This window comes from Marivita cryptomonadis, from assembly GCF_002115725.1.
GTDB lineage: Bacteria > Pseudomonadota > Alphaproteobacteria > Rhodobacterales > Rhodobacteraceae > Marivita > Marivita cryptomonadis.
In genome coordinates this window covers 168133-222811 of the sequence record NZ_JFKD01000005.1, presented here as the reverse complement: position 1 = coordinate 222811, position 54679 = coordinate 168133, and the positions used below count along the sequence as shown (strand labels likewise).

Annotated in this window: 63 protein-coding genes and 1 other RNA gene (2 of these 64 running past the window's edge); 22 read left to right on the top strand and 42 right to left on the bottom strand. The window is 58.8% G+C overall.

Annotated elements, in window-relative coordinates:
- From soxB to MCRY_RS07870, 7 genes are all read right to left on the bottom strand, one after another.
- On the bottom strand, window positions 1–565 hold the start of the coding sequence (gene soxB / locus MCRY_RS07900; protein WP_085628932.1) for a thiosulfohydrolase SoxB. 1133 nt of this gene lie to the left of the window's left edge; only the first 565 of its 1698 coding nucleotides appear in the window; the start codon lies at window positions 563–565; its stop codon lies off the left edge, out of view.
- A gap of 93 nt (window positions 566–658) precedes the next feature.
- The gene (soxA, locus tag MCRY_RS07895) at window positions 659–1510 is read right to left on the bottom strand and encodes a sulfur oxidation c-type cytochrome SoxA (protein WP_085628931.1); all 852 of its coding nucleotides are present in this window, start codon (window positions 1508–1510) and stop codon (window positions 659–661) included.
- Between the two features lie 59 nt (window positions 1511–1569).
- Window positions 1570–1896 carry a thiosulfate oxidation carrier complex protein SoxZ gene (gene soxZ / locus MCRY_RS07890; protein ID WP_085628930.1) on the bottom strand — a complete coding sequence of 109 codons (327 nt, stop codon included), beginning with the start codon at window positions 1894–1896 and terminating at the stop codon, window positions 1570–1572.
- A 31-nt stretch (window positions 1897–1927) separates the two neighbouring features.
- Window positions 1928–2344: a thiosulfate oxidation carrier protein SoxY gene (gene soxY, locus MCRY_RS07885; RefSeq protein ID WP_085628929.1), complete on the bottom strand. Its 417-nt coding sequence runs from the start codon at window positions 2342–2344 to the stop codon at window positions 1928–1930.
- A gap of 29 nt (window positions 2345–2373) precedes the next feature.
- Window positions 2374–2853, bottom strand: a complete 480-nt coding sequence (soxX, locus tag MCRY_RS07880; protein ID WP_085628928.1) for a sulfur oxidation c-type cytochrome SoxX — start codon at window positions 2851–2853, stop codon at window positions 2374–2376.
- A 128-nt stretch (window positions 2854–2981) separates the two neighbouring features.
- On the bottom strand, window positions 2982–3560 hold the full coding sequence (locus MCRY_RS07875) for a thioredoxin family protein (protein WP_085628927.1): 579 nt from the start codon (window positions 3558–3560) through the stop codon (window positions 2982–2984).
- Between the two features lie 26 nt (window positions 3561–3586).
- Window positions 3587–4324, bottom strand: coding sequence for a cytochrome c biogenesis CcdA family protein (locus MCRY_RS07870; RefSeq protein ID WP_085628926.1), 738 nt, complete (start codon window positions 4322–4324; stop codon window positions 3587–3589).
- A gap of 69 nt (window positions 4325–4393) precedes the next feature.
- On the opposite strand from MCRY_RS07870, the gene MCRY_RS07865 reads away from it, so the two are divergent.
- The 4 genes from MCRY_RS07865 (at window position 4394) to MCRY_RS07850 (ending at window position 7504) form a co-directional block, all read left to right on the top strand.
- Window positions 4394–4798 (top strand): thioredoxin domain-containing protein, encoded by a 405-nt coding sequence (locus MCRY_RS07865; RefSeq protein ID WP_085628925.1) that lies wholly within the window; start codon window positions 4394–4396, stop codon window positions 4796–4798.
- 9 nt (window positions 4799–4807) lie between these two features.
- Window positions 4808–5143: an ArsR/SmtB family transcription factor gene (locus tag MCRY_RS07860; RefSeq protein ID WP_085628924.1), complete on the top strand. Its 336-nt coding sequence runs from the start codon at window positions 4808–4810 to the stop codon at window positions 5141–5143.
- A gap of 81 nt (window positions 5144–5224) precedes the next feature.
- Window positions 5225–6286: a YeeE/YedE family protein gene (locus tag MCRY_RS07855; protein WP_085628923.1), complete on the top strand. Its 1062-nt coding sequence runs from the start codon at window positions 5225–5227 to the stop codon at window positions 6284–6286.
- Between the two features lie 153 nt (window positions 6287–6439).
- A complete protein-coding gene (locus MCRY_RS07850) occupies window positions 6440–7504 on the top strand; it encodes a Hint domain-containing protein (protein ID WP_085628922.1) in 1065 nt (354 codons plus the stop codon).
- Window positions 7505–7524: 20 nt separating this feature from the next.
- Here MCRY_RS07850 and MCRY_RS07845 read toward each other — a convergent pair whose 3' ends face one another.
- Window positions 7525–8046, bottom strand: a complete 522-nt coding sequence (locus MCRY_RS07845) for an SH3 domain-containing protein (RefSeq protein ID WP_085628975.1) — start codon at window positions 8044–8046, stop codon at window positions 7525–7527.
- A 118-nt stretch (window positions 8047–8164) separates the two neighbouring features.
- Here MCRY_RS07845 and MCRY_RS07840 point away from each other — a divergent pair, with 118 nt between their 5' ends.
- The 4 genes from MCRY_RS07840 to speB are packed head-to-tail and all read left to right on the top strand — an operon-like array spanning window position 8165 to window position 11279.
- Window positions 8165–9151, top strand: coding sequence for a 2-hydroxyacid dehydrogenase (locus tag MCRY_RS07840; RefSeq protein WP_085628921.1), 987 nt, complete (start codon window positions 8165–8167; stop codon window positions 9149–9151).
- 51 nt (window positions 9152–9202) lie between these two features.
- On the top strand, window positions 9203–9883 hold the full coding sequence (gene pdeM / locus MCRY_RS07835; protein WP_085628920.1) for a ligase-associated DNA damage response endonuclease PdeM: 681 nt from the start codon (window positions 9203–9205) through the stop codon (window positions 9881–9883).
- A gap of 26 nt (window positions 9884–9909) precedes the next feature.
- On the top strand, window positions 9910–10323 hold the full coding sequence (locus MCRY_RS07830; RefSeq protein WP_085628919.1) for a PaaI family thioesterase: 414 nt from the start codon (window positions 9910–9912) through the stop codon (window positions 10321–10323).
- 11 nt (window positions 10324–10334) lie between these two features.
- Window positions 10335–11279, top strand: a complete 945-nt coding sequence (gene speB, locus MCRY_RS07825) for an agmatinase (protein ID WP_085628918.1) — start codon at window positions 10335–10337, stop codon at window positions 11277–11279.
- 28 nt (window positions 11280–11307) lie between these two features.
- Here speB and folD read toward each other — a convergent pair whose 3' ends face one another.
- From folD to ruvC, 16 genes are all read right to left on the bottom strand, one after another.
- Window positions 11308–12207: a bifunctional methylenetetrahydrofolate dehydrogenase/methenyltetrahydrofolate cyclohydrolase FolD gene (folD, locus tag MCRY_RS07820; protein WP_085628974.1), complete on the bottom strand. Its 900-nt coding sequence runs from the start codon at window positions 12205–12207 to the stop codon at window positions 11308–11310.
- Between the two features lie 135 nt (window positions 12208–12342).
- Window positions 12343–14019: a formate--tetrahydrofolate ligase gene (locus MCRY_RS07815; protein WP_085628917.1), complete on the bottom strand. Its 1677-nt coding sequence runs from the start codon at window positions 14017–14019 to the stop codon at window positions 12343–12345.
- Between the two features lie 136 nt (window positions 14020–14155).
- The gene (locus MCRY_RS07810; RefSeq protein WP_085628916.1) at window positions 14156–14764 is read right to left on the bottom strand and encodes an MOSC domain-containing protein; all 609 of its coding nucleotides are present in this window, start codon (window positions 14762–14764) and stop codon (window positions 14156–14158) included.
- 134 nt (window positions 14765–14898) lie between these two features.
- Entirely contained in the window at window positions 14899–16818 is a 1920-nt protein-coding gene (gene ftsH, locus MCRY_RS07805; RefSeq protein WP_085628915.1) for an ATP-dependent zinc metalloprotease FtsH, read from the bottom strand.
- Between the two features lie 78 nt (window positions 16819–16896).
- Entirely contained in the window at window positions 16897–18246 is a 1350-nt protein-coding gene (gene tilS / locus MCRY_RS07800; protein WP_085628914.1) for a tRNA lysidine(34) synthetase TilS, read from the bottom strand.
- Complete coding sequence (locus MCRY_RS07795; RefSeq protein ID WP_085628913.1) at window positions 18243–19064, bottom strand: tetratricopeptide repeat protein; 822 nt, start codon at window positions 19062–19064, stop codon at window positions 18243–18245. The genes tilS and MCRY_RS07795 overlap by 4 nt, the downstream gene beginning before the upstream one ends.
- Before the next feature lie 11 nt (window positions 19065–19075).
- On the bottom strand, window positions 19076–19594 hold the full coding sequence (pal, locus tag MCRY_RS07790; protein ID WP_085628912.1) for a peptidoglycan-associated lipoprotein Pal: 519 nt from the start codon (window positions 19592–19594) through the stop codon (window positions 19076–19078).
- Window positions 19595–19729: 135 nt separating this feature from the next.
- Entirely contained in the window at window positions 19730–21055 is a 1326-nt protein-coding gene (tolB, locus tag MCRY_RS07785; RefSeq protein WP_085628911.1) for a Tol-Pal system beta propeller repeat protein TolB, read from the bottom strand.
- A complete protein-coding gene (locus MCRY_RS07780) occupies window positions 21052–22197 on the bottom strand; it encodes a cell envelope biogenesis protein TolA (protein ID WP_085628910.1) in 1146 nt (381 codons plus the stop codon). The genes tolB and MCRY_RS07780 overlap by 4 nt, the downstream gene beginning before the upstream one ends.
- Before the next feature lie 8 nt (window positions 22198–22205).
- Window positions 22206–22676 (bottom strand): protein TolR, encoded by a 471-nt coding sequence (gene tolR / locus MCRY_RS07775; protein WP_085628909.1) that lies wholly within the window; start codon window positions 22674–22676, stop codon window positions 22206–22208.
- Window positions 22677–22679: 3 nt separating this feature from the next.
- Window positions 22680–23375, bottom strand: coding sequence for a protein TolQ (gene tolQ / locus MCRY_RS07770; protein ID WP_085628908.1), 696 nt, complete (start codon window positions 23373–23375; stop codon window positions 22680–22682).
- A gap of 117 nt (window positions 23376–23492) precedes the next feature.
- The gene (ybgC, locus tag MCRY_RS07765; RefSeq protein WP_085628907.1) at window positions 23493–23882 is read right to left on the bottom strand and encodes a tol-pal system-associated acyl-CoA thioesterase; all 390 of its coding nucleotides are present in this window, start codon (window positions 23880–23882) and stop codon (window positions 23493–23495) included.
- On the bottom strand, window positions 23882–24520 hold the full coding sequence (locus tag MCRY_RS07760) for a hypothetical protein (protein ID WP_085628973.1): 639 nt from the start codon (window positions 24518–24520) through the stop codon (window positions 23882–23884). The genes ybgC and MCRY_RS07760 overlap by 1 nt, the downstream gene beginning before the upstream one ends.
- A gap of 80 nt (window positions 24521–24600) precedes the next feature.
- Window positions 24601–25629, bottom strand: coding sequence for a Holliday junction branch migration DNA helicase RuvB (gene ruvB / locus MCRY_RS07755; protein ID WP_085628906.1), 1029 nt, complete (start codon window positions 25627–25629; stop codon window positions 24601–24603).
- A gap of 53 nt (window positions 25630–25682) precedes the next feature.
- The gene (gene ruvA, locus MCRY_RS07750; RefSeq protein ID WP_085628905.1) at window positions 25683–26351 is read right to left on the bottom strand and encodes a Holliday junction branch migration protein RuvA; all 669 of its coding nucleotides are present in this window, start codon (window positions 26349–26351) and stop codon (window positions 25683–25685) included.
- Window positions 26348–26836: a crossover junction endodeoxyribonuclease RuvC gene (gene ruvC / locus MCRY_RS07745; protein WP_085628904.1), complete on the bottom strand. Its 489-nt coding sequence runs from the start codon at window positions 26834–26836 to the stop codon at window positions 26348–26350. Before ruvC ends, ruvA begins: the two co-directional genes overlap by 4 nt.
- Window positions 26837–27150: 314 nt before the next feature.
- Here ruvC and MCRY_RS07740 point away from each other — a divergent pair, with 314 nt between their 5' ends.
- Entirely contained in the window at window positions 27151–27342 is a 192-nt protein-coding gene (locus MCRY_RS07740) for a DUF1127 domain-containing protein (RefSeq protein WP_085628903.1), read from the top strand.
- Window positions 27343–27430: 88 nt separating this feature from the next.
- Here the strand turns inward: MCRY_RS07740 and MCRY_RS07735 are convergent, their stop codons facing one another.
- Both MCRY_RS07735 and MCRY_RS07730 read right to left on the bottom strand, forming a co-directional pair.
- Window positions 27431–27778, bottom strand: coding sequence for a hypothetical protein (locus MCRY_RS07735; protein WP_085628902.1), 348 nt, complete (start codon window positions 27776–27778; stop codon window positions 27431–27433).
- 133 nt (window positions 27779–27911) lie between these two features.
- Complete coding sequence (locus tag MCRY_RS07730; RefSeq protein WP_085628972.1) at window positions 27912–28787, bottom strand: 50S ribosomal protein L11 methyltransferase; 876 nt, start codon at window positions 28785–28787, stop codon at window positions 27912–27914.
- Between the two features lie 148 nt (window positions 28788–28935).
- On the opposite strand from MCRY_RS07730, the gene MCRY_RS07725 reads away from it, so the two are divergent.
- A complete protein-coding gene (locus MCRY_RS07725; protein WP_085628901.1) occupies window positions 28936–29313 on the top strand; it encodes a hypothetical protein in 378 nt (125 codons plus the stop codon).
- Between the two features lie 3 nt (window positions 29314–29316).
- Here MCRY_RS07725 and MCRY_RS07720 read toward each other — a convergent pair whose 3' ends face one another.
- Window positions 29317–30549: an MFS transporter gene (locus MCRY_RS07720; protein ID WP_085628900.1), complete on the bottom strand. Its 1233-nt coding sequence runs from the start codon at window positions 30547–30549 to the stop codon at window positions 29317–29319.
- Window positions 30550–30786: 237 nt separating this feature from the next.
- On the opposite strand from MCRY_RS07720, the gene MCRY_RS07715 reads away from it, so the two are divergent.
- Both MCRY_RS07715 and MCRY_RS07710 read left to right on the top strand, forming a co-directional pair.
- The gene (locus MCRY_RS07715) at window positions 30787–31848 is read left to right on the top strand and encodes a YeeE/YedE family protein (protein WP_085628899.1); all 1062 of its coding nucleotides are present in this window, start codon (window positions 30787–30789) and stop codon (window positions 31846–31848) included.
- 184 nt (window positions 31849–32032) lie between these two features.
- Window positions 32033–32362 carry a hypothetical protein gene (locus tag MCRY_RS07710; protein ID WP_085628898.1) on the top strand — a complete coding sequence of 110 codons (330 nt, stop codon included), beginning with the start codon at window positions 32033–32035 and terminating at the stop codon, window positions 32360–32362.
- A gap of 52 nt (window positions 32363–32414) precedes the next feature.
- Here MCRY_RS07710 and MCRY_RS07705 read toward each other — a convergent pair whose 3' ends face one another.
- Together MCRY_RS07705 and MCRY_RS07700 are read right to left on the bottom strand one after the other, a co-directional pair.
- Window positions 32415–33176: an ABC transporter permease gene (locus tag MCRY_RS07705; RefSeq protein WP_085628897.1), complete on the bottom strand. Its 762-nt coding sequence runs from the start codon at window positions 33174–33176 to the stop codon at window positions 32415–32417.
- On the bottom strand, window positions 33173–34105 hold the full coding sequence (locus MCRY_RS07700) for an ABC transporter ATP-binding protein (RefSeq protein ID WP_085628896.1): 933 nt from the start codon (window positions 34103–34105) through the stop codon (window positions 33173–33175). The genes MCRY_RS07705 and MCRY_RS07700 overlap by 4 nt, the downstream gene beginning before the upstream one ends.
- Window positions 34106–34254: 149 nt before the next feature.
- Here MCRY_RS07700 and MCRY_RS07695 point away from each other — a divergent pair, with 149 nt between their 5' ends.
- Window positions 34255–35235, top strand: coding sequence for a DMT family transporter (locus tag MCRY_RS07695; RefSeq protein WP_085628895.1), 981 nt, complete (start codon window positions 34255–34257; stop codon window positions 35233–35235).
- 48 nt (window positions 35236–35283) lie between these two features.
- Here MCRY_RS07695 and hemE read toward each other — a convergent pair whose 3' ends face one another.
- Window positions 35284–36318, bottom strand: coding sequence for a uroporphyrinogen decarboxylase (gene hemE, locus MCRY_RS07690; RefSeq protein WP_085628894.1), 1035 nt, complete (start codon window positions 36316–36318; stop codon window positions 35284–35286).
- Between the two features lie 101 nt (window positions 36319–36419).
- Between hemE and hemC the strand changes: the two genes are divergently transcribed.
- Window positions 36420–37382 carry a hydroxymethylbilane synthase gene (gene hemC / locus MCRY_RS07685; protein WP_085628893.1) on the top strand — a complete coding sequence of 321 codons (963 nt, stop codon included), beginning with the start codon at window positions 36420–36422 and terminating at the stop codon, window positions 37380–37382.
- A gap of 12 nt (window positions 37383–37394) precedes the next feature.
- Here the strand turns inward: hemC and MCRY_RS07680 are convergent, their stop codons facing one another.
- From MCRY_RS07680 to nudC, 3 genes are read right to left on the bottom strand one after another with little or no spacing between them, the layout of a single operon-like run.
- Window positions 37395–38201, bottom strand: coding sequence for a DUF4198 domain-containing protein (locus MCRY_RS07680; protein ID WP_085628892.1), 807 nt, complete (start codon window positions 38199–38201; stop codon window positions 37395–37397).
- The gene (locus MCRY_RS07675; protein ID WP_085628891.1) at window positions 38198–38665 is read right to left on the bottom strand and encodes an SRPBCC family protein; all 468 of its coding nucleotides are present in this window, start codon (window positions 38663–38665) and stop codon (window positions 38198–38200) included. The genes MCRY_RS07680 and MCRY_RS07675 overlap by 4 nt, the downstream gene beginning before the upstream one ends.
- Window positions 38666–38706: 41 nt before the next feature.
- Window positions 38707–39675 (bottom strand): NAD(+) diphosphatase, encoded by a 969-nt coding sequence (gene nudC, locus MCRY_RS07670; protein WP_085628890.1) that lies wholly within the window; start codon window positions 39673–39675, stop codon window positions 38707–38709.
- A gap of 125 nt (window positions 39676–39800) precedes the next feature.
- Here nudC and ffs point away from each other — a divergent pair.
- Both ffs and MCRY_RS07655 read left to right on the top strand, forming a co-directional pair.
- Window positions 39801–39899: signal recognition particle sRNA small type (gene ffs / locus MCRY_RS07665), an RNA gene on the top strand.
- 183 nt (window positions 39900–40082) lie between these two features.
- Window positions 40083–41090: an LLM class flavin-dependent oxidoreductase gene (locus MCRY_RS07655; protein ID WP_085628888.1), complete on the top strand. Its 1008-nt coding sequence runs from the start codon at window positions 40083–40085 to the stop codon at window positions 41088–41090.
- A 45-nt stretch (window positions 41091–41135) separates the two neighbouring features.
- Here the strand turns inward: MCRY_RS07655 and MCRY_RS07650 are convergent, their stop codons facing one another.
- Both MCRY_RS07650 and MCRY_RS07645 read right to left on the bottom strand, forming a co-directional pair.
- Complete coding sequence (locus MCRY_RS07650; protein ID WP_085628887.1) at window positions 41136–41933, bottom strand: carbohydrate ABC transporter permease; 798 nt, start codon at window positions 41931–41933, stop codon at window positions 41136–41138.
- Window positions 41930–42790 (bottom strand): carbohydrate ABC transporter permease, encoded by an 861-nt coding sequence (locus MCRY_RS07645; RefSeq protein WP_085628886.1) that lies wholly within the window; start codon window positions 42788–42790, stop codon window positions 41930–41932. Before MCRY_RS07645 ends, MCRY_RS07650 begins: the two co-directional genes overlap by 4 nt.
- 292 nt (window positions 42791–43082) lie before the next feature.
- Between MCRY_RS07645 and MCRY_RS07640 the strand changes: the two genes are divergently transcribed.
- The gene (locus MCRY_RS07640) at window positions 43083–45593 is read left to right on the top strand and encodes a cation:proton antiporter (RefSeq protein WP_085628885.1); all 2511 of its coding nucleotides are present in this window, start codon (window positions 43083–43085) and stop codon (window positions 45591–45593) included.
- Window positions 45594–45622: 29 nt separating this feature from the next.
- On the opposite strand, the gene MCRY_RS07635 is transcribed toward MCRY_RS07640, so the two are convergent.
- The 3 genes from MCRY_RS07635 to MCRY_RS07625 all read right to left on the bottom strand — a co-directional run bounded on the left by MCRY_RS07635 (window position 45623) and on the right by MCRY_RS07625 (window position 47822).
- Window positions 45623–46132 carry a protein-tyrosine phosphatase family protein gene (locus tag MCRY_RS07635; RefSeq protein WP_085628884.1) on the bottom strand — a complete coding sequence of 170 codons (510 nt, stop codon included), beginning with the start codon at window positions 46130–46132 and terminating at the stop codon, window positions 45623–45625.
- Window position 46133: 1 nt separating this feature from the next.
- Complete coding sequence (gene ypfJ / locus MCRY_RS07630; protein ID WP_085628883.1) at window positions 46134–46967, bottom strand: KPN_02809 family neutral zinc metallopeptidase; 834 nt, start codon at window positions 46965–46967, stop codon at window positions 46134–46136.
- Window positions 46968–47030: 63 nt separating this feature from the next.
- Complete coding sequence (locus MCRY_RS07625; RefSeq protein WP_085628971.1) at window positions 47031–47822, bottom strand: inositol monophosphatase family protein; 792 nt, start codon at window positions 47820–47822, stop codon at window positions 47031–47033.
- Between the two features lie 179 nt (window positions 47823–48001).
- On the opposite strand from MCRY_RS07625, the gene MCRY_RS07620 reads away from it, so the two are divergent.
- Window positions 48002–48448 carry a YHS domain-containing (seleno)protein gene (locus MCRY_RS07620; protein ID WP_085628882.1) on the top strand — a complete coding sequence of 149 codons (447 nt, stop codon included), beginning with the start codon at window positions 48002–48004 and terminating at the stop codon, window positions 48446–48448.
- A 64-nt stretch (window positions 48449–48512) separates the two neighbouring features.
- Here the strand turns inward: MCRY_RS07620 and MCRY_RS07615 are convergent, their stop codons facing one another.
- Window positions 48513–49055, bottom strand: a complete 543-nt coding sequence (locus tag MCRY_RS07615; RefSeq protein WP_138487530.1) for a hypothetical protein — start codon at window positions 49053–49055, stop codon at window positions 48513–48515.
- Between the two features lie 120 nt (window positions 49056–49175).
- Complete coding sequence (gene thyX / locus MCRY_RS07610) at window positions 49176–50090, bottom strand: FAD-dependent thymidylate synthase (RefSeq protein WP_085628880.1); 915 nt, start codon at window positions 50088–50090, stop codon at window positions 49176–49178.
- Window positions 50091–50304: 214 nt separating this feature from the next.
- On the opposite strand from thyX, the gene MCRY_RS07605 reads away from it, so the two are divergent.
- From MCRY_RS07605 to MCRY_RS07590, 4 genes are all read left to right on the top strand, one after another.
- Window positions 50305–51447 (top strand): hypothetical protein, encoded by a 1143-nt coding sequence (locus tag MCRY_RS07605; RefSeq protein ID WP_085628879.1) that lies wholly within the window; start codon window positions 50305–50307, stop codon window positions 51445–51447.
- Between the two features lie 8 nt (window positions 51448–51455).
- On the top strand, window positions 51456–52811 hold the full coding sequence (locus MCRY_RS07600; protein WP_139834090.1) for a hypothetical protein: 1356 nt from the start codon (window positions 51456–51458) through the stop codon (window positions 52809–52811).
- Window positions 52812–52880: 69 nt separating this feature from the next.
- Window positions 52881–53309 (top strand): VOC family protein, encoded by a 429-nt coding sequence (locus MCRY_RS07595; RefSeq protein ID WP_085628877.1) that lies wholly within the window; start codon window positions 52881–52883, stop codon window positions 53307–53309.
- Between the two features lie 4 nt (window positions 53310–53313).
- Window positions 53314–54027, top strand: coding sequence for a DUF1194 domain-containing protein (locus MCRY_RS07590; RefSeq protein WP_085628876.1), 714 nt, complete (start codon window positions 53314–53316; stop codon window positions 54025–54027).
- Here MCRY_RS07590 and MCRY_RS07585 read toward each other — a convergent pair.
- Both MCRY_RS07585 and MCRY_RS07580 read right to left on the bottom strand, forming a co-directional pair.
- Window positions 54024–54521 carry a MarR family winged helix-turn-helix transcriptional regulator gene (locus MCRY_RS07585; RefSeq protein ID WP_085628875.1) on the bottom strand — a complete coding sequence of 166 codons (498 nt, stop codon included), beginning with the start codon at window positions 54519–54521 and terminating at the stop codon, window positions 54024–54026. The two genes, MCRY_RS07590 and MCRY_RS07585, sit on opposite strands and share 4 nt — an antisense overlap.
- A gap of 81 nt (window positions 54522–54602) precedes the next feature.
- Window positions 54603–54679, bottom strand: partial view of a succinate dehydrogenase assembly factor 2 gene (locus tag MCRY_RS07580; RefSeq protein ID WP_085628874.1) — the 3' end only. 184 nt of this gene lie beyond the right edge of the window; the window shows 77 of its 261 coding nt (coding positions 185–261); its start codon lies beyond the right edge, outside the window — the gene reads right to left on this strand; its stop codon occupies window positions 54603–54605.

Here is a 54679-nt window from a genome sequence, read left to right as displayed (position 1 = left end):
CACGCTCAGAGCCAAGTGTGAATTCCCAGTGGAAGGTCATTGCGTCGGGACGCAGTTGGTTCATGGCATTGACCATGTCCTGCCCTTCGGTTTGGTAGCAGGTGTAGGATCCGTGCCATGTATCACCGCCATCCAGCAGCAGCGCATCCGGCCGATCGGCCCGGATCGCGTTGACCACAGTGGCCACGCGATCCAGTCCGCCGACGCGCCCATAAGCCTTGGCCAGGGAGGAGAAATCGCCAGAGCTGAGCGCGTAATGGGAAGGGCTGCCGTCATCAATGCCGTAAAGCTTGCGGAAATCGGCCCCGGTGACGTGTGGCACCGCACCGCGATTGTCACCCACACCGATATTCACCGACGGTTCGCGGAAATAGATCGGCTTGAGCTGGGCGTGAATGTCGGTGACGTGGATCAACGAGACATTGCCAAAGGTGTCGAATTGCAAAAGCTGGTCTTGGGTCAGCGCTTGTTGCGCGGCGAGACGGGACCAGTTGCCAAAGCCTGACGCGCCCACCAAAGCGGACGCAGCCATCGACACCTGAAGGAAATCGCGACGTGAAATCATGGGAGGGCCTTCTTGGATTTCCGGACACACATTCGCATGTGTGAATGAGTTGGGTGGAAAAAACCCGCACCAGTGATGGCGCGGGCCTTGGGATTATTGACGGACCGACGGACCTTCGACGCTCAGGCCATTGCCGCGCGATGCGACATACAGCTCGAGTGCCACGAATTCCGGCGAACCGACAGCATATGTCTCGGCGCGCGTGTCGCGGATACAGCCACGGAAGCGGTTGTGCGTCTGCACCAGACCCGCGTTCTTGAGGCGGTAGGTCGGGAAACCGTTGATCTGACCCTGAGACAGGTGGTCGGCACGGATGTAGTTGCCGTAATTGTCTTCATGGCAGTTCGCGCAGGACAGTTCGAGCTGACCGTAGCGGGTGTAGTAGATTTCCTTGCCTTTTTCGTAGTATTCGGCGGCGGGGCCGTCGATTGCCACGTCCACAGGCATGCCACGCGATTGCACTGTGATCAGTGCTTCCATCGCTGTCATTTCGGCCTTGTCGTACTTGTACGCTTCGGCGCCCATCTGTTCGGTGCGGCAGTTGTTGATCTGCATCGCAAGCGTCCGCATCTCACCTGCGTCGGCGTTCCATTTCGGGTATACCGCACGGACACCAGCCAAGCTTTCGGGGCCTTCGTGGCAAGACGCACAAGATTTTTCGGCTGTGCCATCCACTGTGTTCCACGCGTCCGTCGCCTGATCCACAGCGATCATGCCGGGATTGTCGAAGGTGTCCATCTGCATGGCTTGCGTGTCGTCTTCACGAAAGTGCCAACCCGACATGATCGTATCAATGCCGGTTTCCGCCATGTGTGCAGGTGCAGCCGTTTTCGAGATCATTTCCTGACCGTCGATCGAGAGCGTGTCGTCATCCGCGCCACCCGCAAACACCATCGGGGCCGAAATCGCCAGCGCGGCGAACGCTGTCAGTGCCTTATATTTCATTCTGTTCCCTCCCAAAATTACCCCTGCTCCGAAAGTCCGGAACAGGGAGGAGCTTCTGCTCAGACCGTGATGGCTTTGTTGTCGTTGTAGACGGACCCGTCATCGTCATACCAAGTGAACGCGAATTCACCTGCTTCGGGCACTGTGGCCTCGAATTCGAAATACGGGTTGGTCGAAATCGCCGGCTCCATTGTGATGTCAATCACAGTCTGGCCGTTGAATTCGCAAGTGAAGCGATTGATGATCGAGCGCGGGATCGGGTTTCCGTCGCCGTCTTTGCGCTGGCCCGACTCCATCGGGTGGCTGATCAACGTCTTAATGACGATCGCTTCGCCAGCAGAGGCGGACTTGGGAACCTTGACGCGGGGTTTTACACCGGATGCCATGTTTTATCTCCTGAAATCTGTCTGTTGACCGTTAGCCGCCGCAGCCGCCGATGGTGACCTTTACGGTCTTCGAGCTGCGAGCAAAGCTGCCATCTGCCAGTTTGGCGATGGCGATGACGTCCTGCGTACCGGCAAGACGCATACGCGTGCTGGCGGTTTGGGACGCGGCGAGCGGGCCAAAGTTGAACGTTGCAACGCCGGGTGTCGGGTTGCCTGCGGCCAGAACCAAAACCGAGGTTGCGCCCGGAGCGGAAACCGCGATCGGCACGGTGTTACCGTTCTCGGCAATCTCGGGTGCGGTCAGTTCCACACCTGCGTCGCCCACTGCGGCGCCACCCGTGAATTCTGCGATCACATCGTCAACCGCTGCATTGGCGCGGAACGGCAGGACGAAGGTCAGCGCCGCTGCCCCACCCAGTGCCAAGGTTTCGCGTCTTGTGAAATCCATGTCTTATCTCCTAATCCAGTGACGGCAGATCAGCTGCCCTTGAGCGTCATGAGAAACGCCACCACATCTTCGATTTCCTGAGCCGTAAGGATGGGCGTCAGGTCTTCTTCCTTTGCACCTTTTCCGGTGTAACCATCACCGGGTCGGATGAATCCGCTGGTCTTGTAGAAGGCGGGCATCACGCTGCCTTCGAACGTCATCTTGGCGTTGGCAATAATGCCGCGCAGCTCTTCCGCGCTGCGATAGTCCGCGATGCCGTCGAGTGTCGGACCAACTTCGCCGTGGAACGGCGCATCATTCAGCGCGGTTACAGCATGGCATGCAACACAGTTGCCTTTGCCACGGCTGGTCATGATCTTGGCGCCGCTGGCGGCGTCGCCGTCCGAACCGGACAGAGATGCCTGGATCGCACCGTATTCGTCGAATTGAACCTCGCCCGGAGTGATGGGGTTGGCGATGGCTGCGGTCGCGAAAATCACGACAGCTGCGGAAATACCTGTTAGCTTCATTGTCCCTCCCTTACCGCCCGATACGTTGACCGAGCTGACATATGGCTTTGTATACCGTAGGCCACAGACGTTGATTCACGCAACAACAAATTCACAGAAGTGAATAATTGAGTATGAATGTCGCAGGATCAGTCCGTGCTTCCGTTGCTTCTTTCCTGGATCATGCGCGCATGGTATCTCTGAAAATCCTCTTCACCTTCAAGTAGATACCGCTTTTCGGCAACCCAGGTGAACATGTCCAGTGTTGTCCCTTTGCCAAAGGCTCCGGGCATGACCGCGACGGACGCTTCTAGCGCGTTTTCGCCCTCCGGAACCTCTTCGGGAAGGAAAACGATGTTCGGCGTGAACAGCACCCGCCACTTTCGGGCCATGTCTTTTTCGGACATGACTTCGCCGTCGAAATCCGTGACTTCGATGTCGCCATGCAGGTTCAACTGCACGACAAAATAGGTCTCTGCGATGAAGTCACTGACCGTCGCGTCCGAAAACACCTCTTCATGCATCTTCGAGCAGTAGATGCATCCACGCTGTTCAAAAAACAGGACCAGCCGCTTGCCTTCGGCGTTGGCTTCCTCAAGGTCTTCGCGCAAGTCCTTGAACGTATCGCGCATCCAAGGTTGCTTGTGCAGACCATCATCTCCAAGCTCTGCCGCCGCCACCGGAAGCGCCATCAGAAGCGCCAGTGCGCCGCCCAGAAAATGTTTCATCTTCCTTCCTCCTCCTCAGTTGGCGGTCATCCCAGCGATGACCAATTCGGAAACCACCGTAGCATGGCATCCGCGATCAGGTTCACAGTATCGGTCGCGATTAGAACCGCGAACAGGATCAACATGCCGCCCATGACCTTTTCGGCATAGCCCAGAAAACTGCGGTTGCGGGCCGTCCAGCGCAGGAACGGGCCAGAAAATAAGGCCGCGACCACAAAGGGTGCGGTCATGCCGATCCCGTATACAAATAAGAGCAATCCGCCTTGGAAGATATCCCCCATCCCCCCGGCGATCATCAGGATCGACGCCAATGCCGGGCCCACGCAAGGCGTCCAGCCGAACCCAAAGGCCAAGCCCATCACATAGGCTCCGACCAGCGTGGTGGGTTCGGTTTTCGCCTCGACCCGCGCTTCGCGGTAGAGGATCGGGATTCGCACAACGCCAAGAAAGTGAAGACCAAACCCGAGCAACACCGCCGCCGCTACATAGCGCAAAGGTTCACGGAAATCTGCAAAGGCCTGGCCAACGGCTGTTGCGCCCATGCCAAGCAATACGAAAATCGTGGTAACGCCGAGCGCGAACAAACACGCTGACAAAACGAGGTTCCATGCGATCCCTTGCGGTACGTCTTCTTCGCCCTTGAGCTCATTCATGGAAATCCCGGCCATGTAGCACAGGTAGAACGGCACCATCGGCAGGATGCAGGGCGTAAAGAAGCTCAGGATCCCCGCAAGAGCCGCGCCCGCGAAAGAAATATCGAACATGGACGGAGATTCCTTGAATTATTCACATATTCAAATTAAGTGTTTTGTTATGACGCCGTCAATTGGTGAATGATGAATGCCCTGAATGCTCTTGCGCTTGCCGCTGCTGTCTTGGTTGGACCGACATGGCCCGCGACGGCCTTGGCCGAGCCGTACCTGGTGATGGTCGAACAGCCGGGCTGCATCTATTGCGAACGTTGGGATGCGGAAATCGGTCCTGCTTATCCCAAGACGGATGAAGGCAAATTTGCGCCTCTTATTCGGGCAGATTTGCGTCAGGGCCCACCCGAAGGCATCACTTACGCGCGCCGCGTGCTTTTCACACCGACATTTGTTCTGATAGACAACGGCCAAGAACAGGCACGTATCGAAGGGTATCCCGGCGAAGACTTCTTCTGGCCGCTGCTGACAAAGCTGCTGGAGGACAATACGGATTTCGCAACGTCCACCGGGACTGAAACGGTCAGGAACTAGAGGCACGGCATGGCACTTCCCCAGCTCAGTCCAGATCTGAACGAAGACGAACTCGACCGTATCGTCGACAAGGCCACAACTGCGTCGAACTTCCTGAAAGCGATCAGCCACGAAGGTCGCCTGATGATCCTGTGCCACCTTGTGACCGGTGAAAAATCCGTGACCGAGCTCGAAGAGCTGCTGGCTGCCCGTCAGGCTGCGGTATCGCAACAACTGTCCCGGTTGCGGCTTGAAGGTTTGGTCATCCCCAGACGCGACGGCAAAACCATCTACTATCGCCTCGCTGACGACCGGCCACGCAAGATGCTGGAATGCGTCTATGATCTTTTCTGCAAAGACGACTGAGTTCGCGCCTCACTCTTTCCTTGCTCTCACATCGCGCTGATCGCATACTTGCCAAGGGAGCCTGTCTTGGGAGGACAGCACATGCTGGAGAGCGTTCCGGAGCACATTCTTGTGGCCGCTGTCGGATTGTTTGGAGGTGTCCTTCTGGGGCTGGCCGCCAGACTGGGCCGTTTCTGCACCTTGGGCGCAATCGAAGACTTGCTTTACGGCGGATCAGACACGCGCATCCGGATGTGGGGCATCGCCATCGGCACGGCGATTATCGGCAGTTTCGGCCTGATGGGCGCGGGAATCGTCGAGGCAGGAACAACCTATTACCTCTCGATCAACTGGCTGCCATGGGCCTCTGTCATCGGCGGGTTGATGTTCGGCTATGGCATGGCGCTTGCGGGCAATTGTGGCTACGGCGCGGTGGCTCGATTGGGCGGCGGTGATCTGCGCAGCTTTGTCATCGTGTTGGTGATGGGCGTGTCGACCTATGTCGTCCTCAGCGGCCCTTTGGCCCCTCTGCGTGGTATGCTTTTCCCACAAAGCCCAGTCCTTCCGGGCGATGTGCCACCGGGAATCGCACACGCGACCGCCAATTGGACCGGTATGTCCTCGACCGCTATTGGGCTGACCATCGGACTGGCCTTGCTGGTCCTCTCGGTCAGTTCACGCGCCTTTGCGGAAAGCCCCAAGTCAGCTCTCTGGGCTGGTGTCGTCGGCATCGCCATCATCAGTGGCTGGGCAGGCACATCGTGGGTTGCAAACACCGGGTTCGAAGCGCTTCCGGTGGTCTCGCACAGCTTTGCCGCACCATTGGGTGAAAGCATCATGTGGTGGATGATCGGGTCGGCGCAACCTATCAGCTTTGCTGTTGGGTCTGTCGCAGGTGTCTGGTTCGGCGCGTTCATCGGGTCTCTGATCAAAGGTCATTTTCGTTGGGAAGCCTGCGAAGACCCACGCGAATTGCGCCGTCAAATCTTTGGCGCGGCACTTATGGGCGCTGGGGCGGTGATCGCATTGGGCTGCACAGTCGGCCAAGGGATCAGCGCGTTTTCGATGCTCGCCTTCAGCGCGCCAGTGACGTTTCTTGCCATTTTCGCAGGCGCCGCCCTTGGACTTCGCCAACTGATCGTCGGTTTCAACCCTGCAGAATAACGCTTCCGCAACGTAATCCGTTGCTCAAGAATCACGGTACTCAACTAATTTACCGCCTTGCTGCGGCACGGCGAAATTTTGCCTGCAAACGTTTTCAACGACAGTTAATCTTTAGATAAAAAATAAAACTAAAGAGAGCAGGCATACAGGAATATGGGAACGGCTTACAATGGCACGTTCGTCATCTCCTGGTCGCAGACAACTATAGACACGCTTCAGTCGGCTCCGGTCGATTTCCTGAAGGTCGGTGTGACATGGGGTTGGGAAGGTGAGGCCGTCCGCGTCGATGGCCCCAACGATCTGCTGCGACTGGACGATGCAGAGGGTGAGGCAGACAGACGCAAACGTGCCGCGCGCATGGTGCGGCGGCTGGTTGGTGCGGCCATCGAACAGACCAATGATCTGACAACGGTCTCGATTGACCATCCGGTTGCTGACAAGTGTTTCGTGCTGACCGATGGTCACAGCACATATACCGCCACGATGATCGAGTCCGGGACCCGCAAACCGCCTTTGTTGATGTTCTTCAACGCGCTGCCACCCCGCAATTGTGATTTGTGGGTTGTGCACGCGTCCCTGACCAACGTCATCACCCAAAGCGAGGCAGAACACCAAGGTGCGGTGATCTGCTTTACCCCCGGCACCCGCATACTCACACCGGATGGCATCAAGCTGATCGAAGACCTGCGCGAAGGTGACCACGTCCAAACCAAGGACAACGGCGCACAGCCGATCCAATGGATGGGACAACGCCGGATGAGCGGAGCCCGGCTCTTTGCGATGCCGAGACTACGCCCGATCCGTATCCGAGCCGGGCTGTTTGGGCTTGATGAACCTGACGAAGACCTCTTGGTCTCTCCGGAACACCGCATGCTGATCAAGGGCCGCGTCGCAATGGACCTTTTCAACACGCCCGAGGTTCTGGTGGCCGCCCGCGATCTTGTGGACCACGACCGAGTGTCAGTCGACCTGAACGTGCGCGAGATCACCTATGTCCACATGCTCTTGCCGCAGCATGAGATCCTGTTTGCAAACGGTGTTGAATCAGAGAGCTTCCACCCCGCGAATGCCGCCCTGTCCACGCTAGACGCGTCTGACCGGGTGCGTCTGCAAGAGATGCTGCCTGACGTTGAATACAACCCACAAGGCTATGGCACTTATGCCCGCCGAAACCTGTCGTCATCCGAAGCCGCGATCCTGATTCATCGGGCAGCCTGATCCGCCCGACCGCAGGCTGCCTATTCGAACACGTCGTTCGGCTGGACCCCCCAATAGGCGCCTTTCCGCGCCCAGCCGCGGTAACCACCGGCCGAGAGTTCACACCATTCGGATTGGCATTGGCGCAGTTCGGCCACAACACCCAAGGACAGCTGCGCGTTGACAGGCGACGCCGGGTCCGGCCGTGCATGAAGGTTGAGCAAGTCAACTTCGACAATCGCAGTGCGGACACCCGAAAGCAGCGAGTAATGCACCCAGCCGCCCGCGCCATCGCGGTCCTGCACCCGCCGCCAATGGCCGTGTTCGGCTGTGATCTGCAGGGGCATGTTGCGGCGCTTGTAGACCCAGTCGATTCGATGGGACAGCGAAGGCCCGCGGCGCACATTGCCTTCGCTGGCCTTCATTGAAACAAAGCGCGGCAGCGGCAGATTGGTCACCGATCCACGTTCTGCAGCGACCGCAGGCGCAGCACTTAGCATCCCCACGATCAATGCAACGGCCACGGATTTGCCCGTCAACGTCCGGAACGAAAGCCAGCTCATGTGATGCGCCTCAATTTGCTTGGTTTTTTGGTTTTTCACGGCAGGTTCTTGTGCCTGCCGCGGCTTTGGGACACTGTGCCAAAACCTGACACGCCGGGGAAGTAGTGGGAGCGAAAGCATGTCATCAAAACGTCTGAGTGTTGTCGTCACGCGACGTTTGCCGGACGCCGTCGAAACGCGCCTGAAAGAACTGTTCGACGTCCGTCTTCGTGACAGTGACGCGCCGATGACGCAAGCCGAACTGATAGAGGCGGTGAAAGAGGCGGATGTTCTGGTTCCAACTGTCACAGACCGGATCGACGCGGGCCTGATCGGCCAAGCCGGAGAGCGTCTGCGCCTGATCGCTAATTTCGGCGCTGGCGTTGATCATATCGACGTCGACACCGCCCGCAGCCGTGGCATTCTTGTATCGAACACGCCCGGTGTCGTCACTGAAGACACAGCCGACATGGTGCTTGCCCTGATGCTGAGCGTCACACGCCGCCTTCAGGAAGGCCTCAGCGTTATGCAGACCGGCGATTGGCAAGGCTGGGCCCCGACCGCATTCCTTGGTGGTCGTCTGGGTGGACGCCGTTTGGGAATCCTTGGCATGGGCCGCATCGGACAGGCCGTTGCCCGCCGCGCCAAGGCGTTTGGCATGCAAATCCACTATCACAACCGGCGCCGCCTGCGTCCCGAAATAGAAGACGCGCTTGAAGCGACCTATTGGGAAAGCCTCGACCAGATGGTCGCACGTATGGACGTTCTATCCGTCAATTGCCCGCACACGCCGTCGACCTTTCACCTTCTTAATGCACGGCGTTTGAAACTGCTCAAACCCAGCGCAGTGATCGTGAACACCTCGCGCGGAGAGGTGATCGACGAAAATGCCCTGACCCGCATGCTCAAGACAGGCGAATTGGCAGGCGCAGGCCTTGACGTCTACGAACACGGCCATCGCGGCAATCCCGAACTGCGCAACATGCCGAATGTTGTCATGCTCCCCCACATGGGGTCGGCCACCCAGGAAGGCCGCCTAGAGATGGGCGAGAAAGTCATCATCAACGTCAAAACATTCGCCGACGGACACCGCCCGCCCGATCAGGTGGTGCCCGCCATGCTGTGACAGGGGCCATTGGCCCTTGCCAATAGCCTACGGTCGGGCGATGAACAAATCATGAACACGCTAGAGTTTTCTTTTCGCTCCGAAACCTTGCACGCCCTACCCTCGGGCGCGCTTTATTGGCCGGCGCAAACCCTGCTTGTCGTATCCGACCTGCACTTGGGAAAATCCGCTCGTGCCGCTCGCTTTGGTGGCGCGCAACTGCCGCCGTATGAAACAACCGAAACACTCACGCGTCTGTCCAACGACCTTGATAGCACCGATGCTCGCCGCGTGATCTGTCTTGGCGACAGCTTTGATGCACCGACGCTTCAAACAGCCCTGCCCGACTCCGACCTCCTGACCCTGACAACGCTGCAAGCGGGTGTTGATTGGGTCTGGATCGAAGGCAACCACGACCCCGGTCCCGTTCAGCTTGGCGGCACACACCGGCACAGCCTCACGGTCGGCCCACTCACCTTTCGCCATATCGCAGAAACCACCCCAATACCGGGCGAGGTCTCGGGGCATTACCACCCCAAAGCCACGCTCTCGCTAAGAGGCCGGGCTCTGACGCGCCCGTGTTTCCTGTTTGATACAACTCGTTTGATCCTTCCCGCCTATGGTGCCTTCACCGGCGGGTTACACAGCCACGACCCTGCCCTGACACGCCTGATGTCCCCCACGGCTGAAGCCATCCTGACCGGGCCGACGCCGTGTAAAATCCCTATGCCAGGCCGCGCCCTCTTGTCTTGACCTGCGCGGCATGCTCACTGTTTCGCATGACTACGAACCCCCGCATTCAAGCCAGCTTTGACAGTCAATCCATGATGGCCACCTTCGGCGCCGAACTGATCGAAACCGGCCAAGGCACTGTGACAATCATTGCCCCGATTCTGCCGGGGTCTCGCCAGCAGCAGGGCTTTGGTCATGCCGGTCTGACCTTCTCCATCGGCGACAGCGCAGCAGGCTATGCCGCCCTGACCCTGATCCCCGACCATCAGGAAGTTGTCACCGCAGAGATTAAAATCAACTTGCTGGCCCCGGCCATTGGCGATCGTCTGATCGCCCGTGGCCGGGTGATCAAACCCGGACGCCGCTTGATCGTTGTGGCCTCTGATGTCTATGCCGAAACCGATGGCACCGAGCGCCATATCGCCTGTCTCATCGGCACCATGATGCCTGTCGACCTTTGAAGGAGTAGTAAATGCCGACATACAATCAGCCCTTAGGCGGCAACGACTCCCCCCGGTTTTCTGGCCCCAACACAATGATGCGCTTGCCCGCGCAACCCACGGCTGAGGGACTCGACGCCTGTTTTGTCGGCATCCCGATGGATCACGGCACATCGAACCGCCCTGGCACCCGGTTAGGCCCACGCCAGATCCGTGAAGAAAGCCGCATGATCCGCCCTTTTAACATGGCGACCGGCGCGGCACCGTTCGAATGTATGCAGGTGGCGGACATTGGCGATGTCGCGGTCAACACCTTCGATCTGAAAAAAACCATCGGCATCATCACCGACAAATACCGCGAGATTCTGGAACACGGCACGATCCCCCTGACACTAGGCGGCGATCACACTCTGACATGGCCGATCCTGCGCGCGATCAAGGAAAAGCACGGGCCTGTCGCGTTAATCCATGTCGACGCTCATGCAGACACCAGCGACGAAATGTTCGGCGAGAAAGAAGCCCACGGCACCCCCTTCCGCCGCGCATGGGAGGAAGGCTGCCTGCAAAACAACAAGGTCTGGCAGATCGGCCTGCGCGGATCAGGATATTCACCGGACGACTGGAACTGGGCGCGCGATCAGGGCTGGACGGTGATCCCTGCCGAACAATGCTGGTACAAATCGCTGGCCCCGCTCATGGCAGACATCCGCGAAAAGATCGGCGATGCGCCAGTCTATCTCAGCTATGACATCGACAGTCTCGATCCCGCCTTTGCCCCGGGTACAGGCACGGTCGAGATGGGCGGTCTCAGCACGTGGCAGGCGTTGGAAATCGTGCGGGGTTGCGCAGGGTTAAACCTTGTCGGCGGGGACCTGGTCGAAGTGTCGCCACCGTTCGACATCACGGGCAACACTGCCTTGATCGCATCGAACCTGCTGTTTGAGATGCTTTGCGTACTGCCCAAGGCCCAGAAATAGAAAAGCCGGGCAAGCGCCCGGCGTCTCCCTATGCTGTAAGGCCTTCGGGCTCTGTCACCCCAAGCGCCCTGCAGCATGCGGTCAGGGTATTGGCCAGCAGACAGGCGATCGTCATCGGCCCCACCCCGCCCGGCACCGGAGTAATCGCGCCAGCGACCTTGGACACCTGCGCAAAATCAACATCACCCAATAGCTTGGTCGCGCCCGGTCTATCGGGATGCGGGATGCGGGTGATGCCCACGTCGATCACAGTCGCACCGGGCTTGACCCAGTCGGCTTTGACCATCTCGGCCCGGCCCACCGCTGCAACAAGAATATCCGCACGACGGCAGACAGCCGCCAGATCCTTGGTACGCGAATGTGCGATGGTCACGGTGCAGTTTTCCTGCAGCAGCAATTGCGCCATCGGCTTGCCGAACAGGTTTGACCGCCCGATCACAACGGCGTCCAGCCCCGACATGGCATCGATCTGGTCGCGAAGCAGCATAAGACACCCCAGCGGCGTGCAGGACACCAGCCCCTTTTCGCCACTGGCCAGAAGACCGGCGTTGACCACACTCAACCCGTCCACGTCCTTGGCCGGATCAATCCGCGCGACAACAGCACGTTCATCCAGATGATCTGGCACCGGGAACTGGCACAGGATGCCATGCACATTGGGATCTGCGTTCAACTGGTCGATCAGGGCAAACAGATCAGCCTCGGACACGTCCGCAGGCAGCTTGTGCTCGAACGATGCCATGCCAACCTCGACCGTTTGTTTATGCTTGGCCGCGACATAGACCTCGCTTGCCGGGTCTTCACCCACGAGCACAACCGCCAGTCCCGGCGTGATGCCGTGATCGGATTTCAACCGGGCCACGTGATCTGCCACCTTCCCGCGCACTGTCGCAGCAAAGGCCTTTCCGTCGATGATCCGAGCGCTCATGGTCTGTCCTTCTTCTTCTTTTTCCAAATATGCAAACCCGCCTGAACCCATCCGCAAACAGGCGGCCGTCAGATGCGCCTTGCGGGATGGCGGGTGGGGCGATGGGCAAAGCCCGAGAGCCCACCCGCCATCAGTTTAAAACAGCCCTTCGATCTGGCCTGCATCGTTCAGGTGGATGTTCTCCGCTGATGGCACGCGCGGCAGGCCCGGCATGGTCATGATCTCACCGCAGACCACCACGACGAACCCCGCACCGGCCGAAAGGCGCACTTCGCGCACCGGCACCGAATGGCCGGTCGGCGCACCGCGCCGGTTCGGGTCGGTTGTGAAGGAATACTGTGTCTTAGCCATGCAGACGGGCAAATGGCCGTAGCCCTGATCTTCCCAAAGCTTGAGCTGGTCGCGGATCTTCTGATCCATCAGCGCCTCATCCGCACGGTAAATTCGCTTTGCGATGGTCTGGATCTTGTCGGCCAGCGACATCTCGTCGGGGTAGATGGGTGCAAAGTTCGCCTGCCCCGCATCTGCCACCTCGGCGACTTTACGCGCCAGATCGGCAGAACCTTCGGACCCCAGTTCCCAATGACGCGACAGAACCGCCTCGGCGCCATGCTCACTGACATAGGCCTTGATCGCCTCCACTTCGGCATCGGTGTCGGTCACGAAGTGGTTGATCGCCACAACCACCGGCACGCCGAAGGATTTGAGGTTCTCGATGTGACGGCCCAGGTTCGGGCAGCCCTTCTTGACTGCTTCAACGTTCTCGGCCCCCAGATCGGCTTTGGCCACGCCGCCATTCATCTTCATCGCGCGAACTGTGGCCACGCAAACCACCACCGACGGCGCAATGCCTGCCTTGCGGCACTTGATATTCATGAACTTCTCGGCGCCCAGATCAGCCCCGAATCCGGCTTCGGTGACCACGTAATCCGCCAGCTTAAGCGCCGTTGTCGTTGCGATCACCGAATTGCAGCCATGGGCGATGTTGGCGAACGGGCCGCCATGCACAAAGGCCGGGTTGTTCTCGAGCGTCTGCACAAGGTTCGGCTGCATCGCGTCCTTGAGCAGCACCGTCATCGCGCCTGCAGCTTTGATGTCACGGCAGAACACCGGGCTGCGATCACGCCGGTAGGCCACGATCATGTCGCCCAGACGCTTTTCCAAATCCTTCAGATCATTTGCCAGACACAGGATCGCCATGACTTCCGACGCCACGGTGATATCGAACCCCGCCTCACGCGGGAAACCGTTTGCCACACCGCCCAGCGAGCAGGTGATCTGCCGCAACGCCCGGTCGTTCATGTCGACAACACGACGCCAGACAACGCGGCGGGTGTCAATATCCTGCTCGTTGCCCCAGTAGATATGGTTGTCGAGCATCGCCGACAGCAGACTGTGCGCACTGGTGATGGCGTGGAAGTCGCCAGTGAAGTGCAGGTTCATGTCCTCCATCGGAACCACCTGCGCATAGCCGCCACCAGCAGCCCCGCCCTTCATGCCGAAGTTCGGCCCAAGCGAGGCTTCACGAATGCAGATCATGGCTTTCTTGCCAATGTGGTTCAGACCATCCCCAAGACCAACCGTTGTTGTGGTCTTGCCTTCACCCGCAGGTGTCGGGTTGATCGCAGTGACAAGGATCAGCTTGCCATTTGGGCGGTCCTGCACCGAATTGATGAAGGACTGGCTGACCTTGGCCTTGTCGTGGCCATAGGGCAGCAGGTCGTCCGACCCAATCCCAATTTTCTCACCGATCTCCATGATGGGGCGCTTCTGCGCCTCGCGGGCGATCTCGATATCCGATTTGTACGACATGAAAGGGCTCCCCTGTTCGGAACGTCATTTGCCCAACGCATACCTTTGTGCACCAGAGCCATGGCACGGTGAAACCGACACTTCCCGGCAAAACTGCGGCGGGATTGACACCGCGGCGTCGCCAATCGGAAACATCTCAGCGTTTCAGTGACGCGCGGGCCTTGTCCAGATGCGGCCAGACCGGTTGATCCGGCACGTGCAGGCGTAAATTTTGCCCCAAAACCAGCATTCCAGGTCGTTCGACCCACGCGGTCACACCTCGGCGATTCTGCGCCGCAGCCTTGAATGCCTTTCCCTTGCCGGGATGCAGCGCCTCGATCTCGCGGGCCGGAAGATGGCATGGTCGGTTTTCCATGTCGATGATCAGAGTGACCCCGTCCGGCCCCTGCAGGCGCGACGACGGTGGGACGAGGGTGAAGTCCGGAATTCCCTTTATCACGAGCGACGCACCCAGCCAGACGGGATCAATCGCCTCTAATCCCATTTCCATTGCAATGGCGGTCAGGTCTTCCGCCGACAGAACCGACAATTGCCGCACATTCGAAATCTCGGTGCCTCGGGGATACTGAGTTGTGACACGGCTGCAGGATGGTCGCGTGCGCCCGGAATGCCGCTCACCCTCCGGGCCGTCAAAGCCCAGCTCCAAACGGTCCGTCTGCGCGGACAGAATGCTCTCCCCTTGCACGGGCACACGGCCAATCCAACGGATCTCCGCCATGAATTCGGTAGGTTTCAATGCTGGCATGGGATCACCTCCGGTTCAGTTGGCAGCTAGAGACCCTGCTCTACCCAAAAGAACAACCCGAAAGGTGCACATGCAGAAAACAAAACCCCGGCGCCACGCGGACGCCGGGGTTTCAAATGTCGAACTTTTGTCGATCAGACTGTGGGTTCCGGCTCCAGATCGCCATCATCCTTACGAGCTTTCGACTTTGGTTTGGTTTTGGGAATCGCGGTAATGCTGGGCGTTTCAGGTGCACCACCCGACGCATCACCATCGCCTGAATGCGGCGACTCGCCCCGCATGACGCGTTTGATTTCTTCACCGGTCAGCGTTTCGTATTCCAGCAAGCCCTGCGCCAGTCGATCCCACTCATCCTTACGCTCTGTAAGGATGGCAAAGGCACGATCGTACGCATCCTGAATAAAGCGTTTGACCTCTTGTTCGATCATCTCTTTCGTATTCGCCGAAACCGAGAAGCCAGCCGTGTTGCCGCTATAGCCTTCGGCGGCTTCGCGGTAGTCGATATTGCCTACCTTGTCCGACATGCCCCACTGAAGCACCATCGCGCGCGCCAAAGCCGACGCTTGCTGGATGTCACCCGCGGGTCCGTTCGACACGTTCTCGGGGCCGTATTTGATGATCTCAGCTGCCTTGCCTGCCATTGTCATGGCCAGCTTTTCCTCGCACTCGGATTTGTGCCAGTTCAGACGGTCGATTTCCGGCAACGACACCACCATACCCAATGCGCCACCGCGCGGGATGATCGTGGCTTTGTAGACCGGATCACACTGAGGCAACGCCAACCCGACAACGGCATGGCCCGCTTCGTGATAGGCAGTTTTCTCTTTCTGGTCCGGTGTCAGCACCATAGAACGGCGCTCCGCTCCCATCATGACCTTATCCTTGGCGTTCTCGAAATCTTCCATCGTCACAAAACGACGTCCGACACGTGCCGCCATCAGGGCTGCTTCGTTCACGAGGTTGGCCAGATCAGCACCCGAGAAACCGGGTGTGCCGCGCGCGATGATACGCAGGTCCACATCCGGACCAAGCGGTGTCTTCCGCGCATGCACGCCGAGGATTTTCTCGCGGCCTTTGATGTCAGGGTTAGGCACCGTGACCTGACGGTCAAAACGGCCCGGACGCAGAAGGGCGGGGTCAAGCACGTCACGACGGTTGGTCGCCGCAACGATGATCACACCTTCATTCGCCTCGAACCCATCCATTTCGACCAGAAGCTGGTTCAGGGTCTGTTCACGTTCATCATTGCCACCGCCATAGCCAGCACCTCGGGCACGGCCCACAGCATCGATTTCGTCGATGAACACGATGCAAGGCGCGTTTTTCTTGGCTTGTTCGAACATGTCACGGACGCGGCTTGCACCGACACCGACAAACATTTCCACAAAGTCTGAACCAGAGATGGTGAAGAACGGTACGCCCGCTTCGCCCGCGATTGCACGCGCAAGCAGCGTCTTACCCGTTCCGGGAGGTCCGACAAGCAGAGCGCCCTTGGGAATTTTACCGCCAAGGCGAGAAAATTTCTGCGGGTTGCGCAAGAACTCTACGATCTCACCAAGTTCCTCCTTGGCTTCGTCGATCCCTGCCACATCGTCAAAGGTCACACGACCATGCTTCTCGGTGAGCAGCTTGGCCTTGGACTTGCCAAAGCCCATCGCGCCACCTTTGCCGCCACCTTGCATCCGGTTCATGAAGTAGATCCACACACCGATAAGCAGCAGGAAGGGAAGCAAACTCAGCAAGAAGGACTGGAAGCCGGATTGTTGCTGTTGCTCAGCCCGGATCGGGACGTTGTTGTCGATCAAAAGATCGGTCACTGTCGCGTCTTCCGGTTTGATCGCGATGTAGTCTGACCCGTCAGTGCTGCGGAAGCGAAGCTGTTCGCCATCCAGCGTGACCGAGCTGACCGTATCATTCTCAACTGCCGAAACGAAATCGGAATAGCTGATTTCGCGACTCTGCAAGGTGTTTCCACCACCAGAGAAGATGTTGAAAAGAGCAAGGATCAGCAGGAATAGGACGACCCAAAAGGCGATATTACGTGCGTTGCCCAAGGAAAATTCTCCTGAAATTGACAGGGGCGGGACGGCCCGCGTCTCTTGCCCCTTAACATAGACATGCGTAGCCCGGGTTCAATGCGAAAGACAAAATGCCTCAAAACCGGTGTCGGGCCGCCCAAGCACATGTCGACTGACGCACGTGTCAGGCCCAATCCCAAGAACGGGACAGGCCAAGAGCGTTGACCCCAACCAAACCGAAGGCGCCGAAAGAGCCCCGCGAAACGGCACCGTCAAACCGGATCTGTCTTCGATCTGACACCATCCATCTTCGCCTAAAGCACGAACCACCGCAGTCTCGGGCAGAGGTTCAATGGAACCTTCCAGATGCCACTGGTTATCCCAAAGGCCTCCCAACGGGGCGACATCACCCGAAACAGCGGCAGCCTCGCGCAGGATCCGGAGGTTTGCCTTCTCCACGAGCACTTCTGCACCATGTAGCGTTCCGCCGCCGCCAGACAGAATCTGCTGCAACAAAGCCTCGCTTGACGCAGCGCGGGGCCGATATTCAGAACCCGAGACATACCTCAACGCGGCAGTCAGCAACCGCAAGCGTGTCTCATCGTCAAGCGCGGCAAAGCCATCGCGATCAACAATCACCTGCCCCAGTGGTGCATCCGAGCACAGCAATCGCACCGCCTCGACCAAACGGGCCGCCAAACCGTCACGCGCTCGGGCCATGCGGCGCGCGGTATCTGACAGCACACCTGTCGCAAAGCCTTCTTGCTGCAAACGTGCTAAGAACTTGCGAATGCGCACGCGCTCGAAATCGGTGTTCTCATTGCTTGGGTCATCGACCCAACGCCCTTTGAGCACAGTCAGGTAATGCCTCAGTTCTGCCCGTCCCAGATCGAGACAGGGGCGCAGCACCTGATACCCCGGCTGTACCTCATTGCGCGGTGGCGCATCGCCGGTCATATCCTGTGACGTCAGGTCCGGAACGCTGCGCGCGTGCGGTGCTATTTCCCGCGCCGCGCGCATCCCAGCCAACCCGTCAACGCCCGACCCGCGCGCCAAACGCATCAATACCGTTTCAGCCTGATCATCGTGGGTGTGAGCAAACAGAACGTGCCGCACGTTCCCGCGCCACCGGTCGATCAAAGCCAAGCGAGCACGCCGCGCGGCATCCTGTACATTACCCGATCCATCCCAGTGCCAACGCAGTGTCGCGTGTGGCCAGCCCAAAGCCGCACATTCCTCTGCCACCATGGCGGCTTCTGCGGCACTTTCTGCCCGCAAACCGTGGTCAACAGTGACCCCCCATAGTCGAACACCGTATTCGCGGGTCCAATTGTGGGTGAGGTAAAGCATCGCCATGCTGTCGCCTCCGCCAGAGATGGCCAAGCCGAGATCAGTGGGGAAATCAGGGCCAAGCAGCTGGCCCATGGCATCGGCAAACCGCTGCGACAGCGGTGCATCGGTCACTGGCAATTGTACCGGGCTTTTGCCGCCTCCGCCTGAGCGATGGCATCGCTGCTCCCGGGATATCGCCCGGACACCTCGTTCAAGGTCACACAGGCCTCGGCCAGATTGCCAAGCGCCCCCAAAGCAGCCCCGAGCCGCCACAAAGCTTCGGGCCCTGCCGCATCGTCTGGATACCCTGCATACGCGTCCAGATATCTGCGCGCCGCATCGCGGGTATTGCCCAACCCCTCAAGGGAGCGTCCTTCTGCAACCAGCGCCTGCGCTTCTAGCGGTCCGCCCGGATAGGTCTGGCGAAAGGCCGCAAACTGGTCAGCGGCGGATTGAAAGTCACCGCTGGCGAGCGCCTCCCCGGCTCGCCGAAAGTCTGTTTCTTCGCCAACAGCCAGTTGTGTTCCTCCAGTCTGCGGGTTTGCAACGGGTGCGGTCGGCGCGGACGGCGTGTCAGACGCACCGCCCAAAGTAGGAACTTGCCCCAGGCTGCCAATGTCGCAACCGGTCTCCATTTCGCAGAGGCGAAACTCCAAATCGCCCAGCCGCCGCGCGCCATCCTCGGCAACGCGGCCGACGCGAAACTCAAGCTCTTCAGTCTTGGCTGTCAGACGTTGCAGTTCGCTCTCGATTGCGTTGATGCGATCCAGGGCGCCGGATGGCAGTGCCACCGAAGTGCCACCACTGGTGCTCAGCTCGCGTTTGAGCTTTTGGATCTCGACGAACAGCACCGACATGTCCTGCCGGATATCCGCAAGTGTTTCCTGCGCTTGCCCAGCAAATGGAGCAAGCGCCAAAACACAACTCAGAAGAACCCCACCCAAACGCATCGCAGTCTCCGTCAGCCAGTCAATCCAGCGGAAATGATTGTCACAGCCCGCCGGTTCTTGGCATAGCACGACTCTTCCGAGCAGATTTCAATCGGACGTTCCTTGCCGTAGCTGACAAAGCGCAGACGGTTGGTCGGAATACCCTGCGCGACAAGATACTCCATGACTGAATTCGCCCGTCGCGCGCCCAAGGCAAGGTTGTAGGCGCGTGTGCCCTGCTCATCGGCATGACCTTCGATCACGGCGTTATAATCGGAATTTGTCAGCAGCCACTGAACTTGACCGTCCAGCGTTGCACGCGCTTCTGGGCTGAGCGTCGACTGGTCGACCGCAAAAAGAACCCGATCCCCAACTGTCTGTTGGAAATAGGCAGGCGACCTGGGATCGCTGGCACTGCCCGGAAGGATGCCGCCGGCGCTGCCCGTGGCAGCGTTCAGATCGACGGCGTCATTGTCAAAGCGGTTGGCATTGGTACAGGCCGATACGGCCAGAACGGCCATCAGCATCGTGAGTTTGGCGGTAAGTCGCATGGGAGATCCTGCTCTTTTATGTTTTGTCGGAAACTATCACAGCCGCATCGCTGCGCCTAGCCATCTGCCGTGTCTCAAAATTCTCACATGAAAATTCTGATGTCTGCTTAGGAAGGTCTGATGCCATCTTCTCGTTCATTGCAGCGGCCCCCAGCTTGGGTCTGACGCGCCTTCGGGAGTACGTACCCGCTTGAGATTTCGACCCGAGATATCGACTGTATAAAGCGACGATGACCCCTGTGCGCCCTGTGTTTCTCGCGCAAACATGATCACGCGCCCATTTGGAGCCCAAGTCGGACCTTCATCCAGAAAAGAAGCCGTCAACAGGCGCTCTTCAGAGCCATCCGTGCGCATCACGCCGATATGAAAACGACCCGCGTTCTGCTTGGTAAAGGCAATCATGTCGCCACGTGGTGACCACACCGGTGTTGAATATCGGCCTTGGCCAAAGCTGATCCGCCGCGCCTCGCCACCAGAGGCAGACATGACATACAATTGCTGCGTGCCCGACCGGTCGCTTTCGAACACGATTTGACTGCCATCGGGGGAATAGCTCGGCGCGGTTTCAATCGACGGCGCGCTGGTCAACTGGCGCGAGCCACCACTGGCGATATCCATGGCCCATATGTCTGTATTCGATCCTTGCGTCAGCGAATAGACCACCGTCTGTCCATTCGGCGCAAAACGCGGCGCAAAGCTCATGACACCGTCTTGGCCTTGCAGGATGCGGCTTTGCACTGTTCCAACCTCAAGCACATGAACGCGCGGCATTCCGGTTTCGTAGCTGGTATAAAGCACCCTCTGACCGTCCTCCGAAAAGCGCGGCGCAAGAACAAGCGCGTTGCCACCCGTCAGGTATTGCACATTCGCGCCGTCGTAATCCATCACCGCCAAACGCTTGGCGCGCTGGTCCTTTGGACCGCTTTCCGACACGAATACTACACGACTGTCGAAATAACCCGACTCGCCAGTAATCCGGCTGTAGACTTGGTCCGCCACCTTATGCGCCATCCGGCGCCAGCCATCTGCTGTGCCTGCGAACTGCATGCCCTGCCCCAGCTCGGTGCCTGCGAACACGTCCCACACCCGGAACTTGACCACGACACGGCCCCCTTCCGAACTCACCGCCCCGGTGATCAGAGCCTGCGCATTGATCGCCTTCCAATCGGCAAACTGCACTGGGCTGCCAAAACTGGTGATCTGACTGATATGCGCCTCACGCGGGACTTCGCGGAAAAGACCCGTTCCTGTCAGGTCTTCAGCCACCACTCGCGCAATCTGCTGTGCAAGCTGCTGCCCCCCCGCGCTCTCCGCGACGAAATCGGGCACGGCATAAGGCAAAGGTTCAATCACCCCTTCGGTGATCTCGATGCGCAGTGGCCCGCTTTGCGCCAGAGCCACACTCGGCGCGCTGACCGCCGTTAGAAATACAGCCAACAGTGACGCGATGATCTGTTTCATCGGATCCTCATACTCTCGGGGTTGAACGTCATCTCGACGGCCTTCCACTGGTCAAATTTCTCTGGCGGCAGACTATACCCATCGCCCTGACACCGCAAAATCGCGCGGCGCGCCGCTTGGAACGCCGTGTCGACGGCCGTTCCGCTGCCGCCTTCCGACGACAGCAGTCTGAGACTTGAACTCACAACGCGCCCGGAACGATCCATTTCGAATCCAACCGTCACTGTCACGTCCGCAGCCTGCGATCCAACATCCACGACCCAGCAATCCTGTACCGCGATGCGAAAACCGTCTGTTTCGCCCTGCGTCAGCGGAGGCCCGCTTGTCGTACCGGTGCTTGCTCCGGACAAAGCCTCCTCAAGCGCGTCGGCGATAGCCGATGCCGTTGCATCTGCAGCGGCGGTATCTTGCTGCGGTTCCGGCTCAGCCTCGGCGGGAGGCGTCGACGCAGGTTCGGATGGAGCCTCGGCTGTCTGCGGCGGCGTTGGCGCAGGACGGTTGGGCCGGGCTTGCGGGCGCACGGATGCGCTTGGCGCGCGCGCAGGCTCTTCGGCTTCGGTTACGATCTCGGTCGCTGCCGCCTCGGGTGCCGTTGCCTGTTGCTCCTCACTCTCGGTCACGTCCGGGGTTTCCGACTGCTCGACAGTCTCTTGAACGTCGGGGGCTATATCTGCTTCGGGTGCGGGTTCCGGCACGGCTTCGGGCGCGACACGCGGGGCCGGTCGCGGGATCGGACGCAGCGCCACTTCAGGCGCGTCGACCTCTGGCACCGGTTCAGGTGCAGGCGGCTGCGGCAAGGTTTCGACCACTTCGGGCTCTGGTGTTGGCGTTACTGGCTGCGGCACCGGATCAGGTTCTGACACCTCGGGTTCCACCGGCTCCGGCGTCTGGACAGGCTGGACCTCTGCAGCGGGCGGTTCGGGCGGCTGCTCTTCGATGTCGGGTTGCGGCAACGCGGTTGGCTCAGAACCAAGCGTTGGTGCCGCTTGCGGCTGCATCATCGCGGCGAATTGCGCCTCGGAAATGACCGACACATCGGCCACCTGAACATCTGGCGGGTCACTGCGGAACATGCCGCCGAAGAGCGCCCAGAGGATCAAAATCCCATGGGCACCTCCCGAGATATAATGGCCCGTATGCACGTCGCGCCTCAGCCATCCGACCCGTCAAGCGCCGGACCCCCGATATCCGTCACCAACCCGATCGAACTGAAGCCGCCGGCATTCAGCGCGCCCATGATCTGCGCCACGACCTCATAGGTGACGGTGCCATCAGCCCGCAGGAACACACGGTCATCGGCGCGTTCGGCCGCAATCGCCCGCAACCGCGGGACAAGGTCTTCGCGCGGCACTTCGGTGTTCTGGATAGACACGATCCCGTCGGCAGAGATGGTTACAGTCAATGGCTCTTCGGTCTCGGATGGCAGGGCAGAGGCGGCAGTCTTGGGCAACTCGACCGGCACACCGACCGTCAGCAACGGAGCCGCCACCATGAAGATGATCAATAGCACCATCATCACATCAACAAAGGGCGTGACGTTAATCTCCGACATCGGCATGGCGCGGCCCTTGCGCCGCCTGCGCCCGCCGCCTCCGCCCGATTTCACGACGCCACCCCCCATCGCTCAGCTGTCCAACTGGCGGCTGAGAATGGTCGAGAATTCATCGGCAAAGGATTCGTAGCCCGCAAGGATGCGGTCACTGTCGGCTGAAAGCTTGTTATAAAAAACCACTGCCGGGATCGCGGCCAACAGGCCCAGGCCCGTCGCCAGAAGCGCCTCTGCAATACCTGGCGCCACAACAACCAGCGACGTGTTCTGCTGCTGTGCAATCTCAACGAAGGCGTGCATAATGCCCCAAACCGTGCCGAACAGACCAACGAAGGGCGCAACCGATCCAACGGTCGCGAGAACAGCGAGGTTCTTCTGCAAATCCTCGGCCTCTTTCTGGATCGCCACATCCATCGACCGGTCGATCCGCGCATGCGCACCGGCGATCAACCCACCATCATCCCGGTGTGACCGTCGCCATTCCGTCATGCCCGCCGCAAAGACCTTTTTCGCGCGCCCATCCGGTTCCGGACCGATCTGGTCGAACAGTTCGTCCAATGGCTCACCCGACCAGAAGGCCCGATCAAACTCTGCCGCCTCGGCCCGCGCCTTGCGATACGAGATGATTTTCTCAAAGATGATCGCCCACGCCCAGAAGGACGCGATCATCAACATCACCATCACAAGTTTGACCGTCAGTGTCGCGCGCGCAAAAAGGCCCCACATGGAGAAATCAATCTCCTGCGCCAGCGCAAGTGTTTCTGCTTCCATCTGCCTGCTCTTTAGCCGGGTGGCCCCTATTGGTCGGGCTCTGATTACCAGCATCAATACCGCAATTGCAGGGGAAACGCCAACACATTGGCGTCATAACGCACGGTTTCCGGCAGGCTAGTGAATACGACGGCGGATATTCGCCGGAAGCCGCGCCGGCACACCGCCCTCGCCGATGCAGACAACCGTCACCTCGGCCTGAAATAGCAAATCATCGCCACGAATGACCTCTTGGGACATAATCAAGCGCACCCCCGTGACCGCCTTGACCACAGTTCGAACAAGCAGCTCATCGTCGAATTTCGCAGGCTTCAGGTAATCCGCCTCAACCCGCCGAACCACAAAAACCACGCCGTCTTTTTCCCGCATGGCGTTCTGATCAACGCCCAAGGACCGCACCCAATCTGACCGCGCCCGTTCGATATACCGCAGATAATTGGCGTAATAGACGATCCCGCCCATATCAGTGTCTTCGTAATACACACGGATTGGCAATTCATGGACCATCAGTTCGCACCTCCGTGTGCCACCTGTATCCGCGCCGACAGACGCAGCGCATGGGCCGGATCATCCGCCATGGCAGGCATCACCGGATCATAAGCCGCCCTGATCAGCGCGCCGATCTCGGGCCGCAACACCACTCGACCGTCTTCCAACTGTCCCAAAGGAGAGCGATCGGTAAAGGCCGTATCCGACCAGAGTAGCACAGACTGAACCACCTGGCTCAACGCCAGTGTCTCGGCGGGTTGCGACGACATCACGTCATCCATGCGCAGAAACACGAAACAGGCCTTGATCGCGCCAGCCTCGTCAAAACGGAACACCCGATACTGGTTTGCTTCCGCCGCCGAAAGCTTGGCCACCAATGGCGCCAAACCGTCGATCAGTCGATCCAGATCGGGCACATGCAGCAACTCGTTCCAGTCGCGGAAGAAGAACATCATCACGTTGGTACCAAGTTCGGGATCGGTCTCGGCCATGTGGTGCCCAGCCATCGCGCAAACCGCCTCCAGCGCGCCTTTCACAACGGCCAAGGTCGCATCCTCGACCCCGAACACGATGGGCGCAATCGGCCGCCCCCAACGGGCGAACAGGTAACTTCCATCAGAGCGCGTGAAAAACCGCTCGACCTCGGCTGCGTCCATCATGAGGCACCGACCCCCTGCTTCTTCTTTTTCCAAATATGCAAGTCCGACCTCTGGCACAGGGTGCCGCGCCGGGCAAGTCAGGCTTGACCGAATAGGTCGCTTTGCCCCGGCACCTTGGGCGCCGCCATGCCCAGATGCGTCCACGCCTTCTGCGCCAGCATCCGCCCGCGCGGCGTTCGTTGAATCAAGCCCTGTTGCAGCAGGTAAGGCTCGATCACCTCTTCCAATGCATCGCGACTTTCCGACAGCGCTGCAGACAGGGTCTCTATCCCCACCGGACCGCCTGCATAGTTTTCTGCGATCAGCTGCAGATATCGCCGGTCCGCGCCGTCGAGGCCGAGCCGGTCCACCCCAAGACGTGTCAGCGCGCCATCGGCCAATTCCTTGGTCACCACGCCATTCCCTTCGACCACAGCGAAATCCACCACCCGGCGCAACAGACGCCCGGCGATCCGCGGGGTTCCGCGTGACCGGCGTGCGATCTCACGCGCACCTTCAGCGGCTGCCTCAACGCCCAGTTTTACCGCGTTGCGCGCAACGATCAGGTTCAGCTCATCCTCGGTGTAGAAATTAAGCCGCGTCGGAATTCCGAAACGGTCGCGAAGCGGCGTCGTCAATAGCCCCAATCGTGTCGTCGCACCGACCAAGGTGAACGGCTGCAACTCGATCCGCACGGTGCGGGCAGCGGGCCCCTCACCGATTACGAGGTCCAGTTCGTAATCTTCAAGCGCCGGGTACAGCACCTCTTCCACCGCCGGGTTCAAGCGGTGGATTTCGTCGATGAACAGCACATCCCGCGCTTCGAGATTGGTCAGAATTGCCGCCAAATCGCCAGCCTTGGCCAGAACCGGCCCCGAAGTCATGCGAAACCCGACACCAAGTTCGCGCGCCATGATCTGCGCCAGCGTCGTCTTGCCCAATCCTGGCGGGCCGTGAAAAAGGGTGTGGTCCATCGCCTCACCGCGTTGCCGGGCCGATTGGATGAACACACGCAGGTTGGCGCGCGCCTCGGCCTGCCCCACGAAATCGTCCAGCATCTGCGGCCGCAAGGCGCGGTCACGATCCTCGGGCAAGGGCTCGGGCCGCATGATCGGATCAGTGGACATGGCCGCTCCTTACCCAGTGTCGGGCATTGATCGCAATAAGCATGCCCATCGACCTATCCCTTCGGTGCCAACAGCTTCAACGCGGCGCGGATCAAAGCAGGCGTCTCGGCTCCAGGCGCTTCTCCGGCCGCCTGCGCCACGGCACTTGCAGCCTCGCCGGGCGCGTAGCCCAGATTGCCCAGCGCCGACAGCGCCTCGGCTTGTGCAGACGCGGTGGGAACCGCGATAGGCGCCGACGGCGCAGTCGCTATCGGTTCAAGAACAGCATCGTCATCGGACGCCACAGCCGCAACCGACGCGGACCCAGCCATCGCCATTACCGAATGCGCCTTGTCTTTCAATTCGTTGACCACGCGCTGCGCTGTTTTTGGGCCAATCCCTTTGGCCGCCTTGACCGAGTTCCAGTCGCCCAGCGCAATTGCGCGGCTCACCCCGTCCGGCCCCAAGGCCCCAAGGATCGCCAGCGACGCCTTGGCACCGACGCCCTGTACGGACATCAGCAACCTGTGCCATTCCTTTTCCACCAGTGTCGGGAAACCGAAAAGCTGGAGGATATCCTCGCGCACCAGCAAATCCGTGTAGAGTGCCGCCGCCTCTCCCGGTCGCCCGATCTGTGACAGAACCCGATCCGAGCAATAGACGACATACCCCACACCGCGCACGTCGATCAGCACGTGGTCGTCCGCCTTGTATTCGATCCGTCCTGCAATCCGCCCGATCATGCGCGCATCCTCATCCCCGGCCCTGTCATGTGATGCGCATGGCAAATCGCAATGGCCAGCGCGTCCGCCGCGTCCGAGCCGTGAATCTCGGCACCGGGCAGTTGCATCTTGACCATGTGTTCAACCTGCCGCTTGTCCGCATGACCAACACCCACAACCGTTTTCTTGACCGAGTTCGGAGAATATTCCCCGATCTCAAGCCCGAACTGCGCCGGGACCAGCAAGGCCACGCCCCGCGCTTGTCCAAGCTTGAGCGTGCCGACCGCGTCCTTGTTCACAAATGTCTTTTCGATGGCAACCGTCTCGGGCTGATACCGATGGAACACGTCCGTCAACGCCGTGTGCAGAGCCAATAGGCGCATCGCCAATTCTCCTGTCCCAGACAGGCACACACCGTTCGCGACATGGCGCAAACGACTTCCTTCGGCCTCGATCACGCCCCAACCAAGGAAACGCAGACCCGGATCGATCCCCAAAACACGCATGCTGCTCGCGCCTTTGTTGCTTTTGTATCACGGCTAGCACGAAACGCGAACAAACGCCAAGCGTTCAAAACAAAGACCATCACGGAAATGAGATGTCGAAAACGGACGATAGGTGGTCGACTCTGACTCCGGAAATACAGAAACGACTCCAAAAGTGTCGTATTTTTCTCATTTCGCAGGCGCAGAAATTTCATGCCATGAGCCATGCACAAACCGCATAAAAACTATGCGTAAACGACAATTGAAGGCGCGTATTTCCGCAACTACATGCCCGTCAGACGAAATTCTTCCCCATTTACCCAAGGAACATGGCCATGGCCGCTTTTGACACATCCCGCCCCACCTATGCTGCAAGCTCCAAAGGCTTCGGCGCATTCGCAACATCCCTGATCGCAGTGTTCAGCGCGTGGAACGATTCCCGCCAGACACGCAACGCGCTCAGCCAGCTCAGCGATCACGAACTGGAAGACATCGGTCTCACACGCGGCGACATCAACTCGTTCTGAACCGATCCGCCGACCCAAACAAAAAAGCCGTGTCAGTATCGCTGACACGGCTTTTTTCATGAGCAATAGAGAGAGAAGGTCGGAGAGATCAGCCGATAATGTAAGCCAGCATCCGCGACAGGGGTGCCGTGATCGGGTCGATCTGCATGAAAACGGCCCCCATCTGTTCGATGAACCCGCCTTCGCGCAGAAGATCGACTTGCTGGCGATATCCGTCCTCGCCCAGCACAGTTACGATCGCCGCTTTCAGAAAAAACAAAATACCGAAGGGCAACAACAAAGCCGAGAAAGACATCACCTCGCGGGCCTGCCGCATGGGTTTGTGCACTATCACACCGGTCTTTTCGAGTTTTGTGACATAGCCACGCGACAATTGGCGGTGGCGCTTGAGTACCTTGCGGTACCGTTCGTCAAACATGTCCTGCTGTTTGGTCATGTGAAGCAGCCTTTGTTCCGGCCCCCACCGGATGTGACCAAGTTAGGTGCGGAATGTGGCAAGAATGGGGCAAACGTGGCAACTTCGCTTTAATTGCGGCGAAAACCCGCAAGAAACGGTAAATGAGGCGCGTTTAAGACGGTGCTTTTTGCAGCGTTAGCGTTGTCCAGTCACCAATCTCTTCGCGATGCCAGGTATTGATGCCATTTCGTGCATACACCTCTGCCACTTCATCGCCTTGTTCGTTCAGGATGCCCGAAAGGATAACGAATCCCTCTGTTGTCAGATGGCTGGCCATGTGCGGTGCAAGGTCGATCAAAGGCTGTTTGAGGATATTGGCGAAGACCAGATCGAACGGCGCAGCTTTATGCAGCTGCGGATGCTCGAAACCCATCGCCTCAAGACAAACGACATGCCCTGTCAGCGCATTCGCAGCCACATTCGCTTCAGCCACATCCACCGCGACCTGATCCATGTCACTTGCATAGACGGTTTCGGGCCATGTCCGCGCCGCAGCCATCGCAAGTACCGCAGTGCCGCAACCGATATCCGCCACATTGTGACAGGTGACACCAGCATCAATTAACCGATCCAACGCGCGCAAACAGCCCTGCGTGGTGCCGTGATGCCCGGTGCCAAAGGCCATCGCCGCTTCGATCAGCAAAGGCTCCACCCCTTCGGGCACGCTGTCTGCATCGTGGCTGCCATAGACATAGAACCGTCCGGCATGTACCGGCACCAGTTCACGGCGCACCTTTGCGACCCAATCGGTTTCCGGCACTTCGGAGACCACAAAACACTTCGCGCCATGGGCCGCGGCCAGCAGGGCCAGCGCCACGTCGTCCGGCGCGTCCATGAAATAGCCACCCACTTCCCACATCCCGCTGCCATCTTCGATCTCGAACACACCAACGCCGTAGGGCTCCGCGCTCATCTCTTCCAACGCTTCGCCCAGCGCCTCGGCCGCGTCCTTGTCAGGCAGTGTGGTGAATGCAGTGAACGTGGTCATGGCCATCCCCAATTGCTTTGGCGCGGGGCTTACTCGCCTTTGCCGATCCTGACCAGCCCGAAAGACTGCCACCACAAAAAAGTGGACCCATCAGATGTACCCACTTAATCTCCACAACCATTCTAGGCTCCATTATTCGAGATATATCATGAAAAAATTTCTTAAAATCGTTGGCGTGATCGTTGTAATTGCCGTGCTCGGATATGCGTCGATCATGTACTTCAGTTCGGGTTCTCGCATGGTCGCGCGCGATTTCCTCATCCTCAGCAGCACCGGAAACCACGAACAAGCCAGAGCGTTCCTTCACCAATCCCTACAGACCGAAGAAAATTCTCAGAAAATCGTCGCGATTTTTGACGGTGTTAAGCCTTATACCGAAATCTCGTTTTCAGGCGTGAGCATGTCGGGTGGATCAACAATACTTGAAGGCACGGCGTTGACCGACAGTGGGTGTGCATCAAAAATTGAAATGGAGATGATCAAAGAACAGATCACCTTCTTCAATATTTCACCGTTGTGTCGATGAAGGTCACTCGGCCGGTGCAGTGACGAGCGCCGAGAACACGGTTTCGTTGCCCGGCTCTGGATGGCGAGGGATCATCAGCGCCAACATCAGCGACACCAGCGCCATACCGGCAGCAAGCGCAAATACCGCTCCGGGTGAGATCAGCCAGAGATACCCAAGAAGCGCGGGTAAGAACACCGCCGCGATATGGTTGATGGTAAACGCCACCGCGGCCGTCGGAGCGATGTCGCCCGGATCGGCGATCTTCTGGAAGTAGGTCTTCAACGCCAAAGCCAATGCGAAGAAAATGTTGTTCACGATATACAGTACAGTGGCCAGCATAACGCCCCAGCCAAACCAGTAGATTCCGCCATAAAGCACAAATACGATGACCAGCCCCGCATATTCCACAACCATTGCATTGCGTTCGCCGAACCGGTGCACGACCTGACCCAGCATAGGTGCGAGCACCATGTTTGCCACAAGCGTCACCAGCATCAGCTTGGTGATCTGGTCCACGTCCAGCCCGAATCGTTCCACCATCATGAAGGCCGCGAAGACGACAAAGATCTGCCGACGCGCGCCCGACATGAATTGCAGCGCGTAATAAAGCCAGTAGCGTTTGCGTAGGATGAACTTCTTGACCTGCGGATTAGGCGCCTCGAAATGTGGCATCATAAGCACGCAGTAGGCCACGATGATCAGCGTCAACGCCCCGGACACCATGTAGACGAAATTGTAGCTCAGGTCATAGGCGCGCCATGTAACCACGATCACACCGTAAGCCACCAGCGTTGCCGCCGATGCCGCCGACACCAAGAGCCCAAGCATTTGTGGCGCGCGGTCTTTGGGCAGCCATTGAAGCTGCAACGACTGGTTCACCGTTTCATAATAATGAAACCCGATCGAACTGATCAGCGTGACGAACAGCAACCCTCCCATTGAAGGAAAATAAGCAGTCATCGCTGTCGCGACGCCCAACATGGCAAGCGAGATCATCGCGAGCGTTTGTTCCCGGATGAATATGATCACCGCGATCACGCCAACAGCAAGAAAACCCGGGATCTCGCGTACGGTATGTAGCCAGCCGATATCCGCACCGTCGAACTGCGCCACCTCGATGACAAAGTTGTTCAGCAGCGCCGACCATGTCGCAAAGGACAGGGGCATGGCGATCGCCATCAGGAACAGCAGCGTGATGGGCCTTCGATGAATTGGCAGGTCACGCGCGTCTGCAAGGGGAACAATGCGCTTCATGCCGCTCCTTTACGCCCGCTTTACCCTCTTGGCGAGGGCCATGCAGCCCCAGAACAACCTCTGTGCAGAAATTCACATCTTTGCCATGCCCCTTATTCATTCCCTGAAACAGCATCCATGAGACAGGATTGCGGCCAAACCCTGAGATTTCGTTAAAGTCGCCTCGCCATCTGATCCAAATCAAAGCCCACATATTCGTTGCTGCGCATACATGGCCAACTCAGGACGGAGACCGCCATGGACCTTGTCACCCTTGTGGACCAAATCGGCGAAGCGCCCACTGCCGCGTTGTTTGGCCTGATCACCGGCATCACCTTTGGTGTGGCCGCCCAGCGCTCGCGCTTTTGTCTGCGAGCGGCAACGGTCGAATTCGCTCGAGGCATGATGCAGGACAAGGTCGCGGTCTGGCTTCTGACCTTCTCAACAGCGGTGGTCTGGGTTCAGGCGGCACAGATGTTTGGCCTGATCGACACCACCGAGGCCCGCATGATGGCCGTTCCCGGAAGCTGGTCAGGTGCGATCATCGGCGGGCTGATGTTCGGCGCGGGTATGGTTCTCGCGCGTGGATGCTCAGGACGGCTCTTGGTGCTTGCGGCAACCGGTAACCTGCGTTCCGTAGTCTCGGGCCTGATATTTGCTGTCGTCGCTCAGATGAGCCTGACGGGCTGGCTCGCTCCGGTCCGAGATCAATTGGCCGCCATGTGGATCACCTCTGGCGGACGGAACATGGACCTGCTGACAACGCTGCATCTGCCTGACGGATCCGGGCTTGCTTTCGGCCTCGCCACAGCTCTTCTTGCGCTGGAACTGTCACGGCGCAACCAGATCGGATGGCAGCGTCTGGTCTTTGCATCAGGCGTCGGCTTCGCCGTTGCGATGGGGTGGGCCTTCACCTACGCGCTCAGTCTTGTGGCTTTTGAGCCTGTGCAGATCGAAAGCGCGACCTTCACCGGCCCCTCGGCCAACACGTTGATGTTCTTCCTCGACCGGTCTTCGGTTCTGGAATTTGACATCGGACTGGTGCCGGGCGTGGTCATCGGGTCGTTCCTCGCCGCCCTCTTTGCCGGTGAATTGAAGTTCCAGGGCTTCGAAGGTCCCACCCCCATGCGCAACGCCATGGTCGGTGCAGCGCTCATGGGGTTTGGTGGGATGCTCGCTGGTGGGTGCGCTATTGGCGCAGGTGTCACCGGCGGGTCGATCTTTGCCGGCACGGCTTGGCTCGCGCTCTTCTGCATGTGGATTGGCGGGATGAGTATGGACTTGGTGATGGGTGGACGAGGTCAGCCTGCCGCGATCTGAACCACGCCGTTCTTTGCGAAATTGCACCGATCAAATCAAAGATCACGTCAGCGCTGCAAAATCACACGCATTTTGCGAATTTTCAGCCCAAGGTACGGATTTCCTGTCTTTGCAGAGGTCCGAACCATGCTAATCTGCGGCATTAATTATTTTTTCGACCAACCCTTTTTCAAATGGTAAACCCATGCTTGTTCTCGATTTATTTTCGAACAAGGCCTTTTTGGCCATCGCAGCCGGAGTCGGCTACGCCATCGCAACCATCCTCATGAAGATCGCCTCCGAAGACACCACCACGGTTGTCATTGGGGCCATTGCCCTGATGCTCGCCGCCGTGGTGACGGCCGAAATCCTGCTCTTGCGCCAAGTCGATCTGGGCCTTGCCTACATCGCCATCATGGCAACTGAGACCCTTCTCGTCTTATGCGCCACCTTTTTCGTGGGACAACCCCTTACTTTGCGCGAACTTGCCGGTGGTGCGTTGGTATTGGTGGGTGTGATGATCGTCAGCTTCTGACGCGTTGCAGTTTGGCTTGGGCCGATGCTGCGGCACCGGCCCGCCTGCGCGGTTATTGCCGGATGCGCCAGCCTGTCTTGAAGATCCACCAGATGATCGCAAGGCACAGCGTCGTAAAGCCACCAATGGCCAGCAAGCTTAGACCGATGGGCACATCGGCCAGCCCGAAGAATGACCAGCGGAACCCCGACACAAGGTATACCACCGGGTTGAAGAACGAGATCGTCTGCCATACCGGTGGCAACATCGAGATCGAATAAAATGATCCCCCAAGGAACACCAAAGGCGTTACGATCAAGAGCGGGATCAACTGCAACTGTTCGAAGTTCCCAGCCCAGATACCGATGATGAATCCGAAAAGCGCGAAACTCAGACAGGTGAGCACCATGAAAGCCAGCATCGCAATAGGGTGCTGGATCGTCAGGTCTACGAACAGCGCCGAGGTGCCAAGGATCACGAGTCCGATGAACAGCGCCTTTGTCGCCGCAGCGCCGACATAGCCCAAGACGATCTCAAGGAAGTTGATCGGCGCGGACAACAACTCGTAGATCGTGCCGATGAATTTCGGGAAATAGATGCCGAAGGAGGCGTTGGAAATTGCCTGTGTCATCACCGACAACATGATCAAGCCCGGAACGATGAAGGCACCATAAGACACGCCTTCGACTTGGTCGATACGGCTGCCGATGGCGGCCCCGAACACGACAAAATACAGCGAGGTTGAAATCACAGGAGAGACAAAGCTCTGCAACAGCGTGCGGAAGAACCGCGACATCTCGAAGACATAGATCGCGCGGATGGCCTGCCAGTTCATGCCGCATCCTCCTGTTTCGAGACCAGCCCAACGAAAATATCCTCAAGCGAGTTTTGCCGGGTCTGCAGGTCGCGCAGCACCAGTCCAGCGTCGCTGATCTCTCGGATCAGGGTTGCGATCCCGGTCCGGTCCTGTGCGGTGTCGTAGGTGTAAACCAAAACGTGCCCACCCTCTTCGATCCGCAAACCGCGCTCCACGAGCGCCGCAGGCAACGCCATTGCGGGTTCATGCAATTCGATCCGCAGTTCTTTCTGCCCCAAGCGGGTCATCAACGCCGTCTTTTCCTCGACCAGCAGAATCTCTCCCTCGTTGATGACACCGATCCTGTCGGCAATCGCCTCGGCCTCTTCGATGTAATGGGTCGTGAGGATGATCGTAACACCGGCCTCTTTCAGCCCTGCCACGATGTCCCACATATCCCGGCGCAATTCGACATCGACCCCGGCAGTCGGCTCATCCAGAAACAGCACACGCGGCTCGTGCGCCAACGCCTTGGCGATCAGAACCCGTCGTTTCATGCCGCCCGACAGTTCCATGATGCGGTTGTCGCGCTTGTCCCAAAGCGAGAGCTGCCGCAAGACACGTTCCAACAGCGCATCATCCTTCGGCTTGCCGAACAACCCGCGCGAAAAGCGCACCGTGTTGATCACCCGCTCGAACGGTTCGAGATTGATTTCCTGAGGCACCAATCCTACCAATGACCGCGCGCCGCGATAGTCGGTCACAACATCATGCCCGCCCACGGTAATCGTGCCTGACGTTGGCTGGGTGATCCCGCAGATCGTGGAGATCAGAGTTGTCTTGCCCGCCCCATTCGGTCCAAGCAGCGCAAGGATTTCGCCCTCGTGAATATCGAGTGAAGCGCCCTTGAGCGCTTCGAACCCACCAGCATAGGATTTTCGGACATTGGTGATCTGAACCATTGGCATTGTGGGGGTCCTCCTGTTCAATCGGACAGAGCGCATACCTAATACGACCCATCGCAGACGCAATGGCGAAAGACGTGCGCCAGAACGCAAGCCATGTGCATGTCGTTTTCAGAAGTGACCTTCGCCGCGGAACGGCCTAAGCCATTCCCATGACCTCCCAATCCGACTCGAATATCGCGCGTGGCATCACGCTTGTCTGCATCGGTGTCTTTGCCATCTCGATCAATGACATGCTGATCAAAACGCTGTCGGGCGGCTATCCTTTGCATCAGATTGTGTTTACCCGCACCGCCATCGGGATCATTCTGTCCTTCGTGATGCTGCATCTTGAAGGTGGTCTGTCGCTGTTGCGGACGAACAGACCCGGTCTGCACATCTTGCGCGGGCTTACGTTGGTCGCCGCCAACATGACCTTCTTTGCGTCGCTTGCGGTTCTGCCACTCGGGCTGACCACGGCGCTGTTCTTTGTCGGACCGCTTTTTATCACGCTGTTCAGCTTTCTCTTCCTGGGGGAAAAAGTCGGACCGCTGCGGCTTGGCGCGATTGTCTTCGGTTTCATGGGCGTGGTGGTTATGCAGGAACCGTGGGGCGAAGGATCGGTCTATGGCCCACCCTGGCTTTTTGCGCTGCCCGTGATCGCGGACTCACTTTACGCGGCAATGGCAGTAATGACCCGCGCACTAGGGGTCAAAAGCACGGCAGCCGCGCTGACAATCTACAACCAGCTGATGTTCCTTGTTGTCTCGACATTGTTCTTTCTTGTCGTCGGTCAAGGGCAGGCCGATCCCGGCCCCGACGCGCCCAGCCTGCATTTTTTGCTCAGGGCATGGACATGGCCGACCGATCAGGACTGGCCACTATTTATCCTGACGGGTGTCTGCAACGGCATCATCGCCTATTGCATCACTGCAGCTTACCGCATGGCTCCCTCGGCCAGTATCGCACCGTTCGAATATATCGGCCTGCCGCTGGCGATCTTCTTGGGATGGCTGTTCTTTGCAGAATGGCCCACGCCCGCGATCTGGGCGGGCTGCGCCATGATCCTTGGCGCAGGCCTGTTCGTATTCCTGCGCGAGCGTCAAAAGGGCAAGGTGATCGTACCCAAGCGCACTGGAAGCCACACGCGCTGACACCTCCTGTGCCGGAGGTGGGAAAACCCGTTATCGGGCTTTCCTGGCTTACGCGCCGCGCACCGTGTCGATCATCAGCTTGACGTTCTCGGGGTCCGCATCCGGCGTGATCCCGTGACCAAGGTTGAAGATATGCGGCCCGTTCTTGAGCGCATCCACCACCTTGCGAGTTTCATCTACCAAGTCCTGACCGCCGGTCACCATGTGACGCGACGCCAAGTTGCCCTGCACACAGCCACCGGGCTGCACATGCTCCGCCACCCATTCGGGGCTCACACTGTCGTCAACGGCGACACAATCGGCCCCGGTTGCCGCATGGAAGCCAATGTAGTTGTCGCCCGCCTGTCGTGGGAACGCGATCACGGGGATACCGGGATGACGGCGCTTGATTTCTTCGGTGATGACCTTTGCAGGATAAAGCGCATACCGCTGGAAGTCTTCGCCCTTGAGAGACCCTGCCCAACTGTCGAAAATCTTGACCACTTCAGCCCCGGCATCGATCTGAGCTGACAGGTAATCGATGGTGCTTTCCGTCAGCCGTTCCAGAATCGCCTCGAACAGCGGACGGTTCTCTTCCTTGAGCGCATGGGCTGGGCCCTGATCCGGCGTGCCCTTGCCGGCGATCATGTAGGTGGCCACCGTCCACGGCGCCCCGGCAAACCCGATCAACGTGGTTTCTTCCGGCAATTCACGGCGCAGGATGCGCACGGTCTCGTAGACCGGGTTCAGCGTGTCGTGGATCATCTCGCCTTTGCCAAGCTTGTCGAACTCGGCCTGCGTGGTGATCGTGGAGAGGCGTGGCCCTTCGCCCGTCACGAACCAAAGGTCCGCGCCCAGCGCCTGCGGCAAAAGCAGAATGTCGGCAAACAGGATGGCCGCATCAAAGCCGTAACGGCGGATTGGCTGCAAGGTCACCTCGGCGGCCAGCTCTGAATTGTAGCACAAAGACAGAAAATCCCCGGCCTGCGCTCGGGTCGCCTTGTATTCCGGCAGGTATCGTCCAGCCTGACGCATCATCCAAATTGGCGGGGTCGGAAGGGTTTCGCCCGCAAGGGCACGGAGGATGGTTTTTGTCTGGCTCATCAGGTCTTTCCTTGTCTATGTCCCTCGGATCAACCGTAGAAAAGCATATGTCAAGACAAGCATGGTTGTCAGGACAAGTTTACACGCATAAAGATCGATTCATGACGATTGACTTGCCCACACCCGACCAGCCCCTGAACATCGGCACCCGCGGTTCCCCGCTCGCTTTGGCTCAGGCTTATGAAACCCGCGAACGCCTGTCCAAGGCGTTTGACCTGCCGTTCGAGGCGTTCAACATTGTGGTCATCAAGACCACAGGCGACGACCGCACTCTGATCGACGCGGACCGCCCTCTGAAAGAGATCGGCAACAAGGGTCTGTTCACCAAGGAAATCGAAGAGGCGATGCTCGAAGGCCGTATCGACATCGCTGTGCATTCGATGAAGGACATGCCCGTGGCACAGCCTGAGGGGTTGATGCTTGACTGCTACCTTCCCCGCGAAGACGTGCGCGATGCGTTCATCTCCCCGGATGTGACGCGCATTGCAGACCTGCCGTCTGGTGCCATCGTCGGCACCTCGTCCTTGCGGCGCCGCGCACAGCTCATGAACCGCCGTCCCGACCTCAACGTGGTAGAATTCCGCGGCAACCTGCAAACCCGCCTCAAGAAACTGCATGACGGCGTGGCCTCCTGCACCTTCCTCGCCATGGCGGGCCTGAACCGTCTCAAGATGGACGAAGTTCCCAAGACTGCCATCGAGACCACCGATATGTTGCCGGCCGTGGCGCAGGGTGCCATCGGCATCGAACGTCGCGTCGATGACACTCGCGCCGCAGATATGCTGGCCGCGATCCACGACACGCCGACAGGTCAACGTCTGGCCGCCGAGCGCGCTTTCCTCGCTGCGCTGGATGGATCATGCGAAACGCCCATCGCTGGTCTGGCAGAACTCGACGGTGACACGCTTCGTCTGCGCGGCGAAGTGTTGCGGCCGGATGGGTCAGAGGCACATGCGGACGAAATCAGTGGTCCGATTGCAGACGGAGTGGCGATGGGTCAAGCTCTGGCTCGCACGTTACTTGATCGCGCAGGCCCCGGCTTTTTCGACTGGCACGAGAAATAAGTTCTGTGCCGGTCACTCCGGCACGGCAAAGGTCAGTGACGCCCAAAGGCTTTCCCATACAGGGTCTTTCTCTGCCTGAGCCTCAAGCGGTCGCAACACAACCGCATCGGCCAAGTAAGAATAGCCCGGCAGAACTGGCAAGGTGACACGCCCCTCTGCGTCCGTACGGTGCAAAGTCACCTCGACCTTGCCCTCGGGCGGGCGCGCAAACAACTCGACCTGCGCATCGGCGCGCGGCGCACCGTCATACAACACGCGAATCGGCAACCCGTCTGTCATGTCGTCGGTATAGGGATTGGCCTCTGCCACGATTTCCGTCACCAGTCCGACCTCGGCATCGGCACCCGCACCGTCGCCCACCGCAATCAGGCTTTTGGCGTAACGGCTGTAGAGTTCGACGAATCCGCTTTCCGGCAAACCACGTGCGGCATGTTCAGCCAAGACACCTTCGAAATCCTTGTGCTCAACGAAATTCACGAATTTCTGCCATTCGCGATAGGTCAGCGTGTAATCCCGTGTCTGGTGGATGATCACGCACAGACTGTCTCGGGGCGCCGCAACATTCAGCGCAGGGCGATCCCCGGCCCGCCCCGGCACAGCCTCTAGCGTCCCGCCACATTGCATGTCGAAGCGCACGAAGTTTCGGTCCAAGTAGGATTGTTCCGCACCGGCAAAGGTTTCTCCGACGCGCAGCGTTGCGACAAGCGCGCCCTCCGATGGCACAATATAGTCCATCGGGTCGATCCAGAACTCGTGCGCAGTCGTGACAACCGGCAGCAGTGAAAGCGCCATGGCGCCAATGAAAGTTCGACGGATCATGCGGTCTTGACCACCTTATTCTCGATGTCGCGGGCATATTGCGTCATGCGCGCCTTGAAACGTTTGTTGATGCTGGACCGTGCCAGCTTGAACGACTGCACAAGTAATCTCGCCGAAAGCGTTTTCGGCATCATCTTAAACACGACGGACACCCGGGTGCGATTAGGCGACAATGGCACGAGTTCGATCACCGTGCTTGTCTCAAGACCTCCCGAGACGCCGCCGAATTGAACCATGTTAGGTGCGTCATAAGCATCAAGCGTAACCTTTGCCTGACGCTCCTTACCGCGAAATTTGAACTTTGCATCCCAGCTGTCACCGATGTCAGGGGCTGATCCGCGAAACTGTCGACGCACGTCGATGCCGCGCCGCATGGCTTGCCGTTCGACATAGTCGAACGCAGTCAATTCAGCGAAAACAAGGTCAATCGGCGCTGCGACATCCTCTGTACCTGTTACTTGCATCGGCTCGCCCCCGCTTCGATACGTTTTTACTTAAACTTGCGTCATTCCAGCGTATCGGCAAGCCAGTGACGCAATAAAAAATGCGCGATCGCGCCTTTCCGTGCCGGCAACAACCCCTCTCGGAGGCCTGCCAACGCGTCCATCACCTCTTCGCGACTGACCCAAAGCGCGTCCTCGATCTCATTAGGATCAATCGTGATGTCTTCGCTGGTCGCGATCCCTTGGCACCCGAACATCAACGATGCTGGAAACGGCCAAGGCTGACTGGACAGATAGCGCACCTCGCCAACGCGCACCCCCGCCTCTTCCCAAACTTCGCGGCGCACGGCGGCTTCGATGGTCTCTCCTGGCTCCACGAACCCGGCAAGACAGGAATACATCCCTTCCGGCCATCCCGGAGATCGCCCCAGCAAAACCTTGTTGCCGCGTGTGATCAGCATGATCACGACAGGGTCCGTCCGAGGGAAGTGGCTGCCTCCACAGGATTGGCACACCCGCTGCCACCCCGCCTGCGTTACATCACTGGGCGCACCGCACCGGGCACAAAACCCATGCGTTTCATGCCAGCCAAAGATTGCTTTCGCAGTGGCGGCCAATTCCGCATCGCGCGAACTCAGCGCCGTCATGATATTGCGAAGTTCGGCAAACCCATGATCGTCCGGCAGCGTGGGGTGGGTTTGCACGGAGCTGTCGACAAATGCGCCGACATCGCTCAGGTCGGCATCGGGCATCCACTCAGAGATATCATGGGCGAACCGCGCCGCGCCGTCTTCCCGCCCCAACAGAATCGGGGCACTGCGCGCTTCTTTCAAAATCGGATGTGTCAAAGGCAACCGCGCGAGGCTGCACCCATGTTCTGACCGAACGACCAGAGGTTTACCCTTCCACAACAAGATGGTTCGTGTGCTGACATCCTGCATGAGCGCAGCCAAAGCCGCAATATCACCACGCAGTTCTGCCGCGCGATCCAGCCCTGAGCCGCCAAAAGTCACCTGTTCCGCGCTCTGCATCGCGTCTTACCCCGCTCATTACGTCCATAGCGCTTGCCATGCGACAGCAAAAAGAACAATGCACCGGGCACCTTTTGCCAGCATGAGCGGGTTGCAATCCACCGAGTCCTCGCATATCTGACCCTTGAGAGGTTGGCGCGGGCGAGCACCTCGCCAACCCGGTCAGGTCCGGAAGGAAGCAGCCGTAACGAGCCACGCTTGGGTCGTTGTCCAGCCTCTCACCTTACACCCCCTCAGATTTTGTTTGAGAACCGCGCCCTATCGCCTGTAAGGCTTTCAGCCGAGTTCTGAAGGACCCCTTCGGTTCAGTGGAAACATCAAACGTGATGCGTATTTCGAACCTGCGGTCAAACTGCGCCTTGGTCTGAACGCTTGGGATGATTAGCTGTTGGGTATCGGAGGCACGCATGCAGAGATTCTCGCTACTCGACCTGTCACCCATCCCAGAGGGCAAAACGGCCGCGGATGCCTTATCCTCGACGGTCGATCTTGCCCGGGCGGCCGAACGGTTCGGCTATAACCGTTATTGGTTGGCCGAGCATCACAACATGCCGGGTATCGCCAGTGCGGCCACCGCGCTGGTGATCGGGCATGTCGCTGCGGCGACCAATACGATGCGCATTGGTGCCGGAGGGATCATGCTGCCCAACCATGCGCCACTGATTGTAGCCGAACAGTTCGGAACCCTCGCGACACTTTATCCGGGTCGGATCGACCTTGGGCTGGGCCGTGCGCCGGGCAGCGACATGGCCACAGCCCGTGCACTTCGGCGGCATATGGCACCCGAAGACAGCTTCCCGCAGGATGTGCAGGAACTGATTGGCTATTTCGATGACACGTCAGAAGACACGCCGGTGCGTGCCATTCCCGGCAGCGGGACGCATGTTCCAGTCTGGATTCTCGGCTCAAGCCTCTACGGCGCGCAATTGGCTGCCTGGTTGGGTTTGCCTTATGCTTTTGCGTCACATTTTGCGCCAGCCATGCTGGACCAAGCATTGTCGATCTATCGAAGCACCTTCCAACCATCAGAGCAGCTCGACAAACCCTATGTGATGATGGCCGCCGGCGTTTGCGCGGCACCGACAGATGACGAAGCCGCCTTTCTGCGATCCTCACAGCTTTTGGCTTTTGCCCGGCTACGCACTGGTAAACCGGGAAAGCTGCCGCATCCGACGCATGATCTCGACGCAGAGATTCCGGCTCCGATCATGGCACAGGTGCGACAGGCTCTGTCCTGTTCGGCAACAGGATCGGCAGCAACCGTCCGGACGCAGCTTCGGTCACTGATCGACACGTTTCAGCCCGACGAATTGATCGTCACCGGCATGATCCATGATCACGCAGCACGGGTGCGGTCATTCGAAATAGTTGCACGCGTTCTTTCCGACTTGAGAGAGGATGTTGTCGCGGCTTGACGCAGACTGCCAGTCCCAAGGTGACACGGCTTTCGCAAACGGCGCTCAAGTCCGTATGACAAAACCGCGCGCGATGTGGTTGCGGACAAACCAGATCATTGCCAAACCGGGGATCAGCGACACCACGGTCATCGCCATAACCAGACCGATATCGGTCTGAAACCCATATAAAGCGTTGATCGCCATGGTGATCGGCTTCCCGGCTGTCACCGTCAAGATCCGCGCAAGAACGACCTCGACCCACGAAAAAATGAAGCAGAAAAACACCGTCACACCGATCCCGGGGGCGATGGCCGGGATCAAACGGCGAAAGAAAAAGCTCGGGGTCGAATGCCCGTCGATGAAACAAGTCTCATCGTATTCACGCGGCACGGCCGAGATGAAACTTTCGAGTATCCAGATCGCAATCGGCAGATTGAAGGCGCAATGGACCAAAGCAATGCCGACAGGGTTATTGATCAGCCCAAAATGCGCGAACAGGAAAAAGACCGGAAGCGACAGCACCACGGGCGGTGTCAGCCGGAACGCCAGCAGGGCAAATAGCATATGCCGGTCGCCGGTGAACCTGTAGCGTGCAAAGGCATAGGCAGCAGGTAATCCGGCAGCAAGGCACAGCACGATGTTCAGCGACACATAGGTCAGCGAATTTCCAATAGATGCACGCAGATCGGGGCGTTTGAAAACCTCGATGAAGTTCAGCAGTGTCAAACTGCCGGTCTCGTACCCGTCCCGAGGCAGCGTCAGCGTCACACTCAGAAGAACGGTCTGCGCAAAGGGCAACAGAATGAAAATCGCGAGCAGGGAAAAGACCACGATCCGAAGCGTGACACCACGAATGCTCATCGAACGCGCTCCGACGACCTGATGCGCACAAAGGCCCATGCAACGGTGAGCACAATCAGAACATTCAGCATCGCACGCGCAGCGGCACGGCCATACGTGTAGCTGCCGATATCTGCCGCCAATTCCAGCGAGAGGAAGCTTGTAGCATCCTGTGGACCACCCGCGTTGATCGAGAACGCCTCGGTGTAAATCATGAAACTATCGACAAATCGCAGTAGGATCACGATGGAAAGCGCCCCGCTGATGCGCGGCAATTCGATATGGCGAAAGACGGCAAAGCGCGAGGCCCCGTCAATGGCTGCAGCTTGCCGATAAGGCTCGGGAATGGCGGACAGCCCGGCGTAGGACAGGATCACGACAAGCCCGATCCAATGCCATGTGTCGGCAAGTACGATCAATAGCCACGTATGCAGGGCGTTGAACTTGTAGTCGAAGGTGATCCCAAGCGCCGTCATGGCTTTCCCGGCCAGCCCGATTTCGGGGTTGATCAACGTCAGCCACATTCCTGCGATCATGTTCCATGGCACGACCAGTGGCAAAGCCACCAGCATCAGCACGGGCACTGCAAAACGGCTCATTTTGAGCAAGAGCAAAGCCAACCAAATGCCAAGCGGCACCTGCACACCCAAAGCGATGGCCGAAAACAACGCGCTTCGCCCGAAACTCGCCCAGAACGACGGATCGCGAATGATCTCGGCATACCATTCGAGCCCAATCCAATAGGCGTCGTTCACGGTGAATACGTCGTGGAACGAATAGTTCAGCACTGCCATAAGTGGGATTACGGCGACAAAACCCATGAGCGCCAAAGACGGCAGCAACAGCCACCACGCACGATTGGAGTATGGATTGTTCATGCTTCTCCCGGGCTGAAGGCGCGTCCCCAGCCAGATGCAGCAAGTCGCGAGGGGGTCGGGTTGTCAAGACACGAGGACGGTGGTCCTTGGTCTGATCATTGCGCAACACCAATTCAGGCGCCCACCCGATTTCCGAGGATAGGGCGGCGGACCGGGTGCGCGAACCAACACACGGCAACCCCGCCTGTTTTTTCACAGTGATTCCCAATCAAATTGGGCAAACCCGCACCGAGCCACGCAGCCCCGCACGTTTTTGAAGTGCAGTTGTCCGGCGATTTGATATCTCGTGAAGATGGACATCGTTCTCATCACGACCGTTATTGCATCCCTGTTCATTGTCATCGGCCTGGCAGAACCGTTGGCCGAACGTCTACGTTTGCCGTACAGCGTGATCTTGGCGGTGATCGGCATCCTGATTGGCATGGGTGCGATTTTCTTTCTGCGCACCGACCTGACCGACGCGCTCAACCCCGTGGCAGAAGCCATCCTTGGCCTTCCGATCCGGTCTAACGTCTTTCTCTACGTGTTCCTGCCAACACTGCTGTTTCAGGCCACTTTGGGCATGAATCTGCGCCGCATGCTGGATGATTGGGTTCCGATTCTCGTTCTTGCGGTGGTTGCGGTAGTCGTGGCGACCCTGAGCGTCGGCTACGCCTTGTTCTGGGCAAGTGCGCTGCCGCTGGCGGCTTGCCTTCTGATTGGTTCGATCGTGTCGACAACCGACCCCTCGGCTGTTGTATCGATTTTCCGCTCGATCTCGGCACCGCGCCGTTTGGCTCGAATCATCGAGGGCGAAAGCCTGCTTAACGACGCCGCCGCAATCGCACTTTTCGGCCTCTTCATGGGCTTCGTGATGCTGGGTGTGCCCGATCCGAAGCTTGGTGATGCGATTGCGCAGTTCCCGGTTCTGATCGTTGGCGGTGCGCTGTCGGGATGGTTCGCGGCTCGGGTGGCGCTGTGGATCATGGGAAATATTGGCCGCCATGAACTTGCCCAGCTTTCGATCTCGGTTGCGCTCCCGTATCTGGCCTATATCGGCTCGGAGCAATTGGTCGGTGCATCGGGTGTGGTTGCAGTGGTCGCGGCGGGGCTGACCCTCAATCTGGTGGGTCCCGGACGTCTTCAACCTCAGGCATGGGCAAACCTGCGCGAGCTGTGGGATATTCTGGCGCATTGGGCCGGTGCGCTGATCTTTATCCTCGCGGCACTGCTCATTCCACGCCTGCTTGAAGAGGTGCGTCTTGGGGATTTTGCACTCGTCGGCGTGGTGATTCTCGCGGCGATTGCGGCCCGTGTCGTCATTCTATTCGGCCTGCTGCCGCTGCTGACAGCACTGCGCTTGTCGCCGCCGGTCGAACGCCCCTACCGCGTGGCGATCCTTTGGGGTGGATTGCGCGGCGCAGTCACTCTGGCGCTAGCGCTCGCCGTCACCGAAAGCTTCCGCGTGCCAGATGGGATTCAGCGCGTGGTCGGCATTCTTGCCACCGGGTTCACCTTATTCACCCTCATAGCTCAGGGCACGACCTTGCGCTGGATCATTGGGCGACTGGGGTTGGACCGTCTGTCTCCGATCGACGATGCCCTATCACGGCAGGTGGTCGCCGTTGCCTTGCAGACGGTGCGCGAGGATGTGTCCCGGACAACAGAGAATTACGAACTCAGCCACGATATCGTCCGGTCGGAAGCCAAACGATTTGGCGAACGGCTGGACGATGCTGTGAGAACCGCCGAGGACAATGCCGACATACTGGATCGCGACAGGATTACGCTGGGCCTCATCGCCCTTGCCGGTCATGAACGCGACACCATTCTTGCCCGGATGCGGGAACGTACGATCTCGGCGCGTATGGCGGAACAGGTGCTGTCGGATGCCGAACGCCTCATCGAAGGGGCACGGTCGGATGGCCGCAGCGGCTACAATCGCGCTGCCCGTCAAAGCCTCTCATACGGTCGCGCTTTCCGCCTCTCGAACCTGTTGCACACCTGGCTGAGCTTGTCGGCCCCACTGGCGCGAATTACAGCAGACCGGTTTGAATTACTGCTGTCTCAACGTCTCGTTCTGCGGGATCTGGGCACCTTCATTGACGGTCGCATCCGGCGAATTCATGGACGTCGAGTCGCGGTCCTGCTCCACGAGCTGCTGACCCGTCGGATTGACGCTGTTGAAACCGCTCTTGAGGGGCTGCGCCTGCAATATCCCGGCTATGCCGAAGAACTGGAACGGCGGTTCATCCGTCGCACTGCGCTTCGCCTGGAGGAACGCGAATACGCCACCATGCGAGAAGACGGGCTGATTGGTGCAGAAGTCTACACCAAGCTCATGGAAGACCTTGTGGCACGGCGTAGTGCGGTCGACGATCGCCCCCAGCTTGACATCGCTTTGCAGCGCATCGAACTGCTGCGCCAATTCCCGCTGTTTTCAACACTCGACACACCAGACCTGAAACGCCTGAGCCGGGTGCTCAGAACCCGCAATGTAGATGCGGGCGACATCTTTCTTCGCAAGGACGGTATTGCGAAAAGCGTTTATTTCATTGCCTCTGGCGCGGTGGAAATCGAAACCGCAGGGCAATCTTGGCGCTTGGGCCGGGGCGACATGTTCGGCCAACTTGCCATCCTGATGAAAAAGGCGCGCAAGACCGAAGTTCGGGCAATCGCCCCGACAACCGTGCTTGAACTTGGCGAAGACCGGTTCCGCCGCCTGCTGCGCCGCAATCCCGCTTTGAAGGACACCGTCCGGGAAAGCGCCGAAAAGCGCGGGATCGCGTCTGAAGATGTCTTTGCCGAAATTGACGCTGCGTGATCCACCCCGAGCTATAGCGCACGCACCCTTCAATCCTCGTGGCGCAGAAACACCGCCGGAGCACGTTTGGCGGCCCGCGCCCATGCCATCTGTTTCGGCGTCTCGATCGCACAGGCGCGGACAGCTCGCAGCCGATCAAGCGCGTCATCCGGGGCCTCGCCCAATTCAACCATCAGGCGCAACGCCACCATGCCCGACCGCCCGCATCCGCCCCGACAATGCACTAGAATGCGCCCGCCGCCCGTCAGCGCGCGCCGTGCGTTGGCGCTGACCTCGGGCCAGGCCTCTTCAAACGTGTCATCCGGGACGCCGAAATCAGTGATCGGCAGATGTTCCCAACGGCAACCGGCATCGACCAGATCGTGCCACAGCCCGGCTGCGCCCGCCGCCACCAGTTCAACCTCACTCACCAACGAAATGACGATGGCCGGCTTCCATTCGATCAGATGCTGTACGTCGCCCGCATAATCGCCCTCAGCCCCCGGGATGGGCGAAATGGCAAGGATTCCCTGACCGACGGACAATGCGTAGACGATCATCTCAAAGCCTTTGCGCCCGGAACGTATCGCAACTGCGGATGTCGCCACTCTGGAAGCCGGTGGCGAACCAACGGGATCTCTGTTCGGACGTGCCATGCGTGAATGTATGCGGCTGCGGCACGCGGCCCGCGCGTTCCTGCAAGTGATCGTCCCCGATCATCCGCGCCGCGTTCAACGCCTCTTCCAGATCACCGGGTTCAAGCAAACCATCGACTGATCGCGCCCAAACGCCCGACAGGCAATCCGCCTGCAACTCCAGCCGCACTGTCAGTGCATTGGCCTGCGTCTCACCTACCACCTGACGGCGTTCATTGACTTGCCCCAAGATGCCCAACTCGTTTTGCACATGATGCGCTACCTCATGGGCTATCACGTAAGCCGCTGCAAAATCTCCGCGGGCGCCCAGCTGCCGGGACAGGGTCGCAAAGAACGCGGTGTCAAGATAGGCTTTTTCATCCGCCGGGCAGTAAAAGGGCCCGGTGGCCCCACTGGCATTGCCGCAGGGCGAGGCGGTCACCCCTGAATAAAGCACCAGAACCGGCGGTTCATATGGCCGCCCAACCTGCGCCGGAAAGATGTCGCTCCACACCGTTTCTGTTGTGGCCAGCACCCGCGACGTGAACTCTGCCGCGCGCTCTTCTTCAGCGCTCAGTTCTCTGGAGGCAGGGGCAGGTTGTGTCGCCTGTTGCAACAGTGGCGTGACGTCGATTCCCGCGAAATAGCCGATGGCTAGGACCACCAAAAGACCGACCCCACCGATTCCTGCCCGACCGCCTCCTCCAGTGCGGCGAAGATCTTCGATATTGCGGCTGCCACGAACTCCTCTCAGGCGCATATGATCCCCCAATCACATTTTGAGGGTATGATACACAAGCCGTCGAGGCAGGGTAGCCCTTCGTCAGTCAGTGGTGCGGATCACCTTGGCCAAGGCCGAAAAAATCTGGTTGTTGGCGCATAAAACTGCGCCGTCTTCCAAGGGTACCTGCCCAGGACGCACACCTTCGACCAGCGCGCCCGCTTCCGACGCGATCAAAAGACCCGCCGCAAGATCGGTCACCGCGCCTTCGCGTTGCCAGAACCCGTCAAACCGACCGGCAGCCACGTAGGCCAGATCCAAGGCCGACGATCCCGAGGCACGCATGCCCGAACATTCCGGCATCACGCGCGCCAGATCCTTGAGCGTCGCAGGCAAGGTCCGCTTCACGCTGAACGGCACCGCATGACCCAGCACTGCTTCGACCAGCTTGGTCCGGCTCGAAACCCGAACGCGCTTGTTGTCGTTTAGCCAGGCACCCTGCCCTTTTTCGGCATAGAACATTTCGTCCTTGGCTGGATCGAACACCACCGCCGATACGATCTGCCCTTTGTGCTCTAGCGCAATCGACACCGAGAAATGAGGCTGCCCGTGCAGGTAGTTCGCGCGCCCCTCAAGCGGGTTTACGATCCAGCGGCGTGTTGGGTCTTCCCCCTCGGTCTCGCCCTCCGGCGTGAGGTACCCATAGGTGCCACGGGCGCCTGTCAGGTCATCGCGCAACAAAGCCCCTGCCGCCGCTGCCGCACGGGCGACAAACTCACCGGCATTCGCGGCCGAGGTCTGAAGGTTCTCGACCTCGCGGAAGTCCTTGTTAAGCGACCGACCCGCCTTGCGGGCGGCTTTGATCATGATGTTGAGATTGGCGCTGCCCTGCATCATGGGCCTCCGGCTGTTCGGGGTCAGACCGGGCGTATAAGCGGGACATCGGCCAATGCCAAGGGGGCGCGGGGTAATGACGGCATTTCACGACCCTGCGAGTTGTGTATCAATCTCCTTCTTTCCGTGGCGTTACCCCCCAACTCTGTCGCAGACTTGTTGAAAAAGGATGAACGCCCATGCATCGCCGCACATTTTCCACCATCGCCCTCGCCGCACCCGCACTTTTGCTCGCCCGCCCCGCATTCGCCCGCGAACCAGAGATTTATCAGGAAGGCGGCATCGCCATCGACGGCTCTGACCCCGTTGGCTATTTCACCACAAATGGCCCGGTGCCGGGCGGCGAAGTGACCGCTCAATACAAAGGTGCCACATGGCGATTTGCCGACCAAGCTTCCGCCGACGCCTTCGCAGCAAACCCCACCGCTTACGCGCCCGCGTTCGGAGGCTACTGCGCCTTCGCCGCCTCCCGCGGCTACCTCGCCCCGACAACCCCCGAGGCCTGGACGATCTACGAGGACCGCCTCTACCTCAACGCCAACCTCCGCGCCCGCGAATTGTGGCTTGAAGACGTGCCGGGCAACATCGCCAAGGGCGAAGCCAACTGGCCGGGAATTTTGGGGTGATCTTTGAGTGACGCGTAGACCAGACTTCAGCCCGGCTACGTAACTCGCAAAGCATTGTGCGAAATCAACTGTCGTTCTTAACTCGATCCAAATGAGCAACTAATCCCGAAAAAAACTGCACAAGAATTTGCTTAACTTGGCTCAAACTATAAATTATCTCTTCAATCTCAAAGTATGTATCCTCGTGGCAGTCTGTGAAAAAGTATTGATAACAATCAGATATTTGTGGGTCCTTTGAAATCTGTTTGATCCTTTTAGTGTCATTCCAATGAAAATGTTTGCTAGCATTGGCAGTAAGTTCAGCAATTTGAAGGCAGTTAGAAATATGCCGCAAATAATCGCAAGTGGCCAACTCGTTCGGAAAGCATGAAGTTTCACTATACCAATTCACCGCCTCGGACGGCAAATACAACGCTTTCTTTTTATCACGATAAAAACCAGCTTTCTGACTTTCTTCTTCATAGTACTGTCTAGTCCACTCAGAGAGTGCTTGAGCCGTTAGGAGAAAATTAAATACCATATCGGGATCAGGCGGTTGCTCTAGCTTAATCGCATCGCGCTTGAGCTTTTCAAGTAGGTCGCTTGGAGTAGCCAAGCCATAATTCAATATCGTGAGGCTCCGCCTATTTTGCATCAAAAAATGCTCTTATTTAGACCATAACACTGGCCGCGTCATAGTCGCGCCCGTTCTTCACTCAAATCGTTCCACTGGAACGATTTGACCCGGCTAAGCCGGATCGTTCAGAACCCCCTCAAACTCCCGCCATTCACCCTTGGACATGCCCGAGTTTTCCTGCGTCACACTCTCGCCCTTCAACATCCGCCGCAAGCAGTCCAGCGCAGTCGAGGACAGCGTGGCGCCCCCCATGCGGTAATCCTCGAAGGCGCGGTAGGCGAAGGGGACCCAGTCGGCGACGACTTTGCAAATCTCGTCGGCGTAAACCCTTATTTCATACTGCGCATGCGAATCTGCGCGCAGTCGAAGGAAATGGAGCAGGTTGTGCAGATCGACCTTCCAGTACCATTGCGTGTAGATATTCGCGGGCAGGTTCATCCGGGCCAGTTCGCGGGCCAATCCCTGCTGGCCGTCCTGGCTGATCATCTCTTCGTAGTGATCATAGCAGCGCATCGCATCCTCGCGCAGATAGCGCAGCACGCGATCGGCTTCTTCGCCCTCCAACGCCTCGCCGCGCCCTTGGTTGTTGATCACCGACTGCGCGTTCAGATGTTCGGGCGCAGGGATGTAGAACTCCCGGTCAAGAATCGAATACCGCGCGGAATATTCGTTGACGTTGGCGGTGCGGTGCCTGATCCACTGCCGCGCAACGAACACCGGCAATTTGACGTGCAGCTTGATCTCGCACATCTCGAACGGGGTCGAATGCCAGTGCCGCATCAGATATCGGATCAGCCCCTCGTCGTTCTGTACGGATTTTGTGCCCTTGCCGTACGACACACGCGCCGCCTGGCAAATTGCAGCGTCGTCGCCCATGTAATCCACCACACGGATGAACCCGTGATCCAGCACCGGATAGGCGGTATAAAGATGCCCCTCCATGCCTTCGCTGACCGCGCGCAAGGTCTGTTGCGGCGCGCTGCGCTGTTCGGTGATTTCGGCTTCTTGTTCCGGCGACAGGGGCATGGCGAATCCTTTCCCACTAGGATGAGTCGGCTTCGACTATATCTCGGGGGTATGCCCGTAGGAACCACCAAGGATGGTATCTTGCAGCAAGGCCGCAGTCAGGGCCTTTTTCACCTGCCAAGTGGTGCTTTGCGTTGACTTTCACCCCCGCCTGCCGGATTTTCTTCACCGAGTGGTCGCGAAGAGGACCAGAACAATCCGGGGCAGTATACCAATGACGCGCATTCTCCTTCTCATCCTCTGTCTGGGTTTCGTGGCCGCCTGCGAAAGCGGCGGTGGTGACGTTCTGCAAACTCCCGGCACCGGCGACGGTACGGATGGTGGCACCGATGGCGACGGCACAACCGACGAAACCCCGATCTCAAGCGATCGTGGCACCCCCGAACTGCCCCCCGGCACAACCGACCCCACGCCCAATTCCCAGATCGTCCGCAGAGAAGAACAAGACGAGGAAACTGGCGGCGGTTACGCGACCAACATCCGGTACTTGAACGATGAAGGTCAGGATGAATTCTTCGTCGATAACATCGCGTTCGACGGCAATAACGTCTACACCCGTGGCGACCCCGTGACAGGCGTCGCGCAACTTGGCTCGTTCGCCGTGTATGAAGGGGCAGAAACCACCGAAGACCCTGTAACCGGAACCGCGCTGCGCACCTTCACCTACCGCGCGATCTACGGACGCAGCACCAACGGCGAAACCGAATTCGCCATTGTGAGGTCGGGATCGTATGTCGATTTCGGCTTTGGCGGATTTGTCTATCAGCGCAACGGTTTTGACGATGACGGCAACGCTGTGAGTCTCGTTCTCCCTGAAGACGGCGATGCCCGCTACACAGGTGATTACGCTGGCATCCGTGTTTTCTCTGGGCGTGGCGGGCTTGAATATGTCGATGGCGACGCCGAAATGATCATCGACTTCAAAGACTTCAACGAAGGCAATCGCGGTGTCGCACTCTTTGTGAGCAACCGTCGCCTCTATGACATCACCGGAACAGAAGTCACAAGTGCATACCTTGAAGCGCTGGCACGAGGTGATGAGTCGGATGATGGCACGCCGACGCGGTCTTTGGTTCCTGAAACAGATGCCGAGGGTAACCCAGTCCTACCGCGAATCCGACCTGTCATTTCACCAGATGATGCCGACGCGAATGGCGAAGTCGCTGGCGAAGTATTTGAAATCGCCGAATTCGATAATGGCGAAGTGATCGAAAGCGGCGAGGGCACCTACTATGCCATTATATCTGGCGAAGGTGCGGGCGAAGTCGTCGGCGTTCTGGTTATGACGGGCAACGATCCGCGGTTTGCAGGTGGCTCCTACCAGGAAACCGGTGGGTTCATCGTCTACCGCCAGTGATGCAACTTTTGCGTCGTAAGATCGGCCTTGCTCTGGGCGCACTCGCCTTCGCTGCGGCACAAGCCTCGGCGCAGGCGGTTCTAACGCCAGGACAGATGCGCGATCTCGCCGGGCAAGCCGTGATACAGGGGCAAGCGGGGTTGGCTTTTGACCTCACAGGCGCCTTGATCGCGCGAGACGACACTGATCTTGACGCTCATTTGATCCGGTCTCGCGCAGCCCGCAATCTTGGGCGCAATGACGACGCTCTGACCCATGCGCGCCGTGCCTGGTCGTTGGCTGACGGGGAAGAGGCGCGCTATGCAGCTGCGCTTGCGATGGCGCAGGCGCTTTCGTCCTCCGGTCGGCGCACAGCTGCACAGCTCTGGCTGCGCCGAGCAATCCAGATCGCACCTGACGCGGCACACAAGGCGCGCGCGACCGAGGATTTCCGCTATGTGCGCCGCCAGAATCCATGGTCGACCGCGCTGCGGTTCTCGGTCACGCCCAGTTCCAACATCAATAATGGCAGCCGGAACGAAACCTCCGAGCTTTTCGGCCTCCCTTTCGAATTTGCATTGGAAGGCGAAGCGCGTGCCTTGTCTGGCGTCGAGATCGCGGGCGGCTTGAGCACTCGCTACCGGATCATTGACAGCGCACGGAAACGCACGGACCTGCTTTTCGGAGCCTCCCATCGGACTTATGTGCTGTCGGACGAGGCCAAGGAACTTGCGCCCGACGCCGACGGCGCGGATTTCGCGACCAGCTCCGTATTTTTTGGGGTGCAAGAGGATTACGCGTTACCCGGCGGCCGCGCGCGCCTTGGTTGGGACGCCCGACTGGGCCGCACGTGGTACGGCGGCGACCCGCTTTTGGCCTACACGCGGATTGGCGCGAATTATCGCCGCGCCACCGCAAACAACGGAATGTTGAGCCTGTCAGTCAACCACGAAGGCCAAGCCGGCGAAGGCACCCGCGAGGACGCTACGATCTGGAGCGCCCATCTTGGCTACGGTATGTCCTTGGCAAGCGGGAACACAATTTCTGTGTCTACCAGCTTTGTGAGATCCGAAAGCGATGCAGATTTTCTGGACTACACCCAGCGCGCGGTTTCGGCGCGGTACGGTTTGGGCTCGCCCATCGGGCCGGCGCAGTTGGACTTCGGTCTAACTCTTTCGGAAAAACGACATGACCGGTCAAGCCTGACGACCAACGGGCGCGACGAGCGCAGCATAGAAGCCCGTGTAACAGCCGCTTTCCCCGAGATGGATTTCTATGGCTTCATTCCGACCGTCACGCTGAACGCAGAACGCACGCACGCAAATATCGACCTTTACGAGACCGAGAACTTTGGCATTCAAGTGGGCATCCGGTCTGCGTTCTAAGACTGCTTTCCCACTCGACATCCGATTGAATTGGCCTAGCCTCTCTGGGAACCAACTCAAGAGGACACTATGCCCCTTCGCTACCTGCACACCATGGTCCGCGTGAAAGACCTAGACGCTTCAATGAAATTCTATGGATTGCTTGGCCTGAAAGAGACCCGGCGCACGGACAATGAAAAGGGCCGGTTCACGCTGATCTTCATGGCACCGGAAGGCCAAGAAGAATGCCCGGTCGAACTGACCTATAACTGGGATGGGGATGACGGGTTGCCGTCCGACAGCCGGCATTTTGGACACCTTGCCTACCGCGTCGACAATATTTACGAGACATGCCAGCATCTTATGGACAATGGCGTCACGATCAATCGTCCACCGCGCGACGGGCATATGGCCTTTGTGCGGTCTCCTGACAATATTTCGATAGAATTGCTGCAATTGGGTGACGCGCTGCCTCCGCAAGAGCCTTGGGCTAGCATGGAAAACACGGGTCACTGGTAATGTGATGCGGCGCTGGCTGGCTGCATTTGTTTGCGCTGTCTCTGCGTGGTTTTGGGTCCCGGCCCAAGCGCAGCCAGAGCATTGTCGGCTGGCGCTGCTTCTTGCACTGGACGTGTCTTCTTCGGTCGATGCCGAGGAATACATCCTTCAGCGTGATGGTCTTGCAGCAGCGCTGTCCGACCCGGTCATCCGTACCGCCATTCTGGACGGCAACGGCCATGTGTCGTTGGCGATCTATGAATGGAGCGGACGTCGTCAAAGTGCGATGGTCAGCAACTGGACCGCACTGACCGACAACGCCGCGATTGACAGCGTGATTGAGAACCTGATGTCAGCGCCTCGCAGCCACACCCGGTTTCCGACCGCCATGGGCTATGCGCTGGGGTATGGTGCGATGCTCTTGGCGCGCGGTCCCGAATGTGACCGACAGGTGATAGATTTGTCAGGCGACGGAGAAAACAACGACGGCTTTCCGCCACATCTCGCCTACAAGAACTTCCCCTTTTCCAATGTCACAGTGAATGGTTTGGCCGTATTAGGCGGATCAGATGACGTTTTGGATTATTTCCATCGCGAAGTCCGCTTCGGCTTTGGGGCGTTTGTCGAGACGTCCGAAGGATACCAAGGGTATCGCGAGGCAATGACCCGAAAACTGTTCCGCGAATTGAACGACATGATCCTTGGGGCCAACCCCATTCAGGGCCCGCGACCCGGCTAGTAGATATATCGGATCTGGTCGGTCCAATAGCGTTCCATGCGGCGCAGAGTGCTGCTCATGTCTTCCAGCGTGTTGAAGTCGATTACGTTCTTTGAGATCAGCCCATCAGCGTGGCGGGCGAACAGCGCGGAAATCAAGTCGCGGATTTCGCGGCCTCGTGGGGTCAGCCGAACCCGAACCGACCGCCGGTCGATTTCGCACCGCTGGTGGTGCATGTATCCCATGTCCACCAATTTCTTGAGATTGTAACTGACATTGCTGCCCTGGTAATACCCACGGGTTTTCAATTCCCCCGCCGTCACTTCATTATCACCGATGTTGAACAGAAGCAGGGCCTGAACAGCATTGATTTCGATGATGCCGACCCGTTCAAATTCATCCTTGATCACATCCAGAAGCAATCGGTGGAGACGCTCCACCAGTGCAAGCGCTTCGAGATAGCCGTCCAGCATGCCGCCGGCACCACCCTTGTTCACTGCTGCATGAATGCTCATTGCTGTCTCCGCCTTGTCAGTCAGGCAGGAGAATCACCGATAATCCCCAATAATCGGTTAAGCGGCACGAATTCGTTCGATTCAGCGCTGAAACGCGACTTCCGAAATATCCGCAATCATGTCACGCAAGCTGTCAGGCGCCGGTTTCTGGCCGCTGA

Coding starts and splice junctions, on each gene's coding strand:
- soxA (WP_085628931.1), bottom strand. CDS start 1,510: ATGAAATATAAGGCACTGACAGCGTTCGCCGCGCTGGCGATTTCGGCC.
- soxZ (WP_085628930.1), bottom strand. CDS start 1,896: ATGGCATCCGGTGTAAAACCCCGCGTCAAGGTTCCCAAGTCCGCCTCT.
- soxY (WP_085628929.1), bottom strand. CDS start 2,344: ATGGATTTCACAAGACGCGAAACCTTGGCACTGGGTGGGGCAGCGGCG.
- soxX (WP_085628928.1), bottom strand. CDS start 2,853: ATGAAGCTAACAGGTATTTCCGCAGCTGTCGTGATTTTCGCGACCGCA.
- MCRY_RS07875 (WP_085628927.1), bottom strand. CDS start 3,560: ATGAAACATTTTCTGGGCGGCGCACTGGCGCTTCTGATGGCGCTTCCG.
- MCRY_RS07870 (WP_085628926.1), bottom strand. CDS start 4,324: ATGTTCGATATTTCTTTCGCGGGCGCGGCTCTTGCGGGGATCCTGAGC.
- MCRY_RS07865 (WP_085628925.1), top strand. CDS start 4,394: ATGATGAATGCCCTGAATGCTCTTGCGCTTGCCGCTGCTGTCTTGGTT.
- MCRY_RS07860 (WP_085628924.1), top strand. CDS start 4,808: ATGGCACTTCCCCAGCTCAGTCCAGATCTGAACGAAGACGAACTCGAC.
- MCRY_RS07855 (WP_085628923.1), top strand. CDS start 5,225: ATGCTGGAGAGCGTTCCGGAGCACATTCTTGTGGCCGCTGTCGGATTG.
- MCRY_RS07850 (WP_085628922.1), top strand. CDS start 6,440: ATGGGAACGGCTTACAATGGCACGTTCGTCATCTCCTGGTCGCAGACA.
- MCRY_RS07845 (WP_085628975.1), bottom strand. CDS start 8,046: ATGAGCTGGCTTTCGTTCCGGACGTTGACGGGCAAATCCGTGGCCGTT.
- MCRY_RS07840 (WP_085628921.1), top strand. CDS start 8,165: ATGTCATCAAAACGTCTGAGTGTTGTCGTCACGCGACGTTTGCCGGAC.
- pdeM (WP_085628920.1), top strand. CDS start 9,203: ATGAACACGCTAGAGTTTTCTTTTCGCTCCGAAACCTTGCACGCCCTA.
- MCRY_RS07830 (WP_085628919.1), top strand. CDS start 9,910: ATGACTACGAACCCCCGCATTCAAGCCAGCTTTGACAGTCAATCCATG.
- speB (WP_085628918.1), top strand. CDS start 10,335: ATGCCGACATACAATCAGCCCTTAGGCGGCAACGACTCCCCCCGGTTT.
- folD (WP_085628974.1), bottom strand. CDS start 12,207: ATGAGCGCTCGGATCATCGACGGAAAGGCCTTTGCTGCGACAGTGCGC.
- MCRY_RS07815 (WP_085628917.1), bottom strand. CDS start 14,019: ATGTCGTACAAATCGGATATCGAGATCGCCCGCGAGGCGCAGAAGCGC.
- MCRY_RS07810 (WP_085628916.1), bottom strand. CDS start 14,764: ATGCCAGCATTGAAACCTACCGAATTCATGGCGGAGATCCGTTGGATT.
- MCRY_RS07795 (WP_085628913.1), bottom strand. CDS start 19,064: ATGCGTTTGGGTGGGGTTCTTCTGAGTTGTGTTTTGGCGCTTGCTCCA.
- pal (WP_085628912.1), bottom strand. CDS start 19,594: ATGCGACTTACCGCCAAACTCACGATGCTGATGGCCGTTCTGGCCGTA.
- tolB (WP_085628911.1), bottom strand. CDS start 21,055: ATGAAACAGATCATCGCGTCACTGTTGGCTGTATTTCTAACGGCGGTC.
- tolR (WP_085628909.1), bottom strand. CDS start 22,676: ATGGGGGGTGGCGTCGTGAAATCGGGCGGAGGCGGCGGGCGCAGGCGG.
- tolQ (WP_085628908.1), bottom strand. CDS start 23,375: ATGGAAGCAGAAACACTTGCGCTGGCGCAGGAGATTGATTTCTCCATG.
- ybgC (WP_085628907.1), bottom strand. CDS start 23,882: ATGGTCCATGAATTGCCAATCCGTGTGTATTACGAAGACACTGATATG.
- MCRY_RS07760 (WP_085628973.1), bottom strand. CDS start 24,520: ATGGACGCAGCCGAGGTCGAGCGGTTTTTCACGCGCTCTGATGGAAGT.
- ruvB (WP_085628906.1), bottom strand. CDS start 25,629: ATGTCCACTGATCCGATCATGCGGCCCGAGCCCTTGCCCGAGGATCGT.
- ruvA (WP_085628905.1), bottom strand. CDS start 26,351: ATGATCGGGCGGATTGCAGGACGGATCGAATACAAGGCGGACGACCAC.
- ruvC (WP_085628904.1), bottom strand. CDS start 26,836: ATGCGTGTTTTGGGGATCGATCCGGGTCTGCGTTTCCTTGGTTGGGGC.
- MCRY_RS07740 (WP_085628903.1), top strand. CDS start 27,151: ATGGCCGCTTTTGACACATCCCGCCCCACCTATGCTGCAAGCTCCAAA.
- MCRY_RS07735 (WP_085628902.1), bottom strand. CDS start 27,778: ATGACCAAACAGCAGGACATGTTTGACGAACGGTACCGCAAGGTACTC.
- MCRY_RS07730 (WP_085628972.1), bottom strand. CDS start 28,787: ATGACCACGTTCACTGCATTCACCACACTGCCTGACAAGGACGCGGCC.
- MCRY_RS07725 (WP_085628901.1), top strand. CDS start 28,936: ATGAAAAAATTTCTTAAAATCGTTGGCGTGATCGTTGTAATTGCCGTG.
- MCRY_RS07720 (WP_085628900.1), bottom strand. CDS start 30,549: ATGAAGCGCATTGTTCCCCTTGCAGACGCGCGTGACCTGCCAATTCAT.
- MCRY_RS07715 (WP_085628899.1), top strand. CDS start 30,787: ATGGACCTTGTCACCCTTGTGGACCAAATCGGCGAAGCGCCCACTGCC.
- MCRY_RS07710 (WP_085628898.1), top strand. CDS start 32,033: ATGCTTGTTCTCGATTTATTTTCGAACAAGGCCTTTTTGGCCATCGCA.
- MCRY_RS07705 (WP_085628897.1), bottom strand. CDS start 33,176: ATGAACTGGCAGGCCATCCGCGCGATCTATGTCTTCGAGATGTCGCGG.
- MCRY_RS07700 (WP_085628896.1), bottom strand. CDS start 34,105: ATGCCAATGGTTCAGATCACCAATGTCCGAAAATCCTATGCTGGTGGG.
- MCRY_RS07695 (WP_085628895.1), top strand. CDS start 34,255: ATGACCTCCCAATCCGACTCGAATATCGCGCGTGGCATCACGCTTGTC.
- hemE (WP_085628894.1), bottom strand. CDS start 36,318: ATGAGCCAGACAAAAACCATCCTCCGTGCCCTTGCGGGCGAAACCCTT.
- hemC (WP_085628893.1), top strand. CDS start 36,420: ATGACGATTGACTTGCCCACACCCGACCAGCCCCTGAACATCGGCACC.
- MCRY_RS07680 (WP_085628892.1), bottom strand. CDS start 38,201: ATGATCCGTCGAACTTTCATTGGCGCCATGGCGCTTTCACTGCTGCCG.
- MCRY_RS07675 (WP_085628891.1), bottom strand. CDS start 38,665: ATGCAAGTAACAGGTACAGAGGATGTCGCAGCGCCGATTGACCTTGTT.
- nudC (WP_085628890.1), bottom strand. CDS start 39,675: ATGCAGAGCGCGGAACAGGTGACTTTTGGCGGCTCAGGGCTGGATCGC.
- MCRY_RS07655 (WP_085628888.1), top strand. CDS start 40,083: ATGCAGAGATTCTCGCTACTCGACCTGTCACCCATCCCAGAGGGCAAA.
- MCRY_RS07650 (WP_085628887.1), bottom strand. CDS start 41,933: ATGAGCATTCGTGGTGTCACGCTTCGGATCGTGGTCTTTTCCCTGCTC.
- MCRY_RS07645 (WP_085628886.1), bottom strand. CDS start 42,790: ATGAACAATCCATACTCCAATCGTGCGTGGTGGCTGTTGCTGCCGTCT.
- MCRY_RS07640 (WP_085628885.1), top strand. CDS start 43,083: ATGGACATCGTTCTCATCACGACCGTTATTGCATCCCTGTTCATTGTC.
- MCRY_RS07635 (WP_085628884.1), bottom strand. CDS start 46,132: ATGATCGTCTACGCATTGTCCGTCGGTCAGGGAATCCTTGCCATTTCG.
- ypfJ (WP_085628883.1), bottom strand. CDS start 46,967: ATGCGCCTGAGAGGAGTTCGTGGCAGCCGCAATATCGAAGATCTTCGC.
- MCRY_RS07625 (WP_085628971.1), bottom strand. CDS start 47,822: ATGCAGGGCAGCGCCAATCTCAACATCATGATCAAAGCCGCCCGCAAG.
- MCRY_RS07620 (WP_085628882.1), top strand. CDS start 48,002: ATGCATCGCCGCACATTTTCCACCATCGCCCTCGCCGCACCCGCACTT.
- thyX (WP_085628880.1), bottom strand. CDS start 50,090: ATGCCCCTGTCGCCGGAACAAGAAGCCGAAATCACCGAACAGCGCAGC.
- MCRY_RS07605 (WP_085628879.1), top strand. CDS start 50,305: ATGACGCGCATTCTCCTTCTCATCCTCTGTCTGGGTTTCGTGGCCGCC.
- MCRY_RS07595 (WP_085628877.1), top strand. CDS start 52,881: ATGCCCCTTCGCTACCTGCACACCATGGTCCGCGTGAAAGACCTAGAC.
- MCRY_RS07590 (WP_085628876.1), top strand. CDS start 53,314: ATGCGGCGCTGGCTGGCTGCATTTGTTTGCGCTGTCTCTGCGTGGTTT.
- MCRY_RS07585 (WP_085628875.1), bottom strand. CDS start 54,521: ATGAGCATTCATGCAGCAGTGAACAAGGGTGGTGCCGGCGGCATGCTG.